Source organism: Pseudonocardia sp., assembly GCF_050250275.1.
Taxonomy (GTDB): Bacteria; Actinomycetota; Actinomycetes; order Mycobacteriales; family Pseudonocardiaceae; genus Pseudonocardia.
On sequence record NZ_JBFWOY010000010.1, the window covers coordinates 55,761 to 111,785 of the forward strand.

Below are 56,025 nucleotides of genomic sequence, written 5' to 3' on the forward strand. Positions count from 1 at the left end.
CGTCAACTACGCCTTCAACATCGGCATCAACAACATCGCCGAGGGCGTCACCAACATCGCGATCAAGCACGGTATCGACCCCCGCGACTACAGCCTCGTCGCGTTCGGTGCCGCCGGTCCGATGCTGCTGCCCGCGTGCCTGGACCTGGTCCACGCCCGCGACGTCATCGTGCCGCCGCACCCGGGCCTGTTCTCGGCGCTGGGCCTGGTCTCCTCCGACCAGGTGTACGGCGACAGCCGCAGCTCCTATGTGATGCTGGGGCACGACGCTGCCGAGTCGATCAACAAGATCTACGGGCAGATGGAGGAGAAGCTGCGCGAGCGCTTCGACGACTCCGCCGCCAACGTCGAGTTCGTGCGTTCCATGGACGCCCGCCTCGCCGGTCAGACGTGGGAGACCCCGTTCGTCTCGGTGCCGTCGGGCACGATCGACGCCGCGAAGGTCGACGAGATGATCGAGACCTTCCACCAGGTCTACGAGTCGCGTGCCGGTAACCGTTTCGACGGGCTCCCGGTGCAGGCGGTCACCTACCGGGTGGAGGCCGTCATCAAGGTCGACAAGGTCGACTACCCACGGCTGGAGAAGGGCAACGGCGACGTCCTGACGCCGGAGTCCACCTTCGAGCTGCGGTACCTGACCGACGAGCCGGTCACCGCGGGTCGCTACCAGCGGGAGACCTTCAAGGCCGGCGACCGGATCGAGGGCCCCGCCGTGATCCACGAGGCGCTCTCCACGACGTTCATGCTGCCCGGCCAGGTCGCCGAGGTCGGCGAGTACGGCGAGCTGCGGATCACCAGGGCCTGAGGGAGGACGAGATGACCGATCTTGGAGTGGGCAAGACCCCGATCAAGGAACTGACCGACGCGGAGTTCGAGGCGCGCTACAACTGCGACCGCTACACCGCGACGGTCCTGTCCAACCGCATGCGCTACATCGTCGAGCACATGTGCACGAACCTGCTGCACCACGCGTTCTCGCTGATCCTGCGCGACTGGTACGACTTCGCGGCCACGATCTCCGGCCCGGCGTCGATGAACTACCCGATGTCGACGGTGTCGAACTCCCTGGTGCTGTTCTCCGGCGCCATGGAGCACGCCGTGCGCAACGCGGTGGAGGAGTACGGCCCGGAGAACCTCAAGCCCGGCGACGTGCTCATGGTCAACGACCCGTACCGGGCCGGTAACCACGTCAACGACATCTGCTTCATCCGGCCGGTGTTCCACGACGACCAGCTCGTCACGTTCGTCGCACTGCGGGCCCACCAGCTCGACATGGGCGGCATCGTCCCGGCCGGCTTCTCGGCGACCAAGAAGGACGTCTACGAGACCGGCCTGGTCATCCCGCCGATGCTGGCCTACGAGAACGACCAGCCGGTGCAGCACTCGTTCCACCTGATCTTCAACAACGCCCGGTACTGCGCGCTGCTGCTGCCGGACATGATCACGATCTACCAGAACCTGCTGCTCGGCGAGCGGCTGATGAAGGAGAGCTTCGAGCGCTACGGCGTCGACGCCTGGCTCGGCGCGATCAACTACAGCGTCGACGTCCCGGCCGAGTCGATGGCCGCGGCCATCAAGGCGCTGCCGGACGGCGTGTACGAGGGCAGTGACCTCGTCGACGCCGACGGCATCGACGACACGCTCGAGTACGAGATCAAGGTCAAGATCACCAAGGCGGGCGAACGCCTGGAGGTCGACTTCTCGGGCACCTCGCAGCAGGCGCGCACGTCGATCAACGCGGGCGTGTTCGACACGCTCACCGCGGTCGGTGTCGCGCTCAAGTACGTCCTCGACCCGAAGACGGCGTTCAACTCCGGCGCCTACCGCAACGTCGACGTCGTGCTACCCGGAGGGACGATCTGTTCGGCGACGCCGCCGGACGGCCCGGTCTTCCTCTACTGGGAGGCCGCGCAGCCGGTGCTGCTGGCCATCTTCAAGGCCCTCGAACCCGCGGTGGGGGAGAACGCGGTCGGCGGCGACTACGGGTCGCTGTCGATCCACAACGGCCACGGCGTGCTGCCCGACGGCACCCCGTGGGTCACGGTGGCGCAGTGCGGTGGCGAGCACGGGCCGTGGGGTGCCACCAAGTCCGGTGACGCCGACTCCTACGGCGGCTTCTACATGGCCAACAACCTCGACCCGGCCACCGAGGCCATCGAGTCCGAGCTGCCGATCGTGGTGCTGCGCAAGGAGTACGTGCCCGACACCGCGGGCGTCGGCTACAACCGCGGTGGGGCGTCCGTGCTGCGCGACAGCATGTACCTCACCGACGCCCACCATACCTCGAGCCCGGTGCACACCAAGCGTTCCTCGGGCGCCGGTGTGCAGGGTGGCAAGGACGGCCGCAACGGCGCCACCTGGCTGTTCTCGGCCGAGGGCGGTTTCGACGTCGCCCAGCGCAAGGACCTCATCCCGGTGCTGGACCCGGAGGCCTACCGCCAGTCGACGCCCGTCTCCGGCATGCTCGACCCGGACACCAAGGCGATCGACGTCGAGAAGGGCGAGTACTTCTGGTTCGGCGCGAACCCGTTGTGGCACACCAAGTCCAACGACGTGTTCCGCTACATCACCTGCGGCGGCGGTGGCTGGGGCAACCCGTACACCCGCGAGCCGGAGCGGGTGCTGCGCGACGTCCGTGACGAGTACGTCTCGATCGAGGCCGCCGCGCGCGAGTTCGGCGTGATCATCACGGGCGACCCGCAGAAGGACCCGGAGGGCCTCACGATCGACGAGGCCGCGACCGAGGAACGCCGCGCGGAGCTGCGCAACGCCGGCATGGCCTGACGGTCCCCAGACGACGCGGGGGCGGCCGACAACGACGTCGGCCGGCCCCGCGTCTCCATGTCCGAGGCCCTCCCGCGCTCGACGAGGAGTTCCTTCCGTGTTCGATCTCGCCCGTGTGCTCGACCACCACGCCGCCCGCCGTCCCGACCGGGAGGCGCTCGTCCAGGGCGGGCGCCGGATCCCCGCGGCCGGGCTGCGCGACCGGGTCGACGCCGTCGCCGCCGGGCTCGCCGCCCTCGGGGTGGCGCGGGGCGAGGTCGTCGCACTGCTGCTCTACAACCACGTCGAGTTCCTGGAGACGGTGCTCGCCGCGGGCCGCCTCGGTGCCGTCGTCCTCCCGCTGAACTACCGGCTCGCCCCCGACGAGTGGCGCTACATCCTCGACGACGCGGGCGCGGTCGTGATCGTCACCGAGGACGAGTTCCGCGAGCGCGTCGACACCCTCGGCCCGCAGCTGCCGACGCTGCGGCACCGGGTCCTGCTGGGGGCCGACGCCCCCGCCGGGTGGACGGCCTTCGAGGCGCTCGCCACCGACGCCGCCGCCCCGGTGCCCGCCGGGATCGTCGACGACCCGGACACCCTCGCCCGGCTCATGTACACGTCCGGAACCACGTCGCGGCCCAAGGGCGTGCGGATCACCCACGGCAACGTCGCCTGGAAGAACCTCGGCCTGATCGTCGAGCTCGGGCTCACCGCCGACGACATCGTCCTGATCTGCGGGCCGCTCTACCACTGCGGCGGCCTCGACCTGCCGGGCCTGGCCGCGTTCCACATGGGCGCGCGGCTGGTGCTGCTCTCGTTCGACGCCGTCGCCGTGCTCGATGCGATCGAACGCGAGAAGGTCTCCGTCGTCTGGCTCGCACCCGCGATGATGAACGCGGTCCTGCAGGTCCCCGACCTCGCCGACCGCGACACCGCGTCGGTGCGCTGCATCATCGGCGGCGGGGAGAAGATGCCCGAGCCCGTGGTCCGGCGCATCCTCGACGCCTTCCCCAACACCTGGTTCGCCGACGCCTACGGTCTCACCGAGACCGTCTCCGGCGACACGTTCCTCGACCGCGAGCACAGCCTCTCCAAGATCGGCTCGGTCGGGCGGCCGATCCCGCACGTCGAGGTCCGGATCGTCGACGAACAGGGCGCCGACGTCGCCGCCGGGGAGGTGGGCGAGATCGCGCTGCGCGGCCCCAAGGTGTTCGGCGGCTACTGGCGCGACGAGGAGGCCACCGCGCGGGCGATCCGCGACGGCTGGTTCCACACCGGCGACGTCGGCCGCCTCGACGCCGACGGGTTCCTCTACGTCGAGGACCGGCTCAAGGACATGATCATCTCCGGCGGCGAGAACATCGCGACCCCCGAGGTGGAGCGGGTCCTCTACGAGCACCCCGCTGTGCTGGAGGCCGCTGTCGTCGGAATGCCCCACGAACGCTGGGGCGAGGTACCCCGCGCGGTCGTGGTGCTGCGGCCGGGGGAGCAGGCCGACGCGGAGGACATCCGCGCGTTCTGCCGGGAGCGGCTCGCCGGGTTCAAGGTGCCGGTCGCCGTCGACTTCCTCGACGAGCTGCCCCGCACCCCGTCGGGCAAGGTGCTCAAGCGGGAGCTGCGGTGACCGGACCCAGCCGCGGCAGGTCCGGGTGCGCCGCGCGGAACCGCGCCGTCTCGGCCTCGACGGTCGACGTGTCGAAGCCGGGTGCGGCGAACCCGCGGAACAGCGTCGCGCAGTACTCCCGGGACAGGTGCACGACGTCCCACCTGCCGGTCGGGCGGACCCATTGGTAGGTGTGGTTGTGCATGTTGAGGAACTGCAGCATCCCCAGGCGCACGTCCATCTGCCGGAACTCGCCCGCCTCGACGGCCGCGGCCAGCAGCTGCGCGACGACGTCCTCGAAGGCGTGCCGCTGCGCCACCAGCGTGGCCTGGTTCTCCGGCGACAGCTGCCGGTAGTCGTGCTCGTAGACCCAGATGTGGTCGAGCCGCTGCACGATCTGCTCCAGCAGCAGCTCCGAGAGCAGCCGCAGCCGCACGACCGGGCGCACGTCGAGCTCCGCGACCGCGGTGGCCGTGGCCAGCAGGGGAACGAGGACCGCCGACTGGATCTCGACGAGCAGCTGTTCCTTGCTGCCGATGTAGTAGTACAACGCGCCGCGCGCCAGGCCCACGGCCTCGCAGATCTCGGTGATTCCGGTCGCGGCGTAGCCGCGGCGGGCGAACAGCTCGGCGGCGGTGTCGATGATCTCCCGGCGCCGCGGCTCGAAGGCCGAGCCGTGGCCTGGTGGTCGGGGCATCGCTCCTCGCTACCGGTCCCCCCGGAGGTGCTGCGGGCACGGTGCGCCCGCGCCAGCGATCCTACGCGGGCCGTCGGGCGGCCCGGGTGTCGTGTGCGACCGCGCGTCGACACCCACACCTCGCCGGCTCGCACAACTCGAACCGCAGGAAGGTGACCACAGGGATGGCACAGAACGGGATCAGCGCAGCGGTCGACCTCACCGGTCAGGTCGCGGTCGTCACGGGAGGTGCCCGCGGCATCGGGCAGGCCACGGCGATCGCGCTGGCCAGGGAGGGGGCCGACGTCGTCGTCGGCGACATGCTCGACACCGACGAGACCGTGGCGAAGGTGGCCGCGCTGGGCAGACGCGCCGCCGGGGTGCGCACCGACGTCACCAGCACCGACGACCTCGCCTCCCTGGTCGCGGCCGCCGTCGACGGGTTCGGCCGCCTCGACGTCCTCGTCACCTGTGCGGGCGTGTACGGCGAGGGGGCGCTCGATGTCGACGGCGACGAGTTCGACCGGGTCGTCGCGATCAACGCCAAGGGCACCTACCTGAGCGTGCAGGCGGCCTGGCCCGCACTCGAGGACGGCGGCGGCAAGGTCGTGTGCATCGGGTCGATCGCGGGCAAGGTCGGCGGGGTGCTCGCCGGTCCGCAGTACGCGGCGAGCAAGGGCGCGGTCCACGCGATGGTGCGCTGGTTCGCCAAGTACGGCGCCTCGCGCGGGGTGCTGGTCAACGGCATCGCACCCGGCGCCGTCGCCACCGAGATGATCAAGGGCCGCGGCTACCGGGAGTCCGACTGGCCGCTGGGCCGCTTCGCCGAGCCCGAGGACATGGCCGAGGCCGTCGTCTACCTCGCGGGGCAGGGCTCGAACTTCCTGACGGGCAAGGTGCTGTCGGTCGACGGCGGCCTGCTCCTGCAGGACTGAGCGATGACCGATCACGACCGGGTCGTCCTGGTCACCGGCGCCGCGGGCGGGCTCGGCGCCGCCGTCGCGCGACGGCTCGCCGAGCCCGGCACGGCGCTGGTGCTGTGCGACCTCTCCGGGCCCGGCCTCACGGCGGTGGCGCGCTCCCTGGACGTGCCGGTCCTGACGCGGGTCGTCGACGTCGGCGACGCCGAGCAGGTCGACGCCGCCGTCACCGCCGCGGTGGCGGAGTTCGGCGGGCTGCACGTCATGGTCAACAACGCCGGCGTCATCGCCCCCAACGCCCGCATCCACAACCTCACGGCCGCCGACTGGGACCTCGCCGTGCGGGTCAACCTGATGGGCGTCGTCCACGGCATGACGTCGGCGATCCGCGTCATGCGCCCGGCCGGGGGCGGCTCCGTCATCAACACCGCGTCGGTCGCCGGGCTGACGGCCTGGGCCTACGCGGCGCCCTACGGCGCGACGAAGGCCGCCGTCGTGCACCTGACGAAGATCGCGGCCGTCGAGTACGCGAAGGACCGGATCCGGGTCAACTGCGTCTGTCCCGGGACGTTCGAGTCGGGCATGTCGGCGAAGATCCCGCGCGAGGCCATGGCCGCGATGGAGGCGAGGCACCCGCTCGGCTTCGGCGTCCCCGACGACGTCGCGGGCGCCTTCGCCTATCTCGCGGGCGAGGAGTCGCGCTGGACGACCGGGGCTGCCATCGTCGTCGACGGCGGTTACGCAGCTCCCTGACCCGGTGAGCGGCGCCGGTCGCCACAGCGACCATCGCCGCTCACGACCCCGATCGAGGAAGGGCGACCACCATGAGCATCGAGTTCGACGTCGACGGCGCCGTCGCGACGATCACCATCAACCGTCCCGAGGCCCGCAACAGCCTCGACCCCGAGCACAACACCCTGCTGGCCGAGGCCTACCGGCGCTACCAGGCCGACGACACGCTGCGCTGCGCGGTGCTCACCGGCGTCGGCAACTCCTTCAGCGCCGGTGCCGACCTCAAGAAGCTCATCCCGGTGGTGCGCGAGACCGTCCTCGACGACACCGCCGAGCCCTGGGTGATGGGCGGTATGACGATGGTGGCCGAAGCGGGCAAGCCGATGATCGCCGCCGTCAACGGCCATGCGCTCGCCGGTGGCCTGGAGCTCGCGCTGGCCTGCGACTTCCGGATCTGCGTCCCGCAGGCGATGTTCGGTCTCGCCGAGGTGCGCTGGGCGATCATCCCCGGAGCCGGTGGGACCCAACGGCTCCCGCGCGCGGTACCCGTCGGTGTCGCCACCGAGATGATCCTGACGGGCGACCCGATCGACGCCGAGGCCGCGCTGCGCCACGGGCTGGTCAACCGCATCGTCGAACCCGAGGGCCTGCTCGCGGAGGCGCAGCGGGTCGCGGCGGTGATCGCGTCGCGCGGGCCGGTCGCGGTGCGGGCGGCGAAGGAGGCGATCCAGACCGGGCTGCGCGAGGGCCTGGCCGCGGGCCTGCTCGCCGAGCAGCGGCTGCTGGCCGAGTGCATGCGCACCGAGGACGCCGCCGAGGGCCCGCGGGCGTTCGCCGAGAAACGTGAGCCCGTGTACAGGGGCAGGTGAGCGGTGGCGGCCACGCCGCCCCCGATCTACCCTGTTTCATAGACCGACTGTTACACAAAACTCGTTCCGGCCCGGGCGCCGGAGACGGAGAGCGCGATGGACCCCCACCAGATCCGGATGACCGCCGACGACGACAGCCTGCGCGAGGCACTCGACTCGGCCAACATCCCGACCCTGCTGCTGGTGCTCGCCCACCTCACCGGCGACCGGGCCTGGCTGGCCGAGCCCTACCTGCCCAGCCGCTCGATCGCGACCGACGACAACGACACCGCCGGCTTCCCCGACGAGCTGCAGGCCCACGTCAGGGACGAGGCGTTCGCCTTCCTCACCGCCTGGCGCGACGGGAGGGCCACCCTCGCCGACCCGCCCCCCGTCGACGACGTCGCCGCCCGCGTCGGCATCTCCTGCGGCGAGACCGTGCCCCCCGAGTACAACACCTCCATGGCCGAGGAGGCCGGCCTCGCCGACCGCGACGCCCACTGGACCGCGCAACCCCCCGCCCGCCGCGACGACCTGCGCGTCGTCGTCGTCGGCGCGGGGGAGGGCGGCATCTGCACCGCCGTCAAGCTCGGCGAGCTCGGTCTCGACTACACCGTGATCGAGCGCCACGACGCCGTCGGCGGGATCTGGCTGGAGAACGGCTACCCCGGCGCCGGCGTCGACACCGCCAGCGCCCTCTACTCCTTCTCCTGGGCCCAGAAGCCCGACTGGTCGCGCTACTTCGCGAAGCAGCCCGAGATCCTCGGCTACCTGCAGGACGTCGCCCGCACCCACGGCATGCTGCCCCACGTCCGGTTCGGCACCGAGCTCGTCGCCGCCCGCTGGGACAGCGAGCAGTCGGTCTGGCGGATCGGGGTGCGCCCCGCCGCCGACCCCGACGCCCCCGTCGAGGAGATCGTCGCCGACATCCTGATCAGCGCCGTCGGCCAGCTCAACCGGCCCGCCCACCCCGCGCTGCCCGGCCTCGACACCTTCGCCGGGCCGTCGTTCCACTCCGCCCGCTGGGACGACTCCGTCGACCTCGCCGGCAAGCGCGTCGGCGTCGTCGGCACCGGGGCCAGCGCCATGCAGATCGTCCCCACGATCGCAGGGACCCCGGCACTGCTCACGATCTTCCAGCGCTCCCCGCAGTGGACCATCCCCAACGGCAACTACCACCGCGAGCTCACCCCGCAGACGCGGCTGCTCATGGAACAGGTGCCCTGGTACGCCGCCTGGTACCGGCTGCGGCTCATGTGGATCTACCAGGACAAGCTCCACCCCACCCTGCGCCGCGACCCGGACTGGGAACACCCCGAGCGCGCCGTCAACGCGATCAACGACCGGCACCGTCGCTTCTTCACCGACCACCTGCTCACCGAGATCGCGGGCCACGAGGACGAGCTCCTCGACAAGGTCCTGCCGACCTATCCGCCCTACGGCAAGCGGATGCTGATCGACAACGGCTGGTTCGCCGCCCTGCGCCGCGACGACGTCGACCTCGTCACCGAGCCCGTCACCGAGGTCGACGAGAAGGGCCTGGTCCTCGCCGACGGCACCCACGTCGACCTCGACGTCATCATCTGGGCCACCGGGTTCCAGAGCCGCCGCATGCTCTCGCCGATGGACATCCGCGGCCGCTCGGGACGCTCGCTGCGCGAGATCTGGGGTGACGACGACGCCCACGCCCACCTGGGCATCACCGTCCCCGACTTCCCCAACCTCTTCCTCGTGTACGGCCCCAACACCAACCTCGGCCACGGCGGCAGCGTCATCTTCCACACCGAGTGCCAGGTCTCCTACATCACGAGGATGCTGGTGCAGATGCTGGAGGGCGGCATCGGGACCGTCGAGGTGCGGCGCGAGGTGTGCGAGGACTACAACCGCCGCGTCGACGAGGCCCACGCCGAGCTGGTCTGGACCCACCCGGGCATGACGAACTGGTACCGCAACGCCGCGGGTCGCGTCGTCACCAACAGCCCGTGGCGGCTCGTCGACTACTGGAAGCTGACCCGCGAACCGGACCTGTCGGAGTTCGACACCACCCCGCAACCCGAACCGGCGACGACCTGACCGATCCGGGCCCGGCCGGGCACACTGGCGGGGGACACCGGGTCGAACGGGTCGTGCGCGGGTACCCGGTGCCACCCAGCTCGTGACGGGGAGGCGAGAGCGTGCCGGAGATGACGGTCGTGGCGGTGGGGATGGATCCGGCGGGCACCCAGCCGGTGCTGTTGCTGCGGGAGGTGCCGGAACCGCGCAGACAGCTCCCGGTGCTCATCGGGCTGCCGGAGGCCGCCGCGATCGAGCTGCAGCGCCAGGGCGTCGACCCGCCGCGGCCGCAGACCCACGACCTGATCCGCAACGTCGTCGCCGCGTTCGGCCGGCACCTGCAGCGGGTGCGGATCACGGCGCTGCGCGACGGCATCTACCACGCCGAACTGCAGTTCGACGACGACACCCGGGTGTCGTCGCGACTCACCGACGCGGTGGCTCTCGCGGTGCGCGACGGCATCCCGATCGAGGCGGAGGAGGAGGTGCTGGCGGCCGGTGCGGCGCCCGTGCAGCTGCTCGACCTGAGCGGCGCCGACGACCCGGGCGAGGAGCCCGGCGCGGACGTGACCGCCGCCGCCGACCCCGATGCGCCGCCGGCCGCGGCGGGCGGGCCCATCGACGAGGCCGCGGAGGTCGAGGAGCTGCGCCGGTTCCTCGACACCGCGACGCCCGAGGACTTCGAGAGCGACGACCCGGACGGCGACGACCCGGACGGCGGCGACCCGGACGGCGGCGACCCGGACGGCGGCGACCCGGACGGCGGCGACCCGGACGGCGGGGACCCGGACAGCGGCGGCGACCCCGGCGGGGGCGGGCGCACCTAACGCGCCGCGTCGTTCGTCGCGGGTTCCCTGTGCCCGGCGGGGTGCCGGTCGGTGGGACAGGTCGTCAACGGGACCGCGTTGCCGCGCACCAGCCCCAGCTGGGCCGCGGGCCGGCGCAGTGCCGCGTCGAGCAGCCAGTCGACGACGACCCGGATCCTGTTGCCCGGCATGGCGATCAGGTGATAGCCGCGGGTGACGGCGGTCGCGAGGAGCCCGGAGAGCGGGATACCCAGCGGGTTGGCTGCCGCGTCGCGGCCACCGAGCTCGACGACGAACCCGAGATCGTGGTGGGAGTACGGGCGGGCCTCGCCGACACCCAGCGACGCGGCCACGTTGCGGGCGGCGAGGACGCCCTGGCGCTGCGCGTGCTGCGCGGTCATCGCCGTCAGCCGGCCCGGGCGGGTCCGGTCGGGGACGGCGGCGATGTCGCCGCAGGCCAGGACGTCGGAGCGGCCGGGGACGCGCAGATGGTCGTCGACGACGAGCCGGCCCTTGTCGGTGGCCAGGTCGAGGCCCTCGACGATCGGGTCGGGCCGCACCCCGACGCACCAGACGATCGTGCGGGTCGGCAGCTCCTCGCCGGTGGTGAGGCGCACCCCGCGGGAGTGGGCCTCCTCGATCGAGGTGCCCGTCAGCACCTCCACGCCGCGGCGGCGCAACACCTGGTCGGCGGTGGCCGACAGTTTCGGCGCCAGCTCCGGCAGCACGCGGGGGGCGAGGTCGAGCAGCAGCCAGCGGACCCGCTGGTCGCGCAGCGACCGGTGGGCCCGGCGCAGCTGGTCGGTGAACAGCACACCCTGCGCGGCGACCTCGGTGCCGGTGTAGCCGGCGCCGACCACGACGAACGTGGCTCGGGCGTCGCGTTCGGCGGCGTCACGGGAGGTGGCGGCGAGGTCGAGCTGGCGGACGACGTGGTCGCGCAGGTAGACGGCCTCGGCGACACCGCGGAAGCCGTGGGCGTGCTCGGCGACCCCGGGGATCGGCAGCAGCCGGTTGACGCTGCCCGCGGCGATGACGAGGCGGTCCCACGTCGTCTCGCCGCGCCCGCCCTCGGGGTCGGTCCAGCCGACGGTGTGCCCGTCGAGGTCGATCGCGTCGACGGTGCCGAGCACGATCCGGGCCCGTGGCAGCGCGGTCGCGAGCGGGACGGCGACCCGGCGGGGGTCGAGCACACCGGTCGCGACCTCGGGCAGCAGCGGCAGGTAGAGGAAGTAGTCGGTCGCGCTGACGACGACGACCTCCGCGTGCGGCAGCAGCGTCGTCAGCTTCCTGGCGGTGGCGAACCCGGCGAACCCGCCACCGATGACGACGACCCGTGGCCGGCCGTCCGGGCCGCGTCCCCCGGAGGTGTACCGGCCGTCGGTGCCCTGCGTGTCGTGCGTCATGCGTCTCCTCCGCGTCGCCGTCGGACCCGCCCGCGGGTCGATGCTGCTCCAGCCGGAGCGGCACGTCGACCCGTCGGGGGCCGTGGGTCGGCAGACGGCTACCCGGGGCCGCGCGGGTCACGCCCAGGTCCGCCGGGGCGGCCTGCGCAGCGCGGGTGGGGTGGCACGACCGGGCGCGGTGGGCAGCCCGGGCCGGCGGCCGGTCAGCGGCCGCAGCCGCCGTGCCCGGCATCGGTCGTACCGGCACCGAGGCCCAGCGGGTCGAGGTCGCGGGGGTCCTCGACCGGCGCCCAGCGGCCGTCGACGCACGCGTAGGTCCACCGTGGCCCGTTCGCGACGAGCTCGCGCAGCGCGGCGACGAGGCGGTCGACGTCGGACTCCGTGGTCCCCAGACCGAGGCTGGCGCGCACGGCGCCCTCGGCCCAGCCGGTGAGCCGGTCGACCAGCGGGTGCGCGCAGAACTTGCCGTCGCGCACCGAGATGCCGTGCTCGGCCGACAGGTAGGCGGCGACGAGACCGGCCGGGTGGCCGTCGACGACGAAGGTGTGGACGCCCACGCGGTCGGGCGCGTCGTGCCAGATCCGCAGCGGCCGCACCCCGGGGCAGTCCTCGATCCCGGCGGCGAGCCGGTCGGACAGGGCACGTTCCTGGGCGACGGCGTCGTCGAACACCGCGTCGAGTGCGTCGCAGGCCGCGGCGAGGGCGACGGCGCCGGGCACGTTGGGGGTACCGGCCTCGTGGCGGTGCGGCGCGGGCGCCCAGCTGACCTCGGCGGCGGTCCCGGTGCCGGCGGTGGTGACCCGCTGCACGGCGCCACCCCCGGCCAGGTAGGGGGTGGCGACGTCGAGCCAGTCGCGGCGGCCGACGAGCGCGCCGGACCCGAAGGGGGCGTAGAGCTTGTGCCCGGAGAGGGCGACGTAGTCGATGCCGGCGGACTCGATGTCCACGCGGCGGTGCGGGGCCAGCTGGGCGGCGTCGACGACGACGCGGGCACCGGCCTCGTGGGCGATGCGGGCGATCTCGGCGAGGGGCAGGACCTCGCCGGTGACGTTGGACGCCCCGGTCACCGCGACGAGCGCGGTCGGGGTGTCGGCGAGAGCGTCGCGCAGGTCGGCGAGGGTGGCGTCGACGGTGGCGGCGGCGCGCAGGATCCGGGGCGACCCGCCGCGCCAGGCAAGCAGGTTGGCGTGGTGCTCCACGTCGAGGCACAGCACCGGGCCGGGGACGGCGCCCCCGAGCAGGTTGAGGGCGTCGGTGGTGTTGCGGGTGAAGACGACGACGTCGTCGGCGCGGGCCCCGACGAACCGGCCGACGGTGCGGCGGGCCGCCTCGAGGGCCGCGGTGCAGACCTGGGAGGCGAAGCCGGCGCCGCGGTGCACGCTGGCGTGGTAGGGCAGCAGGGCGTTGACGCGGTCGGCGACGCAGGCCAGGGCGGGGGCGCTGGCGGCGAGGTCGAGGTTGGCGTGCGGGACGGTCGTCCCGTCGACGAGCGGGACCGGGAGCCCGGCGCCGAGGACGGCGGGCAGGGCGGCGCCCGTCGTGGTGGTCGTGGGGGCGCAGGCGTCGGCGAGCAGAGTGGGCACGGCGGACCTCCGGGTCCGGACAAGGACCCGTGGCGTCGTCGGCGGGTCCGCGCTTGCCGTCGGGCGTTCCGCGACGGCCGGGTCGTCACCCGGAGCACCCCACCGCGGAGGAGGGTTGCCGACCAGCGAGCCGGGGCTTGACGCTGGCACTCTTGACCTGGTCGGGGACTGTAGGTGACCGGCCGTGCGCCGCGCAACCGTGGCCGCCGTCACAGCGCCGCGCGGCCCAGGGGTCAGCGGCTGGACGCGGGCGCGCGGCGCGACTCGGGATCGGGGTCGCCCACGAGGTCGGACACCATGCGCCCCAACGCGGTCGCGAACTTGAAGCCGTGCCCGGAGAACCCGGCCGCCACGACGAGGGGGCCGGTCCGCTCCAGCAGGAACTCGGCGTCGGGCGTGGAGACGAACGCGCAGCGGAACCGGGTGGGGGCGCCGGCGTCGAGGCCGGGGAGGAACTCGCCGACGTAGTCCTGCAGCCGGCTCAGCTGGGCCTGCTCGGGCGCGGGATCGGTGCCGTCGGGGTCCCACCGCGGGCCCGCGCCGCCGAACCCGACCTTGACCCCCGCGCACGGCACGCCGACCCCGTAGACGCCTCCGGGCCAGCCGTCGTCGGGGCCGGTGTGGTGGACGAAGGTGGGCCAGCGCAGCTCGGTGGGGACCGAGGGTGTGCCGCCCACCAGCGGGAACACCGCAGGCTGCTCCTCGGTGACCTGCAACGGCGGCAGCGGGACGAGGTCGCCGACGAGCCCGGCCGTCCATGCGCCGGCGGCGAGGACGACGCGGCGGGTCCGGATCGAGCCGCCCGGGGTGTGGACCTCGGCGAGGTCGCGCCCGAGGACCTCGATCTGCTCGACGGGCGTCGAGTAGCGGACGGTGGCGCCGCGGCCCATCGCGGCGGCGGTCAGCGCGGCGACGGCCTGGTCGGCGCGCAGCCGGCCCGCCGAGTCGGGCTGGTGCAGGACCGGCCCGTCGAACTGCATGCCGGGCCAGCGCGCGGCCGCCTCGTCCCGGTCGAGCCAGGCGTGCCGGACATCGTGCGCGGCAAGGGTTCTCGCGACGGCGGCGATGCGTTTCGGATCGCCGTGGTCGATGCCGCCGGTGAGGGTCAGCAGCGACGCCCCGGTCTCGTGTTCGAGCTCCCGCCAGCGCTGCAGCGACTCGACGGCGAGCTTCACGTGCAGCGGTGAGGTGCAGCCCTGCCGGTAGACGCGCGCCGCGCCGTGGGGCGAGACCCGTGGATGGCACAGCTCGGCCTTCTCCAGCACGACGACCTCGTGGCCTCGGCGGGCCAGCTGCCACGCGGCGGCGGTGCCGATGACGCCGCCACCGACGACGACCACCTCCACCGACGCGGAGCGTGCGCGTGGCTGCGGCACCGCATCGAGGACACGGGTCATGAAGGCCTCCGACTGCCGGCGGAACGTGGTGGAGCGGACAGTCGTCGGCCGCGTGGTTGCGGGTACTGGGCCCGCGGACCGTCGGGGGTGCGTGGCACGGAGTGACCGCGGTGGTCGGACCAGTGACGCCGCAACGATCGCGACCGACTCAACAGGCAATGCCGGGCCAAGTCAAGGCGTGCCGCCGGCCCCGTCCCCGGGTCGGGGCGCACGTCGGCTGCTGCCCGGCGGGGAGCGCATCGCGGGCTGAGACGTGGATCACCCGTCCGGGGATGCCGCGTGCCGCGCCTGCGCCGACCGCGCCCACCGCCGTCGTGTCGTACGGTCGGCGCGTGTCCGCAGCCGCATCCGCCATCACGACGTCCCACGGCGACCCGCCGGCCTGGTTCACCGCCGCCGTCGCCACCGAGGCCGAACCCGGCGAGGTCGACGTCGACGGGGTGAGGATCCGTTACCGCAGCTGGGGTCCACCCGGCGACGGGCTCGTCCTCGTCCACGGCGGCGCCGCCCATGCCCGCTGGTGGGACCACATCGGGCCGCTGCTGGCCCGTCCCGAGGGCCGCCGCGTCGTCGCCATGGACCTGTCCGGGCACGGCGACTCCGGCAGCCGGTCGGAGAGCTACTCGCTGACCGGCTGGGCCGACGAGGTCGTGGCCGTCGCCGAGGCGTCGGGCACCGGCCCGCTGCCGACCGTCATCGGGCACAGCATGGGCGGCATGGTCGCGCTCACCGCGGCGCAGCGCCACGGCGAGCGGCTCGCGGGCGCGGTCGTCGTCGACGCCCCGGTGCGGGAGCAGACCCCGGAGGAGACCGCGGCCCGCGAACAGCGCGCGTTCGGGCCGCTGCGGGTCTACCCGACCCGCGAGGAGGCCATCGCCCGGTTCCGCCTCGTGCCCGACCAGCAGGCGCAGCTCCCGTACGTCGTCGCCCACATCGCGACGCACTCGCTGCGCGCGGTCGAGGGTGGCTGGAGCTGGAAGTTCGATCCCGCGGTGTTCGCCCGCAGCGCCATGGCCCCCGCCGATCTGGCCGTACCCGGCTGCCGGGTGGCCCTCTTCCGCGCCGAGAACGGGCTCGTCCCCGCCGACATGGGCGAGATGATCGTCGACCGGCTCGGCAACGGGGTGCCCCTGATCGAGATCCCGACGGCCGCGCACCACGTGATGGTCGACCACCCGCTCGCCCTGGTCACCGGCCTGCGCGCGCTGCTGGCCGACTGGCGGCACTCGCGGGCGCACCGCCGCGCCTGACCCGGTCGCACGCACGGCCAGGAAATCCGGCACGCATCGCGAGGTCCCGCGCCGGACGCCCGGGCACGCTGGGCCGATGGGGTCGATGGCGGGCAGGTCGGGGCTGGTCACGGGCGCTGCGAGCGGGATCGGCCGGGCCACCGCCGTGCGCGCGGCCGCCGAGGGCGCGGCGGTGCTGGTGTCGGACCTGGAGTCGGCGCGCGCGGACGGTGAGGAGACCGTCGCGATCATCCGCGAGGCCGGTGGCGCGGCCGAGTTCCAGGTCTGCGACGTGGCGGAACCGGCCGACCACGACGCGCTCGTCGCCGCGGTCCTCGACCGCTGGGGCAGGCTCGACTTCGCGCACAACAACGCCGGCGTCGGCGGAGGTGGGGCGCTGCTGGCCGACGTCGACGACGACGAGTTCGACCGCGTCATCGCGATCAACCTGCGCGGGGTGTTCCTGGGGATGAAGCGCCAGATCCGGGCGATGCTCGCCGGTGGTGGCGGGTCGATCGTCAACACCGCGTCCAACGCCGGGCTGCGCGGGGTGACGCGGCTCGCGCCCTACACCGCCGCCAAGCACGGGCTGGTGGGCCTGACGAAGAACGCCGCGGTCGAGTACGCCGAGGACCTGATCCGGGTGAACGCGGTCGCGCCGGGGACGATCATGACGGGCTTCGCCCGGGGTGCGAGTCCCGAGCGGCTCGCGCAGATCATGAAGCCACAGGCGTTGCAGCGCATCGGCGAGCCCGAGGAGGTGGCCGCCGCCGTCGTGTGGCTGATGTCCGACGACGCGTCGTTCGTCACGGGCGTCACGCTGCCGGTCGACGCGGGCTCCGTCGCCGGCTGGTGAGCGGCGGGGCGTCGCGCCCGCCCGCGTCGCCGACCCGTGGGGAGACGTGGGGGGCGCCCGGGGCCGGGCGTCGTCCCGGCCGCCCGCAATCCCGACAGTTGGGAACCACATCTCAGCTTGTGGATTAGCGGTGCTAACCTCCCCGCAGGACCGCGGAGGAGGACCTGGTGACCGTGACGACGGCCGAGCACACACGATCGCGACGCCGCTGGCTCGTGCTCGCGATCGGGGTGTTCTCCCAGGCCTCGGCCTGCGCATTCGTGTACGGCATCCCGTTCCTCGTCCCGCAGCTGCGCGACACGTTCGGCCTGTCGCTCGCGGCGGTCGGCGTCTACGTCGCCGCCCCCACGGCAGGGCTGCTGCTGACGCTCGTCGCGTGGGGCGCGGCAGCCGACCGGTTCGGCGAACGCAGGGTCATGGCGATCGGGCTCGCCGCCGGGTCCCTCGCGATGGGCTGGGTCGCGCTCGGCCCGCACGACGACGGTGCCGGCGTCGTCGCCCTGCTGGGGCTCGCCGGGGCGCTGTCGTCGTCGGTGTGGGCGGCCAGCGGCCGCATGGTCATGGGCTGGTTCCCCCGTACCGAACGCGGCGTCGCCATGGGCATCCGGCAGACCGCGCAGCCCCTCGGCGTCGGCATCGCGGGCCTGCTGCTGCCCACCCTCGGCCAGCACTTCGGCCCCTTCACCGCGCTCGCCGTCCCGGCCGGGCTGTGCGTGCTCGCCGCCGTACTGATCGCGACGCTCGCCCCCGACCCGCCCCGCGCGCCGCGCGCCGCGGGTGCGCCCGCCGCGCGCTCGCCCTACGGCGGCACCCCGCTGTGGCGGATCCACCTGTCCAGCGCGCTGCTGGTGGTGCCGCAGTTCGCGATCGCCGTGTTCTCCACCGAGTACCTCGTCCGCGAGCAACACTGGGGCGCCGCCGGTGCGGGCGCGTTCGTCGCGGTCATGCAGGTCGCCGGGGCCGCGGGCCGGATCGGCGCCGGCTGGTGGTCCGACCGGGTCGGATCGCGGATGCGGCCGATGCGCCAGCTCGCCGCCGCGGCCACGCTGGTGCTGCTGGCGGTCGCGCTCGGCGACCTCGTCGCGCCGTGGCTCGCCGTCGCCGCCCTCGCGGTCGGCGCGGTGGTCTCGGTGGCCGACAACGGACTGGCCTACACCGCCGTCGCCGAGATGGCCGGGTCGTCGTGGTCGGGTCGGGCCCTGGGTATCCAGAACACCGGCCAGAACCTCGTCTCCGCCGCCGCGCCGGTCGCGCTCGGCGCCGTCATCGGTGTCGCGGGCTACGCCGTCGGGTTCGCCGTGGCCGCGCTGGCCCCGCTCGCCGCGATCGCGACGACTCCCGTCCGGGGCGAGCGCCCGCCGTCCTGGTAGCCGGTCAGCCTCTCGCGCGCAACGCCTCCGCGGTGGCGAGGACCAGCCCGGGATCGGCGTCGTAGGGGGTGTTGAGCGAGACCCGCGTCGCCAGCCCGTCGAACCGCTCGTGCAGGCCCGCCGCGACCTCGTCGGGGGTCCCGCCGACGGCGAACGCGTCGACGACGTCGTCGTCGATCAGGCCGGCCATCTCGTCCCACGCCTGCTGCCGGGACAACCCGTTGAGCCGCACGTGCAGCTCCTCCCAGCCGTGGGCCTCCAGGACCGGCTTGTACGCGGGGGTCGAGGCGTAGAACGCGATCTGCCGACGGGTCCCCGCGAGGGCCCGCGCGCGGGCGTCCTCGTCGGCGCCCAGCACGACGAACGCCGGCATGCTGACGGTGAACCCGTCCAGGGCGCCGCCGCGGGCCGCACGCAGCGTCGGCACGATGGCCTCGGCGAGGTAGCGCCTCGACGTCATCGGATGGCACATGATGCCGTCGGTGACCCGGCCCGCGACCTCCACCATCCGTGGCCCGACCGCGGCCAGCAGCACCGGCGGGTTGCCGTACGGGTTGGGGCCGGGGGAGAAGATCTCGGTCAACAGGCTGTGGGAGTAGAACTCGCCCCTGAACGAGAGGCGCTCACCGGAGGCGAACGCCTCCCAGATCGCGCGCATCGCCGAGACGAACTCCTCCATCCGCGCGGCCGGGCTGCTCCACGGCATCGCGAAGCGGCGCTCGATGTGCGCCTTGACCTGCGACCCGATCCCCAGCTCGAACCGTCCCTTCGAGATCAGGGTGATGTCGTTGGCCGCCATGGCCAGCGTCATCGGGGTGCGGGCGAACGCCACCGCAATGGCCGACTGCAGGGTGATCCGCTCGGTCCGCCGCGCGGCGAGCGCGAGCGCGACGAACACGTCGTGCTGCGTCTCGGGGATACCCACCCCGGAATAGCCCTGCTCCTCGGCCCGGACGGCGGCGGCCTCGACACCCTCCGGCTCGTTGCGGACGTCGACGACGGCTTCGACCAGCACGGGCGACCACGCTCCTTCGCATCGGTTGCGCCGATCCACCCACACCGGCCGGGCCCGGGTCCACCCGGGCCCGGCAACGTCACCGGAGGCTCACGCGTGCGGGTGATCCGCGGTGGCGGGGCGCCCGCACGCGTCGCCGGGGCGGGCGCGGTGTCGCATCGGGCGCACTCGCGCGTGTGCAAGGATCGATCACGGGTTGGCCGCGACCGGGCCACCTCAGTCGACGGAGGTCCGAGCACGTGAGCGCACGGCCGAGCCGCACGCCCGGCGGCGCCCGCGTGTCCGCGACCCGGCGCCGGGGCGGGGCAGGCACGGTCACCCGGACCACCCCGGCCGCGTCCACCTCGTTCCACGACCCGCTCCACGCCGCGCGGCCCGCCGGGGGCGCCCGCGACGACGCCGCCGTGCAGGCCCCGCTGCAGGAGGCGGTCCTCGACCCGACCCTGCAGCAGAACACGACCGCCGGTGCCGGCTCCGGCACGCCGACCGTGGCGCACGACGGCCGGCCCCCCGACATCACGAACCCGAACCCGCTGTCGGCACCGCCGCCGCCGCACTGACGCCGCGGCGCCGCCGCATCCGGCCGGACCCGGTCCCACGCATCGTCCACGACCAGGGAGAACACCACGATGACTCTCGTGGAGAGCGTCCGACGACGCGTGCTCGGCTTCGTCGTGCCGCTCTACATGCGCTGGCGCAACCGCCGCGGGGGCGGGGCCCTCGACATCACCGAGATCCTCCCCGACGAGGCGCTCATGCCGCTGCGCCGCGTCGGCGTCGACCCGGTCCCGGAACTGGGCGAGCTGCGTGACCGCGAGCCCGTCTCGGCGCTGGACGCGCCGTACGGGATCCGGGCGTGGCTGGTCACCGGGTACGAGGAGGCGAAGGACGTCCTGGCGGCGACCGACGCGTTCAGCAACGACTTCACCCACCTCGTCGGCCGGCTGGGCATCACGGCCGAACAGGACCCGGGCGGCCTCGGGTTCGCCGACCCGCCCGACCACACGCGGCTGCGCCGCTTCCTCACCCCCGAGTTCACCGTCCGGCGGCTGCGCCGGCTGGCGCCGCGCATCGAGGCCATCGTCGAGGGCCAGCTCGACGTCATGGCCGCCACCGTGGCCGACGGCGGCCGGGCCGACCTGGTCCGCGACTTCGCGCTGCCCATCCCGTCGCTCGCGATCTGCGAGCTCCTCGGCGTCCGCTACGAGGACCGTGGCGACTTCGAACGGCTCTCGACGGCCAGGTTCGACCTGCTCGGCGGGTTCTCCGGCTCCTTCGGCGCCATGTCGGAGTCGGTGGGCTACCTGCTCGAGGTCGTCGCCAAGGAGCGCCAGGACCCCGGCGAGGGACTGCTCGGGATGCTGGTGCGCGAGCACGGCGACGAGATCGACGACCGCGAGATGGCCGGGATCGCCGACGGCCTGCTCACCGGCGGGCTCGAGACCACCACCAGCATGCTCGCCCTCGGCGGGCTCGTCGTCATGCGCGACGCGGCGCTGCGTGCGTCGCTGCTGGCCGACGACGCCGCGCCGGACCGGCTCGTCGAGGAGCTGCTGCGGATCATCACCCCGGTGCAGGTCGCGTTCCCGCGCTTCGCCCGGACCGAGACGACCGTCGGCGGGAAGACGATCCTGCCCGGCGACGTCGTGCTCTGCTCGCTCTCGGCGGCCGACCGCGACCCGCGCCTGGGTGCGGACATGGACGGTGTCGACGCCACGCGCAAGGTCGCGCCGCACCTCGCGTTCGGCTACGGCATCCACCGTTGCGTCGGCGCGGAGCTGGCCCGGATGGAGCTGCGGACGGCCTACCCGGCGCTGATCCGCCGGTTCCCGGAGATCCACGCGGCGGTCACGGACGCGGAGCTGCCGTACCGGCCGCTGTCGTTCGTCTACGGCGTCGACGCGCTGCCGGTCGAGCTGGGGACGGCGGCACCGGTGCCCGCGCCCGCGCCCGCGCCTGCCGAGCCTGCCTGACCGGCGGGCAGGGCGAGGCGGGCCAGGACGCCGCGATGGTCGCTGCGGGGCAGGTCGAGGAAGCGCACCGACTCCGCCTCGATGCCCGGGGTGGTCAGTACGTGGTCGATCTGCGGTCCGATGGTGGGGCCCCAGGGACCCCACGTCGGGGTGAGGCCCTGGCCGCGCTGCTCGGCGGCGTCCCGGCAGCCCTGTGCGGCGGAGCGCAGCACGGAGTGGTCGTACGTGGCGTTGAGGTCGCCGGCGACGATCGCGGGCCCACTCCCCGCGCACCACGTCTGCAGCCGGGACAGGTCGGTGGCCCAGACGTCGAGCCGGTCGGGCAGCGGTGAGCGGGGGTGGACGGCCGCGAAGCGCAGCGCGCCGAGCCGTCCACCCGTGACCTCCAGGTACGGGATCTCCATGGAGGTGCCGACGGTGATCGTCACCGGGCCCAGGCTGTCGGCGACGAGGACGGTCACCCCGGACACGTCGGCGACCCCGCGCCCGGTCGACGACCGGACCCGGTACCCCAGCGGCGTGACGAGCGGGGCGATCCGGTCCCGGAAGCGGACCCCGGCCTCGGGCAGCGACACGAGATCCGGCCGTTCGGTGCGCACGACGTCGGCGAGCGCCGCCGGTGTCGCCCGGCCCTCGTAGACGTTGAACGCCAGCACGGTCAGCGTCGGTGCGCCCGCCGGGGGTGGCGGGTCGGCGACCAGCCGGGGCACCACGGCCGCGACGCCCGCGACGGCGACGGCCAGCAGGCCGACGGCGAAGGGCCACAGTCGTCGGCGGAACACCGTCGCGACGAGTGCCACCAGTCCCAGCAGCCCGACGACCACCACCACGTACGGACGGAACGCCACGATCTGGGCGAACGGCGCGACGCGGTCGAGCCCCCACAACCGGTCGGGGACGGTGACCAGCACGGCCGACACGGTGAGCAGCGCCGCCGCGGTGGGGCGCACCCACGGCCCGCGCCTGCCCGGCGCGGCGGGTGGCGCTGCGGGCGCGGAGGTGGTCGTCATCGACCGCCATCCTGCCGGGGCCGGATGAGAGGACGCTGAGATCCACCCGCCGGGGTGGATCCCGGCGCCCGCCCCGCGGGTCCCGGCCTCCGGCGCGGTGTCAGGCGCGGAACTCGGCGGGCCGCTCGGGGGAGGCCTCGGCGAGGGCGGCGCGCACACCGTCGGCGTCGAAGTCCTTGCCGTAGACCGGGGTGCCGGGCTGCTGGCGCCAGGACTCGGCGAGCGACCCGGCGTCGACGGGGTCGAACCCGAGGGCGTCGACGAGGTCGAGAACGGTCTGCTTGCCGGGCCCGTCACCGGCGACCGGCAGCGCGATGCGGCCCTGGGTCCCGGCGGGGGTGCCACGCTCGAGCAGGTGCTTCCAGAAGATCCCGTTGAAGACCTTGAACACGGGTGACCCGATCTGCTCGGCCACCCAGACGCTCTCGGGTGTGCCGTCCTCGATGGCCTCGATGCGGCCGTCGCGCTGCCGGGGGTAGTAGTTGTTCGTCTCGACGACGGGTGCGCCGTCCACGGCCTTCGCGACGATCCCCGGCGCCAGGGCGGGAACGTTCTTCTGCGGGATGCTGACGATCACGAGCTCTGCGTCGGTGGCGGCGTCGGCGGCCCAGACGGCGGTGGCGCCGGTATCGGCGGCCAGCTCGGCGAGCGTCTCGGGGGCGCGGGAGTTGGCCACCCGCACGTCGTGCCCGAGCCCGGCGAGCTTCCGGGTGAGGGTGCCGCCGATGTATCCCGCGCCGATGATTCCGATCCTCATGTCCGCGCCAACCCCGCCGCCACCGGGCGGCATTCCCCGACCGGACGTGCGGGAGCCCGGCCGGGCGGACCGGCCGGGCTCCGTGTGTGCGGCGACGTCGTGTTCAGCGAACGTTCGACCGGACAGCCGGGATCAGTAGATGTCGAAGGTCACACCGTGCTCGGACTCCGGGCGCGGGCCGAAGATGCGGCGCTCGGACTCGTCGATCGGGCGGTCGTTGATGCTGGCCTCGCGGCGGCGCATGAGGCCGTCCTCGCTGAACTCCCACAGCTCGTTGCCGTAGGAGCGGTACCACTGGCCCGCGGCGTCGTGGCTCTCGTACTGGAAGCGCACGGCGATGCGGTTGTCGGTGTAGGCCCACAGCTCCTTGCGCAGCGCGTAGTCGAGCTCGCGCTCCCACTTCTGCGTCAGGAACTTGACGATGTCCTCGCGACCGACGACGTGGGCGTCGCGGTTGCGCCACACCGAGTCCTCGGTGTAGGCGAGCGCCACCTTCTCCGGGTTGCGGGTGTTCCACCCGTCCTCGGCGCCCTGGACCTTCTTGGCGGCGGCCTCGGCGTCGAACGGCGGGAACGGCGGACGGCTCATGGGTGCGACCTCCTCGTCGGATCGGAGAACGAGCGTTCTCCGCCTCGGGGGGTAGTCTAGAGAACGACCGTTCTCGGTCAAGTGGAGGAGTGACGTGGATCTCGCAGAGGCATCCGATCGGCTGCTGGTGGCAGCGGAACGGCTGTACTACTCCCGCGGCATCGCAGCCGTCGGGATCGACGACGTCCGGTCGGCGGCCGGCGTCTCGATGCGCCGCCTCTACCAGCTCTACCCGTCGAAGGAACACCTGGTCGCGGCGTACCTCGACGCCCGCGACGTGCGCTGGCGCGGCCGTGTCGAGGCGCACGTCGACGCGGCGGGTGACGACCCGGGGGACCGGCTGCTCGCCGTCTTCGACTGGCTCGGCCTGTGGTTCGCCGAGGACGACTTCCGGGGCTGCGCGTTCATCAACGCGTTCGGCGAGATCGGCGGGGAGTCGCCGCTGGTCCTGGCCGCGGTCCGGCGGCACAAGGACCTCTTCCGCGACTACCTCCTCGACCTCGCCCGGGCGTTCCCCACCGACGCACCGCAGCCACTCGCGGCCGCCGTCACCCTCCTCGCCGAGGGGGCGATGACCGCCGCCGCCATCGGCACCGACCCCGACGCCGCCGCCCACGCGAAGGCGGCGGCACGGACCCTGATGGACGCCGCGCGGCGCTAGCCTCGCTCGCGGCGATCGACCAGCCGCTGCAGCTTGCCGACGGAGCGCTCCAGGGTGTCCGGGTCGACCACCTCGCAGGTCACGCTCACCCCGACCGTGTCCTTGACGGCCCTGACCAGCTCGGCGGCCGCGGCGTCGCGGCGGTCGGCCGGCGTCGACGGCCGGGCCTCCACCCGCACGCCGAGCGCGTCCATCCGGCCACGTGTCGTCAGCACCAGCTGGAAATGCGGCGCCAGGCCGGCGGTGCGCAGCACGATCTCCTCGATCTGGGTCGGGAAGACGTTCACCCCGCGAAGGATGATCATGTCGTCGCTGCGGCCGGTGATCTTGTCCATCCGGCGCATCCCGGGCCGGGCGGTGCCCGGACGCAGCGTCGTCAGGTCGCGGGTGCGGTACCGGATGATCGGCAGCGCCTCCTTGGTCAGCGAGGTGAACAGCAGCTCGCCCGACTCGCCGTCGGGAAGGGGCGTCGCATCCAGTGGGTCGACCACCTCGGGCAGGAAGTGGTCCTCCCAGACGTGCAGCCCGTCCTTGGTCTCGACGCACTCCTGCGACACCCCGGGGCCCATGACCTCGGACAAGCCGTAGATGTCGACCGCGTGCATGTCCATGCGGTCCTCGATCTCGAGGCGCATCTGCTCGGTCCACGGCTCCGCGCCGAAGATGCCCACCTGCAGCGACGACGTGCGCGGGTCGATGCCCTGCTTCTCGAACTCGTCGACGACGGTCAGCATGTAGCTGGGCGTCACCATGATCAGGTCGGGGCGGAAGTCCTGGATGAGCTGCACCTGGCGCGGGGTCATCCCGCCCGACACGGGGATCGCCGTCGCACCGAGCTTCTCGATCCCGTAGTGCGCGCCCAGACCGCCGGTGAACAGGCCGTAGCCGTAGGCGTTGTGCACCTTGTGGCCCGGGCGCCCGCCCGCGGCGCGGATGCTGCGCGCGACGACCGTCGCCCAGTTCTCGATGTCGCGCTCGGTGTACCCGACCACCGTCGGGCGGCCCGTCGTGCCCGACGACGCGTGCACCCGGCGCACCTGCTCCTGCGGCACGGCGAACATGCCGAACGGGTAGTTGTCGCGCAGGTCGGCCTTGGTCGTCGTGGGGAACCTCGCGAGGTCGGCGAGCTCGCGGCAGTCGTCGGGGTGCACGCCGGCGGCGTCGAAGGAGGCCTTGTAGAACGGCACGTTGTCGTAGGCGTGGCGCAGCGTCCACTGCAGACGTTCCAGCTGCAGCGCACGCAGCTCGTCGACGGACATGCGCTCGGCGGCGTCGAGGCTCGCCGGGTCGGGGGAGTCCCCGAGACGACGCGCGGTCGCGGTGCTCACTTCACGCCCTCCTTCTGCGTCGACTCCTTCTGCGTCGACTCCTTCTTGGCGACGAGCGTCAGCACGTCGTAGCGGGCGACCGACTCGCCGTCCTGGCGCGTGACGTCGGCGTCCCAGCGGACCTCGCCGTAGTCCGCCGTGTCTCGCGGGGTGAGCTGCTTGCACGTCAGCGTCACGGTCAGCTCGTCGCCGAAGCGGACCGGGGTGAGGAAGCGCAGGTCGTCCACACCGAAGTTGGCGAGCACCGGACCGGGGTCGGGGTCGACGAACAGGCCCGCCGCGAGCGACACGACGAGGTAGCCGTGCGCGACGCGCTCGCCGAACAGGGGGTTGGCCGCGGCGGCCTCGGCGTCCATGTGCGCGTAGAAGGTGTCACCGGTGAACTCGGCGAAGTGCTCCACGTCCTGCTGTGTCACCCGGCGCGGGCCCGCGACGATGGTGTCGCCCGGGCGCAGCTCCTCCAGGTGCTTGCGGAACGGGTGCACGTCGGTCTCGTGGCGCTGCGAGCCGCGCACCCACCGCCCGGTGATCGCGGTCAGGGTGTCGGGGTCGGCCTGGATCGCGGTGCGCTGCATGTGGTGCAGGACGCCGCGGATGCCGCCCATCTCCTCGCCGCCACCCGCGCGGCCGGGGCCGCCGTGCACCAGCGCCGGCAGCGGCGAGCCGTGCCCGGTGGACTCCTTCGCGTCCCGCTGGTTGAGCACGAGCACCCGGCCGTGCCACGGCGCGACGCCGAGCACGATCTCGCGGGCGACGGCCGGGTCGGCGGTGACGACCGACCCCGCGAGGCTGCCGTTGCCGCGCGCCGCGAGCTCGATCACCTGCGGGACCGACGAGTAGCCCATGACCGTCGACACCGGGCCGAAGGCCTCGACCTCGTGCGGCGCGCCGTGGTCGGGGTCGGCGGTGAGCAGCACGGGGGACAGGAACGCGCCGCGCTCGGCGTCGGCGCCGACGACGTCGACCTTGCCGGGGTCGCCGTGCACGATCCGGCCCGCGTCGGCGAGCGCGGCGATGTTGCGGCGCACCTCGTCGCGCTGGTCGAGGCTCGCGAGCGCACCCATCCGGACGCCCTCGGCGTCGGGGGCGCCGACGACCGTCTTCCCCAGCCGCGCCGAGATCGCCTCGACGACGGCGTCGACGTGCTGCTCCGGGACGAAGGCGCGGCGGATCGCCGTGCACTTCTGGCCGGCCTTGACCGTCATCTCGGCGACGACGCCCTTCACGTAGAGGTCGAACTCGGGGCTTCCGGGCGCGACGTCGGGGCCGAGGATCGACATGTTGAGCGAGTCGGCCTCCGCGCTGAACCGGACGGACTCGCGGACGATCCTCGGGTGCGTCCGCAGCGTCGCGGCGGTGGCCGCGGACCCGGTGAACGCCACCAGGTCCTGGCCGGTGAGGTGGTCGAACAGGTCGCCGACACCGCCCGCGACGTACTGCAGGGTGCCCTCGGGCAGGATCCCGGAGCCGACGATCAGCTCGACGAGCGCGGAGGTGAGGAACGCCGTCGGGCTCGCGGGCTTCACCAGGCTCGGGACGCCGGCGAGGAACGCGGGCGCGAACTTCTCCAGCGGCCCCCACACCGGGAAGTTGAACGCGTTGACCTGCACCGCGACACCGTGCAGCGGGGTCGCGACGTGCTGGCCGACGAACGTCCCGCCCCGGCCCAGCGGCTCGACCGCACCGTCGACGTAGACGGTGTCGTTGGGCAGCTCGCGGCGGCCCTTGGAGGCGTAGGCGAGCAGGACGCCGATCCCGCCGTCGACGTCGAACTTCGAGTCCGACAACGTCGCCCCGGTGCGCGCGGACACCGCGTAGAGCTCGTCGCGGTGCTCGCGCAGGTGCCCGGCCAGCGCTTTGAGCAGCCCCGCGCGCTGGTGGAACGTCAGCTCGCGCAGCGCCGGGCCCCCGACGCGGCGGCCGTGGTCGAGCGCCGCCGCCATGTCGATCCCCGCCGACGACAGCCGCGCCACCTCCTCGCCGGTCACCGCGTCGAACAGGGGGCGGGCGTCGCCGTCGGGCGAGTGCCAGGTCCCGGCGACGTAGCTGCGGAGCGTCTCGGTCATCGGATGTCCTCCCGGGGACGGCCGGTCGAGGGGCGCGGCCGCCGAACGATCGTTCGGTCAGTCGTGGCAAGCTAGCACCTCCACCCCCGTCAGCGGAACGCCGCGCGACGCCGGACTGACCGAACGATCGGTCGGAGAGCCGTTACGCTGACGCGATGGCCGCCGACTCTCCCGCCGTCCTCGTCGAGCGCGACAGCGCCGACCCCGCCGTCGCCGTCGTCACGATGAACCGCCCCGAGCGGTACAACGCCCTGACCGTCGAGCTCAAGGTCGCCCTGCGCGACGCGCTCGTCTCCGTCGCCGGTGACGAGAGCGTCCGCGCCGTCGTGCTCACCGGGGCCGGGCGCTCCTTCTGCGTCGGGCAGGACCTCGGCGAACACGCCGCCGCGCTGGCCGAGGGCGCCGAGTTCACCACGGTCGAGGAGCACTACAACCCCATCGTCCTCGCCATGGCCGAGGCGCCCAAGCCGGTGATCGCCGCCGTCAACGGCACCTGCGTCGGCGCCGGCCTGGGCTTCGCGCTCGCCGCCGACCTGCGCGTCGCCGCCGCCGGCGCCACCTTCGCGACGGCCTTCACCGGCATCGGGCTCACCGCCGACTCCGGTCTGTCGGCCACCCTCGCGCACATGGTCGGCGTCGCCCGCGCCACCGAGCTGCTCCTGCTCGGCGAACGTTTCACCGCCGAGGACGCCGCCGCCTGGGGGCTGGCCCGGGTCGCCCAGGGCGAGGCGCTCGACGACGCCCTGCAGCTGGCCCGCACCCTCGCCGCCGGACCCACGCTGGCCTACGGGGAGGTCAAGGCCGCGGTGCGCTTCGGTGCGGTCAACGAGCTGCCCGCCGTCCTCGCCAACGAGGGCCGCGGCCAGGCCCGCCTCGCCGCCACCGCCGACCACCGCGGTGCCGTCGCCGCGTTCCTCGACAAGCGCAAGCCCACCTTCGAGGGTCGATGACGGCGAACACCGGGCGCGCGGTGCGCCCCCGCGGCCCCAGCGGCGGTTCGGAGTCGGTGCTGGACAAGGCCGTCCTCGAGTTCAACGCCCGCGGCTACGACGCCACCAGCATGGAGGACCTGTCCCGCGCGGTGGGGATCACGAAGTCGTCGTTCTACCACCACTTCGCGGGCAAGGAGGCCCTGCTGCGGGCGGCGCTGGAACGTGCCCTCGACGGGCTGTTCTCCGCGCTCGACGAGCCGCCGGGCGCCGAGCCGCCCACCGGTCCGTCCGACCGGCTGCGCCGGATCGTGACCCGTCAGGTGCGGGTGCTGATGGACGAGCTGCCCTACGTCACGCTGCTGCTGCGGGTGCGTGGCAACACCGAGACCGAACGGTGGGCGCTGGAGCGCCGCCGTGAGTACGACGGACAGATCGCCGCCCTGGTGCAGGCGGCTGCCGACGCGGGGGAGATTCGCGAGGGCGTCGACCCGGTCCTCGCCGCGCGGCTGCTCTCGGGCCTGGTCAACTCCGTCGCCGAGTGGTACCGGCCCGGCAGGCGGGGGATGTCGGGGCTGCCCGAGGACGTCGCGCGCGCGGCCGTCGAGGGGATCCTCCCGGCAGGCCCCTGACCACGCCGGGCGCCCCCTGGATCGCGCGCAACCTGACTGCTGCCGATCGGCCCGTCGACGACCGTGAGGTTGCGCCCGATCGTTCGCGCGCAACCTCAGGGTTGCCCCGGCGCCGGAGCGCAACAGTGAGGTTGCGCGCGGATCGTGTGGCCGGCGCTCCGCGGGTTGCGGTCCTGCCCCCGCTGCGTCATCCTTGGCCGAACGAACATTCGGTAGAGGAGTGGCCGTGCCCGAGGAAACGCAGACACTCGAGGACCGGTTCGACGCGACCGTCGCCGCCGACCGGCGCATCGAGCCGCGCGACTGGATGCCCGAGGGCTACCGCAAGACCCTGATCCGCCAGATCGCCCAGCACGCGCACTCCGAGATCATCGGCATGCAGCCGGAGGGGAACTGGATCCTGCGCGCACCGTCGTTGCGCCGCAAAGCGATCCTGCTCGCGAAGGTGCAGGACGAAGCCGGCCACGGCATGTACCTCTACGCCGCCGCCGAGACCCTCGGCGTCGACCGTGAGGACCTCACCGAGCGCCTCATCGACTCCCGCCAGAAGTACTCGTCGATCTTCAACTACCCGGCCCTGTCCTACGCCGACATCGGCGTCATCGGCTGGCTCGTCGACGGTGCCGCGATCTGCAACCAGGTCCCGCTGTGCCGCTGCTCCTACGGCCCCTACGCCCGCGCGATGATCCGCATCTGCAAGGAGGAGTCGTTCCACCAGCGGCAGGGCTACGAGCTGCTGCTGGCCATGGTCAACGGCACCGACGCGCAGCGCGAGATGGTCCAGGAGTCGGTGAACCGCTGGTGGTGGCCGTCGCTGATGATGTTCGGCCCGCCCGACGGCGACTCGCCCAACACCCAGCAGTCCATGGCCTGGGGCATCAAACGGCACACCAACGACGAGCTGCGGCAGCGGTTCGTCGACATGTCCGTCCCGCAGGCCGCGGCCCTGGGCGTCACCCTGCCCGACCCCGACCTGCGCTGGAACGCCGAGCGCGGCGCCCACGACTACGGCGAGCCCGACTGGACCGAGTTCAAGGCCGTCATCTCCGGCTCCGGCCCGGCCAACGCCCAACGCGTCGCCCACCGACGTCGCGCACACGAGAACGGCGCCTGGGTCCGCGAGGCGGCCCAGGCCTACGCCGACAAGCAGGCCGCCCGCGCGGCCGGGAAGGACGCGGCGGCATGAGCGAGAACCGGCGCACCTGGCCGCTCTACGAGGTCTTCGTCCGCGGCAAGCGCGGGCTCAACCACGTCCACGTCGGCTCCCTGCACGCCCCCGACGACGAGATGGCCCTGCACAACGCGCGCGACGTCTACACCCGCCGCAACGAGGGCGTCAGCATCTGGGTGGTCCGGGCCGACCTGATCACCGCGTCGAGCCCCGACGAGAAGGACCCGTTCTTCGCGCCGTCGGCCGACAAGGTCTACCGGCACCCGACGTTCTACGCGATCCCGGACGAGGTGCCGCACCTCTGATGTCTCCACACGCGCAGGAAGAGGACCCGACCAACGCCTACCAGTCGTTGTCGGAGACCACCGAGCACGACGACCCGCGCTGGGCGTTCGGCTCCGGGTTCGAGGACGTGCAGGCCGAGATCGAGGCAGCCGTCCCCGACGGCGTCGACGCCGCCGACCTCGCCCAGTACTGCCTGATGCTGGGCGACGACGCGCTGGTCTGCAGCCACCGCATCGCCGAGTGGGTGTCCAACGCACCCGAGCTGGAGGAGGAGGTCGCGCTCGCCAACACCGCGCTCGACCTGCTGGGCCAGGCCCGGGTGCTGCTCTCGCGCGCCGGGCACGTCGAGGGCGCGGGCCGTGACGAGGACTCCCTCGCCTACCTGCGCGGCGAGGCGGAGTTCCGCAACGTCGGCCTCGCCGAGCTCGGCGACGACCTCGACTTCGGCGTCGCCGTCGCCCGCCTGCTCGTCTTCTCGACGTGGCGCCTCGCCCTGCTGACGCGGCTGCGCGACTCCCGCGACCCGGTGGTCGCGGCCGTCGCCGACAAGGGCGTCAAGGAGCTGACCTACCACCGCGACTGGGCGGCCCGCTGGACGCTGCGCCTGGGCGACGGCACCGACGAGTCGCACCGCCGCGTGCAGGCAGGCCTGGAGACGGTGTGGCCGCACGTCGAGGAGCTGTTCCGCACCTCCGACGTCGAGCGCCGCCTTGTCGACGCCGGTGTCGCGACCGACCCCGCCGCCACCCGCGAGGAGGTCGACGCCGTGCTCGACCAGGTGTTCACCGCGGCGACGCTGACCCGCCCGACCCTGCCCGGCCGCGGCACGCTCGGTGGCCGCGCGGGTCGCCAGGGCGCCCACACCGAGGCACTCGGTCACGTCCTGGAACGGATGCAGGGCCTGGCCCGCGCGCACCCGGGGGCGTCGTGGTGAGCGCCCGGGAGGTCGTCGCGCAGGTCGTCGACCCCGAGATGCCGATGCTCACCCTCGACGACCTCGGCGTGGTGCGCGACGTCGCCACCGACGGTGACGCCGTGACGGTCACGATCACGCCCACCTACTCCGGCTGCCCCGCCGTCGAGGAGATGCGCGCCGACCTCGCCGACGCGCTGCGTGCCGCCGGGTTCGGGCCGGTCCGCGTCCGCACCGTCCTCGCGCCCGCCTGGAGCACCGACTGGATCAGCGACGCCGGCCGCCGCAAGCTCGCCGCCGCGGGCGTCGCCCCGCCCGGTACCGCGCCCCGCCCCACCGCCGGGCCCGTCCCGCTGACGCTCGTCGCCCCACCGAGCGCCGTGACCTGCCCGAACTGCGGGTCGCGCGCCACCGAGGAGCTCTCGCGCTTCGGCCCGACCGCCTGCACGGCGCTGCGCCGCTGCACCGCCTGCCGCGAGCCGTTCGAGCACATGAAGGAGATCTGAGGTGACCGCAGCGACCACCACCGCCGCGACCGGCGCCGCGCCGGGCACCTTCCACGCCCTGCGCGTCGCGGCCGTCGACCGGCTGTGCGACGACGCCGTCGCCGTCACCTTCGACGTGCCCGACCACCTCGCCGACACCTACGCGTTCCGGCCCGGCCAGTACCTGACCCTGCGGCTGCACACGGCCGAGGGCGAGGAGCGTCGCTCGTACTCGATCTGCGCCCCCGCCGGTGCGGCGCCACGCGTCGGGGTCCGGCGCGTCGACGGCGGCCGGTTCTCGGAGTGGATCGTCGACCGGCTGGAGGCGGGGGAGGAGATCGAGGTCGGCCCGCCCTCGGGCGGCTTCACCCCGGAACTCGCCGCCGGAACCCACCACGGCCTCGTCGCCGCCGGGTCGGGCATCACGCCGGTGCTGTCGATCGCGGCGTCGCTGCTCGCCGCGCACCCCGACACCCGCGTCACCCTGCTATACGGCAACCGCCGCACCGACACCGTCATGTTCACCGAGGAGATCGCCGACCTCAAGAACGCCTACGGCCCCCGCCTGCACCTGCTGCACGTGCTGTCCCGGGAGCCGATGGAGGCCGACGTCTTCTCCGGCCGCCTCGACGGGCCCAAGCTGCGGCAGCTGCTGACCCTGCTCGTCGACGTCGAAGGTGTCGAGGACTGGTGGCTCTGCGGGCCGCTCGGCATGACCGAGGACGCCGTCGCCGTGCTCGGCGAGCTCGGGGTGGAGCGGCAGCGGGTGCACCGCGAGCTGTTCTACGTCGACGCCCCGCCGCCCGAGCTGCACCGCGCCGACGACGTCGTCGACGGCGAGACCAGCGAGGTCACCGTCGTGCTCAACGGCCGGTCGACGACGCTGACCCTGCCCCGCGACGAGTTCGTCCTCGACGCCGCCCAGCGCATCCGCGGGGACCTGCCCTTCGCCTGCAAGGGCGGGGTGTGCGGGACGTGCCGGGCGAAGGTGTGCGACGGCGACGTCCGCATGGTCCGCAACTATGCGCTCGAGGACGACGAGGTCGATGCCGGGTTCGTCCTCACCTGCCAGAGCCGCCCGGTGTCGGACGCGGTGACCGTCGACTACGACGCCTGACCCGCGCGCAACCGCACTGCTGCCGGTGGGGCCGGGCGCGACGGTGAGGTTGCGGCCGGCGTTGTGCGCGCAACCGCACTGCTGTTGGTGGGGCCGGGCGCGACGGTGAGGTTGCGGCCGGCCTTGCGCGCGCAACCGCACTGCTGTGTCCGGCATTCGGGACGACCGTGAGGTTGCGGGCAGAGGGCAGCTCGTCGTTGTCGACACGGGACCGGTGTCACGCCGCCCGGGCGGGACATCCGACGCGGACAGGCGCAGGATGGGGCCCGACGCCCGCCGCCACAGGAAGGTACGGAACGTGACGCAGCGCTGGGCCGTGCTGATCGCGACGCTCGCCCTGCTGGGCTGGGCGGCCGCCCAGGCCTGGATCGTCCTGCGGACCAGACCGGCGCGGGTGAAGATCGCCGCGGCGTCCGGGTTCGCGGCCGTCGGGATCGCGGCGCTCGGCGTCGGGTTCGCGTTCACCCAGGGCGCCGCCGACGACGGTGCCTCCGCGCCGCGGGTGTCGAGCTTCGCGCAGTCCGTCGCCCCCACGCGGGTCGGTGACCCCACGGCGGTGGCACCGACCGTCGACGTCCCACCACCCGCGGAGGCCCCGCCCGCCGCCGACGTCCCCCCGCCGGACGCCCCCCGGCCGGTCGTGCCCAACCGGGCGCTCGCGGTCGCGCCGGCTGCGCCCGCCCTCGTGCGGGCACCCACGGCCGCGCTGCCGCCGGCGCGGCCCGCCCCGGCCGCGCCGCCCGCGGGCCCGCCCGTCGTTCCCGTGCCCGTGACCCCGCCCGGGGGTGCGGAGGGGGGCACCACCCCGCCGACGACCGTTCCGCCGACGGCCCCGCCGACCGCCCCGCCGCCGACCGCCCTGCCCACGACCCCGGCGCCGACGAAGCCGACGACCCGGCCGACGCGGCCCGGGCGCCCGACGACCCGGCCCCCCACGACGACGACCACGGCACCACCGGTCACGAGCACGGCCACCGCGACCACCACGACCACGACCACGACCACGACCACGACGGGGCCCTGACGGAAAACGGCTCGCGATGGTGGTGAGGTCGGCCCTACGATCACGCCATGCCTCCCGATTGACGCCCTGACCAGCCTTCCCACCCCGATCCGCGCCGGCTGACCCGGCTCGCGGTCGCGGTCGCCTTCCTCGCCGACCTCGCCCCGGTCTACGCGCTGTACGCGGTCTGGTTCGTCGCCACCGGCCTGTCCGAGGCGCAGGTGTCGGCACTGTTCGCGATCTGGTCCGTCGTCGGGCTGGTGGCCGAGGTGCCCTCCGGCGCGCTCGCCGACCGGTTCGGCAGGCGCCGCGCCGTCGTCGCCGGCTACGTCGGGCAGGCCGCCGGCTATGCGGTGTGGGCGCTGTGGCCGACGTTCACCGGGTTCGCCGCCGGGTTCGCGCTGTGGTCGCTCGGCGGCTCCCTGGAGTCGGGCGCGAAGGAGGCGCTGCTCTACGACGCGCTGGCGCCGGGGGAACGGTGGCGCTACGCCCGGATCGCGAGCGGGGCCGGCGCGGCCGGGCTGCTCGCGCAGCTCCCCGGGGCCGGACTGGCCACGCTGCTCTGGGCCACCGGGGGCGGGTTCGCGCCGGTGGCATGGCTGAGCGTGGGCACCTGCCTCGCCACCGCGGTGCTGGCCACGCGGCTGCCCGACATCCGCCCCGAACCCCCGGACCCGGCCGACGACGAGCCCGAGCCCGGCTGGTTCGCCGCCCTGCGCGCGGGGGTCGTCGAGGCCGCGGCCCACCCGCCCGTGCGCGCCGTGCTGCTCGCCGTCGCCGTCCTCGGCGGGGCCGACGCCGTCGAGGAGTACTTCCCGCTGCTGGCCGCCGACTGGTCGGTGCCGACGTCCACGATCCCGGCCGCCGTGGTCGCGACGGCCGTCACCGGTGCCGCGGGTGCCGCGCTGGGCGGTGTCGCCGCGACCTGGGGCCGGTGGCGGCTCGCCGCGACGACCGCGGCCGCCGTCGGCGCGCTCGCCGTCGCCGTCGCCCTCGCGGTCCCGCTCGGCATGATCCTGGTCAGCGTCTTCTACGGCGGCCACCGGCTGGTCCTCGTCGTGCTCGAGGTCCGGCTGCAGGAACGGATCACCGGCCCCGCCCGGGCGACCGTGACGTCGGTGTCGGGATTCGCCACCGAGGTCGTCGGGCTCCTGGTGTTCGGCGCCTGGGCCGTCGGCGGGGTCTGGCCGGTGGTCGCCGCGATGGCCCTGGTCGCGTCCCTGCTCCCGCGAATCCTGCGCACACCCTAGGCTTGCGCACGTGGACGGGACGTCGAAGGTCCGCCCCGGGCGCACGCCCGAGGAGGAGCCGGGCATCCGTGTGCTGCCCGCCCCGGACGGCGTCGCCGTCGTCACCGTGACCGGCGACGTCGACCTCGCAGGCGCGGGCCGGCTCGGCACCGCCGTCGGACAGGCGCTCGCGGCAGGTCCCGCAGCGCTGGTCGTCGACATGCGCGCCGTGACGTTCCTCGACTCGTCCGGGCTCGACCAGCTCGTCGAGGCCCGCCGCGCCTGCGCGGTGGCGGTCGTGCCGCTGCACGTCGTCGTCGCCGGCAACCGCGCGGTGGAACGCCCGCTCGAGGTCACCGGACTGGTCGCCGTCTTCACACTCGCCGACTCCGTGGAGGCGGTCGCCGAGACCCTCGACGCGACGCCGGCGGCCGACGAGGATCACCACCATGATCGGTGACGTGCCGCAGACGATGCTCCCCACCGGCCGCCAGCTGACGGTGACCGACGGGGCGGGCACCACCGCCGTCGTCACCGAGGTCGGCGCCGGACTGCGTGCCTTCGAGTCGGGTGGCCGCGCCTACGCCGAGACCTACCCCGAGGGCGTCCGCCCGCCCCGCGGCTGCGGCGCCCTGCTGGCACCCTGGCCCAACCGGGTCCGCGGCGGCCGCTGGACCTGGGAGGGCACCGAGCAGCAGCTCGCCCTCACCGAACCCGCCGCCGGCAACGCCATCCACGGGCTGCTCCGCCACGTCTGCTGGACCGTCGTCGAGCAGACTTCCGACGCCGTCACCCTCGCCGCCGTCGCCGTCGCGCAGCCGGGCTGGCCGCAGCCGGTGTGCGTCACGGTCGGCTACTCCGTGGCGGCCGACGGGCTCACGGTCACCGTCGGCGCCCGCAACCTCGGCACCGGCGACGTGCCCTTCGGCGTCGGCTCGCACCCCTACCTGCGGGTCGGGACCGCCGCCGTCCGCGACTGCACCCTGCACCTCGCCGCGACGACGGCGATCACGCTGCGCGACCAGCTGCCCGAGGGCGAGCCGCGGCCCCTCACCGACGACGAGCGCACCATCTCCCTGCGCGACGCCCGCCTCGACGACTGTTTCGGCGGCGCCCGCCCCGGACCCGGCGACGACCTCGTCCGCCACCGGCTCACCTCCCCCGACGGCGGGGTCGAGCTGTGGGCCGACCCCGCTTTCGCCTGGGTGCAGGTCTTCACCCCCGACGACCTGGGCGGCAACGGCCCCGCGGTCGCGGTCGAACCCATGACCTGCCCGCCCGACGCGCTCAACTCCGGCGACGGCCTCGTCGTCCTCGCCCCCGGCGAACGGTGGAGCGCCCGCTGGGGGCTCCGCCCGCTGACCTGATCACACCCTGCCGCACGTCACAGACCCGCTGCCCCACACCGGGCATCGATTACGGTCGTGCCATGCGGACGGTGCTCGTGATCGGGATCGGTGCGGGTGACCCCGACCATCTGACCCTGCAGGCGGTCGCGGCCATGCGCCGCGCCGACGTGTTCTTCGGCATCGACAAGGGCACCGTCAAGGACGACCTCGCCGCGCTGCGCACCGAACTGATCGACCGCCACGTCGACGCCGGGACCTACCGCGTCGTCGACGCCCCCGATCCCGAGCGCGACCGCGACGCGAGCGGTGGCGCCTACCGCGACGCCGTCCTCGACTGGCAGGACCGCCGCGCCGACCTCTACGCCGCGATGATCACCGACGAGCTGGGCCCCGACGGCGTCGGCGCCTTCCTCGTGTGGGGCGACCCGGCCCTCTACGACGGCACCCTGCGGCTGCTCGCCGGCATCCGCGAGGCCGACGTCGCCTCCGGCGGGCCGGGCTTCGACGTCGAGTCGGTCCCCGGTGTCAGCAGCGTCGCCGCCCTCGCCGCCGCGCACCGGCTCATCCTCAACCGGGTCGGCGGCTCGGTACTGGTGACGACGGGCCGGCGCCTCGCCGCGGGGATGCCGCGCGACGTCGACGACGTCGTCGTCATGCTCGACGGCGCGAGCACCTTCGCGTCGCTGCCCGACGACGACCTGGCCATCTACTGGGGCGCCTACCTCGGTACCCCCGACGAGATCCTCGTCAGCGGGGACCTGCAGGGGGTCAAGGACGAGATCGTCCGGGTCCGCGCCGAGGCGCGCGCCCGCAAGGGCTGGATCATGGACACCTACCTGCTGCGCCGCGACCCCGGCAGGCGCTGACCGAGGGCGCCGCGACCGTCTCCGATTGAGACGGCGACCACCCGGGACCTCGCGGAGACTGGCCGATCATGCCGGTGGGCGACTCGACTCTCGCGGAGGTCCGAGCGGGTGAACGCGATGACCATGGCGGTGAAGGCACGCGTCGAGCGCGCCCGATCCGGGGCGCTGCTCCTCGGCCCGGCGCTGGTGGCGGCCGCCGCCTACGTCGACCCGGGCAACGTCGCGACCAACACCGCCGCCGGCGCGGGCTTCGGCTACCTGCTCGTCTGGGTCGTGCTCGCCGCCAACGTCATGGCGGGCCTCGTGCAGTACCTGTCCGCCAAGCTCGGGCTCGTCACGGGCAAGTCGCTGCCCGAGTCGCTGCGCGACCACCTCCCGCGGCGTGTCCGCTTCGCCTACTGGGCCCAGGCCGAGCTCGTCACCATGGCCACCGACCTCGCCGAGGTCCTCGGCGGCGCCATCGCCCTCGCCCTGCTGTTCGACCTGCCCCTCGTCTGGGGTGGCGTCATCACCGCGGTCGTCTCCATGGTGATCCTCAAGGTCGCCGACCGCTTCGGGCAGAAGCCCTTCGAGCGCGTCGTCACCACGATGCTGCTCGTCGTCGGCATCGGGTTCGTCGCCAGCCTCTTCGCCGCCCCGCCCTCGGCCGCCGGCATCGTCGGCGGCATGGTCCCCGGCTTCGAGGGCACCAGCAGCATCCTGCTGGCCGCCGGCATGCTCGGCGCCACCGTGATGCCCCACGCCATCTACGTCCACTCGTCGCTCTCGCGCGACCGGCACGGCTCGCCGGCCCCCGGCCCCGACCGCCGCCGGCTACTGACGGCCACCAAGGCCGACGTCGCCGTCGCCCTCACCGTCGCCGGTGCCGTGAACCTGGGCCTGCTCCTCGTCGGTGCCGCCCTGCTCAGCGGTGACGAACGCACCGAGACCCTCGAAGGTGTCCACGCCGCGATCGGCGACAAGGCCGGCCCCCTGTTCGCTCTCGGTTTCGCCATCGCGCTGCTGTTCTCCGGCCTGGCCTCGACCGCTGTCGGCTGCTACTCCGGCTCCGTCGTGATGGCGGGCCTGCTGAAGATCAAGGTGCCGTTGCTCGCCCGGCGGGTCGTCACCGCGATCCCCGCGCTCGTCGTCCTGGGCATGGGCATCGACCCCACGTGGGCGCTGATCGTCTCCCAGGTCGTGCTGTCCTTCGGCATCCCCTTCGCCCTGATCCCGCTGGTCATCCTCACCTCGCGGCGCTCGATCATGGGTGACGACGTCAACAGGCGTGTCACCGTCGCCGCCGGGATCGTCGTCTGCACGGCGATCGTGGCGCTCAACGTCGTCCTGCTGTACCTGACGGTGACCGGCCGGGGCTGACCGCCTCCCGCCGGCACGGGGTCGTCGGGGCATCGGGTGCAACGCCGGTGACGGGGCGGCCGTCGGACACCTGCGGGTGCGAGGGGGGTCCCGCGGTCGCCGACCCGCCGGTGTCCGCGGGCTCCGGCGTCGCGCCCGGCTGCGTGGGGCTCCGCCCCGGGCCGGCTGCCGGCCCCGCCCGGGCGGGGCCGTGGGGCGATCGCGTCGCCGGCGCCGGGAGCGTGCCGTGACGCGCCGGTGCGCGGGCGATGTGCGCCGGACCGGCACGCGGCTCCGGCGGGCTGTCGGGCAGATGCGCCTCGTCGGGGGAGTGCGGCGCGGCGAGCGGACGAGCGTCGCGCTGGATGCGGCCGGTGGTGTTTGCCCGGGGGGTGGTCCGTGCAACTCCTTCCGGGTACGTCCCCTCCGCGGCGCACCGCGCCGGACCCCAGCTCACGGAGCGTGCCGATGACGCAGCCCGCCCGACACCCCGACCCGATCGACCACCCCGACCCCGGCCCGGTCGAACCCGGCCCGGTCGAACCCGGCCCCGCCTACGACGCCGACCCGGCCGACGGCAGCGCGGGGTCCGGACCCCTGGCCGTCGAGTTCGTCCATCGTTCCTGGCCGGCCGAGGCGGCCGCGCTCGGGCACATCCGCCGCGAGCTGGTGGCCTGGATCGGGCCGCTCGGACTCGCCCCGGACGAGGTCGACGACGTCGTCCTCGCCGTCGACGAGGCGGCGGCGAACGTCGTCGAGCACGCCTACAGCCCGGACGACCCCGGCAACGTGGACCTGACGCTGTGGACGGAGCCGGACGCGTTGTGCATCGAGATCACCGACCACGGCACGTGGACCCCCACCGAGACCCCGGGCCGGGGGATCGGTCTCATGCAGCGGATGGTCGGCGCCGTGCTCATCCACGTCGACGAGCGGGGCAGCCGCGTCCTGCTGCGCCACCCGTTGACCGACCGGGGTGACGGGCTCGTCGGCGGGTGACGCGCCGCGGGGCCGGGGCTCGCCGCCGGGCTCAGTGCCCGGTGCCCTCGACCGCCGGTGTCGCCGGGGGGACGTCGGCGCTCCCGTCGAGGACCGCCCGGGCGCCGCGCAGCACGTGGGCGCTGATCGTGGCGGGGTCGGCCCCGGCGATGGGACGGGTCGCGATGACGGTGCGCAGCAACCCGATGCCGAGGAGCCAGGCGAGGACGAGCTCGGCGCGCAGGGCGGCGTCGTCGACGTCGTCGGTGGTGGCGAGCGAGGCGAACGCGCCGGCCCAGCGCGACTCGAGCTCGGCGCGCAGGAGTACACCGGCCTCGCTGCTCCCGGTGGAGCGCAGGACGGCGAAGAAGAGCTCGGTGCCGCTCGGGTCGTCGGCCATGATCGCGTCGAGGGTGCGGCGCAGCAGGTCCTCGGGCGGCCCGTCCTCCAGCACGGCCATGGCCTCGCCGGAGATGGCTTCGGCGAACAGGCCTTCCTTGTTGCCGAAGTGGCGGAACAACAGTGCCTGGTTGACCCCGGCCCGGTCGGCGACGGCCCGGACCGTGGTGGCGTCGTAGCCGACGGAGGCGAACAGTTCGCGGGCGGCTGCGAGCAGGGCCCGCCGGGTGGCCGCGGCGTCGCGTGTCCGGGGCGGCCTGTTCGTGCGCCCTTCGGACTCGCCCCTGTCCGCCATCTGACCTCCTCGCCGTGGCTCGCGCGGCCCGCCGGGCGCGAATTTCGTCCGGTTCGCCCAGGCCGGTCGCTGCTGTGGTCATCACAACACATCGCCGCCGTGGCGACGTCGGCGGACGTCGGCGACGCGGTCCGCCGACCCCCCGTTCGGGCCGGGCGGTGTGGTGGGGCCGCCGTGCGGGTATCCGCGACGATCACCGGGCGGGTCGCCGTCCGGCACCCCGAACGAGAGGAACGACCGGCGATGTCACGCCGTGACGATCCGCAGCCGCAGGACCCCGACGCGGGCCAACTGGTCCAGGAGGACGCCGAGTACACCTTGACCGGAGCGGGAGACCCGCTGGACGCGGGCTACGTCCCGCCGGACCGCCCGTTCGAGCTGGACGGCGACACCGTGACCCCGGCGGGCGCGCGGGAGGGGGAGTCGCTCGACGACCGGCTCGCCCGCGAGCTGCCCGACGACGTGCCGGCGGTCGACCCGCAGCGCGCCGGCCGGCTCGAACCCGACGCGGACGGCGACACCGCGGCACGCGACGTGGGTGTCGACGGGGGCGCGGCGTCGGCGGAGGAGGCGGCGGTGCACCGCACCGGCGGCGGGGCCGACGCGTTCGAACCGGTGGTGGACGACAGCCCGATGGAGGACCCCGAGGTGACCGAGCAGCTGGACAGCGATCCGGGGGCCGAGCAGGCCGAGCGGGATGCGAGTCGTGACGCGGAGGGTGACCCGGTGGCGGGACGCGATGCGGAGCACCGCGGAGCGTTCGACGACCGGGCGGCCGGGATCGATGCGCACCCGGACGCGGGTGGGGCGGTGGCGCCCGCGTCGGGGCGCGAGGACGTGGGTCCCGAGGGCCGCCTGCGGTGAGCAGGCGGCCGGGACGCCGGTCAGGGGCAGCCCTGGGTGAGCTTGGCGATCGCGGAGTCGATGTCCATGCAGTCGGACTCGGCGCCGAGCGCGACGAGCTCGAGGGTGGACTCGACGAAGCTGCGCAGCAGGTCGCGGTCGACCTCGAGGATCGCGCGGCCGTCGTGGGAGGAGATCTCGATCTCCACGATGTCGTAGCCCTGGACGATCTGCGGGCTCATCCGGACGTGGCCGTAGCCGGCGGGTCCTTCGAGCGAGTCGACGACCAGGTCCCGCGCGACCATCCACTCGACCCAGCGGTCGCTGCGGGTGCGGACGGCGAGGACGACGGCGAACGGGTCGTCGGCGGAGTAGGACCAGCGGGTCACGACCGGCGCGGGCTGGCCGTGGAGGACGGTGAACATGTCCTGCTGGACCGAGTCGGTCGTCATCGTCGTGCTCCCTGGTGCTGTGGTGCCGGTCCCCGATGTTCCGGTCTTGCACAGGGAATCGTCCGGAGTCGCCGGAACGCTGCACATCCACGGCCGGTTCACTCGAACAGATGACGTAATTCGATCCTCTGATGAGCGCAGCGTCAGTTCCGCTGTTCGGCGGACACGATCCAGACGCCTGCGGACCCGGTCGTGGCCGGTTGCACCATCGTCAGCGTGACCGTGCCGGCGTCGGGGTCGGTGACGACGACCGTGCCGCCGTCGGGTGCCCCGGCGCTCGGTGCGCGCCACTGCAGGACGGCCGTCGCGTAGCTCGTCGCGACCTCCGACGGGTCGAGCAGCCACGCCTGCGAGCCCTGGTCGACCTGGGCCTGCAGCGCCCTCGCCTGGGCGACGTCGGTGACCGGCCACAGCAGGGTGCCCGCCGGGGCGGGGGTGGTGGCGGCGGGCGGGGGCGTCGCCTGTCCGGCCGGGGGCGTCGGGCCGGCCTGTTGCGTGGGGGACCCGCACCCCGCGACGGACACGGCGACCGCCAGCGCCAGTGCGGCGACGACCCGCGGGGGTGCGGCCCACCGGCGGTGCGCGGTGCGGACGGGAGCAGGAGCGGCAGGCTGCGGCGTCACGACCGTGGACGCTAGCCGCGACGCCCGCGGGCACCTGTCGTCCCCGCCCGCACGTCAGGCTGACGTGACCGCCCGGTACCCCGCCGGACGGTCAGGCCCGGTCGGCCGCGGCACTCTCCACGCGGGGCCCGCCGTGGCTAGGGTGACTGCCGAGATGATCGGCCGGCCGACGACGGAGTGCGACATGACCGATGCGGAAGCCTTCTACGCGGCGCGCGACTTCCTGCTCGCCCACCGCACCGACTACGACACGGCGGTGCGGGACTTCCGCTGGCCCGAGCTGACCGAGTTCAACTGGGCGCTCGACCACTTCGACGCCGTCGCCGCCGACGCGGAGCGTGGTTCCCGGCGGGCGCTGTGGATCGTGGAGAGCGACGGCTCCGAGGCGTACTGGACGTTCGCGGAGATGTCGTCGCGGTCGAGCCGGGTGGCGAACTGGTTGCGCGCGAACGGGGTCGGTCGCGGCGACCGGATCATCCTGATGCTCGGCAACCAGCTGGAGCTGTGGGAGACCCTGCTCGCGGCGATGAAGCTGGGCGCCGTCGTCATCCCGGCGACGACGCTGCTCACCGCCGAGGACCTGCGTGACCGGGTCGAGCGTGGCAACGCCAGGCACGTCGTCGTCGGGGGTGGCGACGCCGGGAAGTTCGACGACGTCGCCGGCGACTACACGCGCATCGCGGTGCGCGGCGCCCCGCAGGGCTGGCTCGACTACACCGACGCCTACGACGCCGCCGACACGTTCGTCCCCGACGGGGTCACCCGCGCCGACGACACGCTGTTGCTCTACTTCACATCCGGCACCACGGCCAAGCCCAAGCTCGTGGAGCACACCCACCAGTCCTACCCGGTGGGTCACCTGTCGACGATGTACTGGATCGGGCTGGAGCCCGGCGACGTCCACCTCAACATCTCCTCGCCCGGGTGGGCCAAGCACGCGTGGTCCAACGTGTTCGCGCCCTGGATCGCCGAGGCGACCGTGCTGGTCATGAACTACGCCCGGTTCGACGCCGAGTCGGTGCTGGATGTGCTGGGGCGCTGCGGCGTCGACAGCTTCTGCGCCCCGCCGACGGTCTGGCGCATGCTCATCCAGGCCGACCTGTCGGCCCTGCGTACCCCGCCGAGCAAGGTCGTCGGTGCGGGTGAGCCGCTCAACCCGGAGGTCATCGAGCAGGTCGAGAAGGCCTGGGGGGTGCGGATCCGCGACGGCTTCGGGCAGACCGAGTCCAGCGTGCAGATCGCCAACCCGCCCGGCCAGGCGGTCAAGCCCGGCTCGATGGGGCGTCCCGTCCCGGGCTTCCCGATCGAGCTGATCGACCCCACGACCGGGGAGAAGGCCGACGAGGGCGAGATCTGCATCGACCTGTCCCGGCGTCCGACGGGGCTGATGGTCGGCTACTACGGCGACGACGAGCGCAACGCCGAGGCGATGGCCGGTGGCTACTACCACACCGGCGACGTCGGCTCCCGCGACGCGGACGGCTACATCACCTACGTGGGCCGTTCCGACGACGTCTTCAAGGCCAGCGACTACCGGATCAGCCCGTTCGAGCTGGAGAGCGTGCTGATCGAGCACCCGGCCGTCGCGGAGGCGGCCGTCGTGCCGTCGCCGGACCCGGTGCGGCTCGCGGTGCCGAAGGCGTACGTGGTGCTGGCGTCCGGGCACGCGGCCGACGAGGCGACGGCCCGTTCGATCCTGGAGTTCGCGCGCGACAACCTGGCGCCGTACAAGCGGATCCGTCGTCTGGAGTTCGCCGACCTGCCCAAGACGATCTCCGGCAAGATCCGCCGGGTGGAGCTGCGTGTCCGGGAACAGGACATCCGCGGCTCGGACTCGGCCACCCCGACGGGCGAGTACACCTTGTGAGTGGCGGTGGTCGCCGTGGCGGCCACCACCCGCTGCGGGTCCGCCGGGGTCAGGAACCGGCGCGGCCCGTGGGGCACGGCGCGTGCCGGCCGGTGAGGGTGGCGAGCATCAGCATCGCGCCCCACGGGCCGATGACCCAGATCGGCCAGAACGGCTGGACGCTGCCCGTGCCGATCGACGTCGCGAGCCACACGACGGTGCAGATGGTTCCGGCGAGTGCCCAGGGTGCCCACGTCGCGGCGTGCTGCGGGCCCGGCCGCGGGCGGGCCGGGGCGGCCGGGTGCGCCGTGGGGGCGGGGAGGTCGCGGGTGACCCCGTCGAGGTCGGCCCGGGTGCGGGCGGTGTAGACGGCGTCGAGGCGCGACTCGAACTCGGGGAGGTCGAGCCGGCCCGCGCCGACGTGGACGCGCAGCAGCGCCTCGGTGTGCTCGCGTTCGGCGTCGCCGATCCGCAGGTCGGGTCGTGCGGTGTGCTCGGTCATCGGCCTCTCCGTCCCTCGACGTGGGCCCAGATTGCCGTGCCATCCTCGACCTGTCAAGTTCGACATGTCGAGGATGGCACGATCAGCGGGTCACGGGGCGGGCGGCACCTCGGTGAAGTGCCCCGGCCAGTTCTTCCACGCGATCCGCGAGATCGTCACGACCTCGCCCAGGCGCGACCACTCGTCACGACCCAGCCGGGCCAGCGGCCGCAGCCGCTGCACCGCAGGCAGCGTGTTGCCACGCTCGTCGGTGACCAGCACGTCGTCGTCGACCACGGCGTGCACCACCCGGCCGATGACCACCGTCGAGTCGCCCAGCTCCAGGTCGTGCTCCAGCCGGCACTCGAACGCGACCGGTGACTCCGCCACGCGCCGCGGCGCCACGACCGTGCTCGCCTCCGGCGTCAGCCCGACGGCGGTGAACTCGCTGATCTCCGCAGGGAAGTCGGTCGCCGTGGCGTTGATCCGCTCGAACATCGACTCCGTCGCCAGCGAGATCACGAACTCCCCGGTCTCGCGCACGTTGCGCAACGAGTCCTTCGTCCCGACCGAGGTGAACTGCAACATCGGCGGGTCCACGCACGCGACCGTGAAGAACGAGTGCGGCGCGAGGTTGTCGACGCCGGCGGCCGACCGCGTGGACACCCAGGCGATCGGGCGCGGCACCACGGATGCGGTGAGCAGTTTGTAGAACTTCGAGGCGCCCATCTCGTCGGGAACCATGTCGGTGCGCATGCCCCGATCATCTCCCCCGGCGGCGGGCGCCCGCAGCGGGACCGTAGCGTCGCCCTGTGCGTCCCTCCCGCGCCGCAGGCCTGCTCCTGGGCGTCCTCGCCGACCTCGCGTTCGGCGACCCCCGCCGCTTCCATCCCGTCGCCGGGTTCGGGCGCCTCGCCGCCGCGCTCGAGACCCGGTCCTGGGCCGACGACCGCCGCCGCGGAGCGCTGCACACCGCCGCGCTGGTCGGCGCCGTCGCCGGTGCCGGGGCGATCGTCGAACGGTGCGCGCGGGGCCCCGCCGGCACCGTCGTCGTCACCGCCGCGGCGACCTGGACCGTCCTCGGCGGCCGGTCGCTGGTGGGGGAGGGTGCGGCGCTGGGCCGCGAGCTCACCGCGGGCGACCTCGCCGCCGCCCGCCGCCGCCTGCCCAGCCTGTGCGGACGCGACCCGTCGACGCTCGACGCCCCCGGGATGGCCCGCGCCGGGGTGGAGTCGCTGGCGGAGAACACCTCCGACGCCGTCGTCGCCCCGCTGTTCTGGGGGGCCGTAGCCGGGGTCCCGGGCCTGCTGGGCTACCGCGCCGTCAACACCCTCGACGCCATGATCGGGCACCGCTCGGCACGCCACGAACGCTTCGGGTGGGCTGCGGCGCGCCTCGACGACGCCGCCAACCTCGTGCCCGCCCGGGTCGCGGCCCTGCTGTTCGCGGGGCTGGCGCCGGTCGTCGGTGGGTCACCGCGCGCGGCGGTCCGGGTCTGGCGGCGCGACGCGCGCGCCCATCCGAGTCCCAACGCCGGACCCGTGGAGGCCGCCGCGGCCGGGGCGCTCGGGTTGCGGCTCGGCGGCACGACCGCGTACCCCTACGGGGTGCAGGAGCGGCCGCTGCTGGGCGACGGCCGTCCGCCCGCCGTCCCCGACCTGCTGCGCGCGGCCCGGCTGTCGCGTGCGGTCGGCATCGCCGCGGCACTCCTGACGGCCGCAGGCGCCGCCGCCCGGCGCACACCGGGCTCGCGGTGGACCCGACAGGGATCCGGCGCGGGACCCGGCGCTCAGGGACCGCCGGGGGTCTCGTCGCGACCCGAGAGGGCGTCGCGCAGCGCCGCGCGATCCCCGGCGCGGTCACGACCGCCGCGGCGCTGCAGCAGCTCCAGACGCACGAAGTAGCCGAGCGCGACGATCGCGATCGCGCCGAACGTCAGCCACTGCAGCGCATAGGAGAAGTTGGAGAACGGCGCCGCGCCCTCGCCCGCCTCGACGGGCAGCGGCGTGAGCACACCCGGACCCGACTGCTGCGCGACGTACCCGACCACCATCGGCGTCCCCGCCGCCGCGGCGACGGTCTTCGAGTCGGCCGCGTACATCTGCCGGTGCCCGGCGGCGTCGAACGCGGCCCGGGCCTGCGGGTCGGTCTCGTCAGTGCGCAGCCGGCCCTCGACGGTGACCTCGCCCTGCGGCGCGGGCTCGAACTCCGGGACGGTCTGACCGTCGGTGGCGCGCACGGTGCCCCGGTCGACGACCACCACCCGCCCGTCGGTGGTGCGCATCGGCGTCATGACCTCGACGGCGGGCTTGCCGTCGACGACCCGCAGCCGCACCACCACCTCGTCCTGCGGCAGGAAGGTGCCGGTCAGCGTGACCTGCCGCCACGCGACGTCGCTGCCGACGGCGTCGCCCGGCACGAGGGTGCCGAAGGGCACGGCGCTCAGCGTCGCGGCCACGTCGATCTGCTTCTGCTCGCCGTCGCGCGCGGACTCGCGGCCGAACTGCCACGGCGCGAGGTAGACGTAGCAGGCCACGGCGAACCCGACGACCGCCACGACGAGGGCGATCCACTGGGGCCGCAGCAGGAAACGCATGACCACACGTTAGGCGGTCCGGGTCCGCGCCCGTCATCGCGGTCGCTCGCGGCCGGCCCGTCCGATGACGGCGTCACGCGTGGGCGGCGGTGCCGGCGGGGCGTGTGGCTGCCGGGCGGGGCGCTCGCGCGAGGGGGCGTGAGTGGCGATGGTCGCTCCGGCGGCACCGCCGGCCGCGGGGGCTCGATACTGGGCAGATGTCCGACGGTCCCAGCGGTGCGCTGCTCGTGGCGGGGACGACCTCGGATGCGGGGAAGAGCGCCGTGGTCGCGGGGTTGTGCCGGCTGTTGCACCGGCGCGGGGTGTCGGTCGCGCCGTTCAAAGCCCAGAACATGAGCAACAACTCCGTGGTCACCCCCGACGGTGGTGAGATCGGGCGCGCCCAGGCGATGCAGGCGCACGCGTGTGGGCTGGCGCCCAGCGTCGAGTTCAACCCGGTGCTGCTCAAGCCCGGCAGCGACCGGACCTCGCAGGTCGTCGTCCGTGGCCGCGCCGAGGGTCATGTCAGCGCGATGTCCTACCGGACGCGGACGGCGGCGCTGCGGGGTGTGGTCGCGGACTCGCTCGCGGGCCTGCGTGCCCGCTACGACGTGGTGGTCTGCGAGGGGGCGGGGTCGCCGGCCGAGATCAACCTGCGTGCCGGTGACATCACCAACATGGGGTTGGCGCAGGCTGCGGACCTGCCCGTCGTCGTGGTCGGTGACATCGACCGCGGCGGTGTGCTCGCCCACCTGTTCGGGACGGTCGCGGTGCTCGACCCGGCCGACCAGGCGCGGATAGCGGGGTTCGTGGTCAACAAGTTCCGGGGGGACCCGGCGCTGCTGGCGCCCGGGCTCGATCAGCTGCGTGCGCTGACGGGCCGGCCGACGTTCGGGGTGTTGCCGTGGTCGGACCGGTTGTGGCTCGATGCCGAGGACTCCCTCTCGGCGGTGGCCGACGGTGTGCTCGGGCGTCCGGGGCCGCCGCGCGGGTCGGCGTGGCTGCGGGTCGCGGTCGTGCGGTTGCCGCGTATCTCCAACGCCACCGACGCCGAGGCGTTGGCCTGTGAGCCGGGGGTCGCGGTGCGGTACGTGACGGAGCCGTCGCGGTTGCTCGACGCCGATGTCGTGGTGCTGCCGGGGTCCAAGGCCACGGTGGCGGATCTGGGGTGGTTGCGTCGTAGCGGGATCGCCGACGCGGTCCGTGCCCATGCCGCGGCGGGGAAGCCGGTGTTGGGTATCTGCGGCGGTTACCAGATGCTCGGGCGGCGTATCGCCGACCCGGAGGGGGTCGAGGTCGTGGGCGGGGCGGGTGTGGAGGGGCTGGGGCTGCTCGACCTGGAGGTGCGTTTCGAGGCCCGTAAGCACCTGGGTAACCCGGCTGGGACGGTGTGGGGTCTGCCGGTGCGTGGCTACGAGATCCATCACGGCCGGGTCGTGGCCTGTGGTGACCCGGTGCTGCTCGAGGATCCGGGGGAGGGCTCGGACACCGGGACGGTGCTCGGCACGCACTGGCACGGGTTGTTGGAGAACGATGCGTTCCGTCGTGCCCTGCTCTCCCGGTTCGCGGTGCAGGCGGGCCGGGCCGGGTTCGTCGTCGCCCCCGACACCGACTTCGCCGCCGAGCGTGATGCGCAGCTCGACGTGCTGGGCGACCTCGTCGCCACCCACCTCGACATGGACGCGATTGAACATGTGATCAATCACGGTGCACCGGCAGACCTCCCGGTCCTGACGACCGGTCTGGCAGGCTCGACGCGATGAACGCCGCTCTGCGATACCCCTTCTCCGCGGTCGTCGGCCACGACGACCTGCGCCTGGCCCTGCTGCTGAACGCGGTCCACCCGGGCGTCGGCGGGGTGCTGGTGCGGGGTGAGAAGGGCACCGCGAAGTCGACGGCCGTGCGCGCGCTCGCGTCGCTGCTGCCGGCGCTGTCCGTGGTCGTGGGGTGCCGGTTCGGGTGTGACCCGGCCGCGCCGGACCCGGGCTGCCCCGACGGGCCGCACCCGGACGGCGCCGCGGCCGGGACCCGGGCCGCGCGGCTGGTCGAGCTGCCCGTCGGCGCGACCGAGGACCGGCTCGTCGGCGCGCTCGACCTCGAACGGGCCCTGGCCGACGGTGTGCGCGCCTACCAGCCGGGGCTGCTGGCCGAGGCGCACCGCGGTGTCCTCTACGTCGACGAGGTCAACCTCCTGCACGACCACCTGGTCGACCTCCTCCTCGACGCCGCCGCGATGGGCCGGGCCCATGTCGAGCGCGACGGGGTGTCGGTGTCGCACGCGGCGCGGTTCCTGCTGGTCGGGACGATGAACCCGGAGGAGGGGGAGCTGCGCCCGCAGCTGCTGGACCGGTTCGGGTTGACCGTGGAGGTGGCGGCGTCGCGGGAGGTCGCGACCCGGGCGGAGGTGGTGCGGCGCGGGCTGGCGTTCGAGGCCGACCCGGCGGGCTTCGGCGCGGAGTGGGCCGAGGCCGACCGGGGGATCGCCGCCCGGATCAGGGGGGCTCGGGCCCGGCTGGGTGCGGTGATGCTGCCGGATCGTGAGCTGCGCCGGATCGCCGGGGTGTGTGCGGCGGTCGAGGTCGACGGGATGCGCGCGGATCTCGTGATCGCCCGGGCGGCGGTGGCGCACGCCGCGTGGCGTGGTGCCGACGTGGTCGAGGAGGCGGACGTGCGGGTCGCGGCGCGGCTCGCGTTGCCGCACCGGCGTCGTCGTGACCCGTTCGACGAGCCGGGGATCGACGACAAGACCCTCGACGATGCGATGCGCTCCGCCGCGGACAACCTCGACGACGAGCCGGAGCCCGACCCGCCGACCCCGGGCGGCCCGGGCAGGGACGACCCGGGGCCGGACGGTGCGGACGGTCCGGGCCCGGACGGTTCGGGCGCCGACGGTTCGGGTGCCGACGGTTCGGGCGCAGATGGTTCGGGTGCCGACGGTTCGGGCGCAGATGGTTCGGGTGCAGACGGTTCGCGGCCCGACGGTTCGAGCAGGGACGGTTCGCGTGCCGACGGTTCGGCGGCCGATGGTTCGGGCGCGTCCGAACCCGGCCCGTCGCGGGCGGGCGACGACCCGGTCGGCGCCGCGGTCCCCGTGGCGCGGCCGGCGCGGCTGGCCTCCTCGGCGGCACGACGGTTCCGCGTCCCGGGCGTCGGGGAGGGCACCCCGGGCCGGCGCTCGCGGGCCCGCACCGACACCGGCCGCGTGGTCCGCGCGTCGACGACCACCCCACGCCGGGCCGCGGACCTGCACCTTCCCGCCACCCTCGCCGCCGCCGCGCCGCACCAGCGGTCGCGCGCCGCCGCCCACTTCGTCGTCCGCCCCGCCGACCTGCGCTCCACCGAGCGTGAGGGCCGGGAGGGCAACCTGGTGCTGTTCGTCGTCGACGCATCGGGGTCGATGGCGGCGCGCGCACGGATGAGCGCGGTGTCGGGCGCCGTGCTGGCACTGCTGCGCGACGCCTACCGCCGCCGCGACAAGGTCGGCCTCGTGAGCTTCCGCGGCGGGTCCGCCGAGGTCGCGCTGCCGCCGACGTCGAGTGTCCCCACCGCCCAGGCCCGGCTCGCGGCGCTGCGCACGGGCGGGCGCACCCCGCTCGCCGAGGGCCTGCTGCGCGCCGGGCGGGTGCTCGACGTCGAGCGTCGCCGTGACCCGCGTCGGCGCGCGCTGCTGGTGCTGCTCACCGACGGCCGCGCGACCGTCGCGGCCCGCGAGGGTGGCGACCCGGTCGCCGACGCCTGCCGCGCCGCCGGCCTGCTCGCGGCCGACGGCGTGCACACGGTCGTCGTCGACTGCGAGAGCGGGCCGGTGCGGCTGGGGCTCGCGGGTACGGTCGCGGCCCACGCCGGCGGCGAGCTGGTCCGGCTCGACGAGCTGACGGCGGACTCGGTCGCCGGTGTCGTGTCCCGGGCAGCCTGAACAGCAACCACGAAGCAGGAGGAACCGCCGTGCCGCAGGGCAAGGTCGCCAGCGTCCCCGACGACGGGCTCTCGACGCGCCAGCGCCGTAACCGGCCGCTGCTCGTCGTGCACACCGGTGAGATGAAGGGCAAGTCGACCGCCGCGTTCGGGCTGGCGCTGCGCGGCTGGAACCAGGGCTGGTCGATCGGGGTGTTCCAGTTCGTGAAGTCGGCGAAATGGAAGGTCGGCGAGGAGGAGGCGTTCCGCGCGCTGGGCCGGGTGCACGAGCAGACCGGGCAGGGCGGGCCCGTCGAGTGGCACAAGATGGGCGCCGGCTGGAGCTGGACCCGGCGCGCGGGCACCGAGGAGGACCACGCGGCCGACGCGGTCGAGGGCTGGCAGGAGATCCGGCGCCGGATCGAGAACCAGGTCCACAACGTCTACGTCCTCGACGAGTTCACCTACCCCATGAAGTGGGGGTGGATCGACGTCGACGAGGTCGTCGGGGTGCTCACCGCGCGGGAGGGCCGCCAGCACGTGATCATCACCGGCCGCGATGCCGCGCCCGCGCTGATCGAGGCCGCGGACCTGGTCATGGAGACCACCAAGATCAAGCACCCGATGGACGCGGGCCAGAAGGGGCAGCGGGGCATCGAGTGGTGAGGGCCCTGGTCGTCGCCGCGCCCGCGTCGGGCAGCGGGAAGACGACCGTCGCGACCGGGATCATGGCCGCGCTCGCCCGCCGGGGGACGGCGGTCGCGCCGTTCAAGGTCGGCCCCGACTACATCGACCCCGGGTACCACACGCTCGCCGCGGGCCGGCCCGGTCGCAACCTCGACCCGGTGCTCGTGGGCGAGGAGCGGATCGCGCCGCTGCTGCGCCACGGGTCGGCCGGGGCGGAGGTCGCGGTCGTCGAGGGGGTCATGGGGCTGTTCGACGGCCGGGTCGAGGACGGGCACGGCTCCACCGCCCATGTCGCGCGGCTGGTCGGGGCGCCGGTGGTGCTGGTCGTGGACGCGAAGGGGCAGTCGCGCAGCCTGGCCGCGCTGCTGCACGGGTTCCGCTCGTTCGATCCCGGCGAGGGGCCCGTCGACATCGCGGGGGTGGTGCTCAACCGGGTCGGCAGCCCGCGGCACGAGGCGATCCTGCGCGCAGCAGCAGCCGAGGTCGGGTTGCCCGTCCTCGGTGCCCTCCCTCGCCACGAGGGCCTCGCGGTCCCGTCGCGCCACCTGGGCCTGGTCACCGCGGCCGAGCACGGTGCGGCGGCGCACGCGGCCGTCGACGCCATGGCCACCCTGGTCGCCGAGCACGTCGACCTCGACGCCGTGGTCGCGCTCGCCCGGCCGGTCCAGCCCGGCCCGGTATGGGATCCGCAGGTCGCGCAACCCGTTGCGGCACAACCGGTCGTCGCCGTCGCCGGTGGCGATGCCTTCACGTTCGGCTACGCCGAGCACACCGAGTTGCTGGCCGCGGCCGGGGCGCGGGTGGTCGTCGTCGACCCGTTGCGCGAGGAGAAGCTGCCCGACGACTGCGCCGCGCTCGTGCTGGGCGGGGGGTTCCCCGAGGAACACGTCGCCGCGCTCGCGGACAACGCCCCGCTGCGCAGCGCCGTCGCCGAACTCGCCGCGGGTGGGGCGCCGGTGCTCGCCGAGTGCGGCGGGCTCCTCTACCTGTGCGCCGACCTCGACGGCGCCCCGATGTGCGGGGTGCTGGCGGCGTCGGCGTCGATGACCGGGCGGCTGACGCTCGGGTATCGGGCCGCGGTCTCGTTGTCCGCGACGCCGTGGCGCCCGGCCGGGACCCGCGTCACCGGGCACGAGTTCCACCACTGCGCCGTCACCCCGCGCGCCGGTGTCGCGCCCGCCTGGGGCTGGCGGGGTGCCGAGCCGGAGGGGTTCGTCGCCGGCGGGGTGCACGCGTCGTTCCTGCACACCCACCCCGCGGGCGACCCGGAGGCCGTCGCCGCGTTCGTGAGCGCAGCCGCGGAGTGAGGCTCGTCGTCGGGCTGGGCGCGTCGAGCGGGGTTCCCGAGGAGGCAGTCGCTGAGTTGCTGGCCCGGGTCGTCGACCGGCCCGAGGACGTCGTCGCGTTCGCGAGCATCGACCGCCGCGCCGACGAGCCGGGCCTGCTCGCCGCCATCGCTCCCGCCCCGCTGCGGACCTACCCGGCGGCAGCCCTGGACGGGGCCGGCGCGCCGGGGGGCAGCGCGAGGGTCCGTGCGGCGACGGGTACGGGCAGCGTCGCCGAAGCCGCCGCCCTGCTCGCCGCCACCGAGCTCGCCGGTCCCGGGGAGCAGGTGCGCCTGCGCGTCGCCAAGACCGTCGGGGACCGCTGCACGGCGGCCGTCGCAGAAATCGCACGAACGGCCCTTTCCCGCAACTGAGCTGCGGGAAAGGGCCGTTCGTGCAACTCTCCGGCCCGTCGGCGCGACCCGTACGTGCTCCACGGGCAGGAAGGGGTCGCTCACCGGGTCCGGGTGTGACGCCCTGCGGACGCGGACGGATCGGCCCCCACCCGCGGTTATGCTCACCGCCGCCCACCCCCGACACAACTGCAGGAGGACCGCGCGTGAGCGAGGAGCACTACCTGGTCGGCCTCGACCTCGCCGGCCGCCGGGTCGTGGTGGTCGGGGGCGGGCAGGTCGCGCAACGGCGGCTGCCACGGCTCATCGCCTCCGGCGCCGTGATCGAGGTGGTGTCCCCGCAGGTCACCCCGGCCGTCGAGGGCATGGTGTCGGCGGGTGAGATCACCTGGACCGCACGCGGCTGGGTCGACGGCGACCTGGACGGCGCCTGGTACGCCGTGGCCTGCACCGACGACGCGGCGGTCAACGTCGCCGTCGGGGCGGAGGCCGAGCGCCGCCGCGTGTTCTGCGTGCGCGCCGACGACGGCAGCGCCGGCTCGGCCGTCACCCCCGCCTCGGGCGACCACGACGGTATGACGATCGGGGTCCTCGCGGGCGGCGTGCACCGCCGGTCCGCGGCGGTCCGGACGGCGCTGGTGGAGGCCTTGCAGGCCGGGGTCGTCGACGACGTGGCCGAGCCGGTGGCGGCGGGTGTCGCGCTCGTCGGTGGCGGCCCCGGCGACCCCGAGCTGATCACCGTCCGTGGCCGCCGGCTGCTGGCCCGCGCCGACGTCGTCGTCGCCGACCGGCTCGGCCCCCGCGACCTGCTCGACGACCTCGCCCCGCACGTCGAGGTCGTCGACGCCTCCAAGATCCCCTACGGCCGTGCCATGGCCCAGCAGAAGATCAACGAGCTGCTGATCGAGCACGCGCGGGCCGGGAAGTTCGTGGTGCGGCTCAAGGGCGGCGACCCGTTCGTGTACGGACGTGGCTTCGAGGAGGTCCAGGCCTGCACGGCCGCGGGCGTGCCCGTCACGGTCGTCCCGGGCATCACGAGTGCGTTCGCCGCACCGGCGGTGGCCGGGGTCCCGGTCAGCCACCGCGGCGTGGCGCACGAGATCGTCGTCGTCTCCGGGCACGTCGCCCCCGACGACCCGCGCAGCCTCACCGACTGGGCGGCGCTCGGCCGGATGCGCGGCACGGTCGTGCTGATGATGGCGGTCGAGCGGATCGGTCTGTTCGCCGACGCGCTCGTCGTCCACGGCCGCCCCGCCGACACCCCCGTCGCGGTCGTCCAGGACGGCACCACGCGGATCCAGCGGTCGCTGCGGACCACGCTGCGCGACGTCGCCGCCGATGTCCGCGACCAGGAGATCAGCCCGCCCGCGATCGTCGTCGTCGGCCCGGTCGCCGGTCTGTCGCCCGACGGGTCCTGAGCGCGGCGTGCTGTACCTCGTCCGGCACGGTGAGAGCACCTGGAACGTCGCCGGTCTGCTGCAGGGCTGCACCGCGCACGTCCCGCTGACCGCGCGTGGCCGGGCGCAGGCCCGCGCCGCCGCGGACGTGCTCTCGGCCGAGCCGGTGCGGGCGATCGTGTCGAGCGACCAGCGGCGCGCCGCCGACACCGCCGCCGTCATCGGGGCCCGGCTGGGCGTGCCGGTGGCCACGACGGCGGCGCTGCGCGAGCAGTGCCACGGCGCCTGGGAGGGCGGGCCCGCCGCGGGCCGGGCCGCGGTCCTGGCCGACGCCGATCCCGACTGGGCGCCGCCCGGTGGGGAGTCGGCCCGGGCGCTCGCGGCCCGCGTCGCGACCTTCCTCGCCGGGTGCGGCCCCGACGGCACCGTGCTGGTGTCCCACGGTGAGACGCTGCGCACCGCGCTGGCCCTGCTCACCGGCACCGACGACCGTACGGTCCCCCCGAACGGTGCCGTGACCAGCGTCGTCGGTGGTCAGGGGGGCCGTGGACGGGCTGCGCGGCACGACCGTGCCGGGCTGCTCGCTTGACCTGGTCCGGGGCGTGTGGTGCAGTCCTCGTCGACGGCAGTGGAGGAAGTCCGGTGCGAATCCGGCGCGGTCCCGCCACTGTCACCGGGGAGTACGTCCGCCCATTCGAAGGCCACTGTCCAGCGTCGGACGATCGGGCCGGGCGACGTGCGGTGATCCGGAAGCCAGGACACTTCCTGCCGTCGTCGACACCCCGACTTCGGAGGGCGAGGACCCTCGAGGAGGCGATCATGTCCGGCGACGGTCCGGGCTCGGCGGAGCCCGTGCGGCGTTCCCCGCGCACCCCCTGCCCGCGACGCGTGCGCACCGCGTCGACCTGCCCCGGGCGG

At 74.2% G+C, this 56,025-nt stretch carries 55 protein-coding genes and 2 riboswitches (2 of these 57 running past the window's edge); of the genes, 39 read left to right on the plus strand and 16 right to left on the minus strand.

The genetic code is table 11. The features are described 5' to 3' along the window. The 3 genes from AB7F12_RS11545 to AB7F12_RS11555 form a co-directional block, all read left to right on the plus strand. A protein-coding gene (locus tag AB7F12_RS11545; protein ID WP_428497681.1) for a hydantoinase/oxoprolinase family protein crosses the window boundary here: on the plus strand, window positions 1-805 show its 3' portion. Its footprint begins 1,232 nt before the window's first position; 805 of the gene's 2,037 nt are visible here — the last part of the coding sequence; the start codon falls outside the window, past its left edge; it ends in the stop codon at window positions 803-805. A gap of 11 nt (window positions 806-816) precedes the next feature. Next, complete coding sequence (locus AB7F12_RS11550) at window positions 817-2,784, plus strand: hydantoinase B/oxoprolinase family protein (RefSeq protein ID WP_428497680.1); 1,968 nt, start codon at window positions 817-819, stop codon at window positions 2,782-2,784. 97 nt (window positions 2,785-2,881) lie between these two features. Further along, window positions 2,882-4,390 (plus strand): acyl-CoA synthetase, encoded by a 1,509-nt coding sequence (locus tag AB7F12_RS11555; protein ID WP_428516393.1) that lies wholly within the window; start codon window positions 2,882-2,884, stop codon window positions 4,388-4,390. Here the strand turns inward: AB7F12_RS11555 and AB7F12_RS11560 are convergent. Beyond that, the gene (locus tag AB7F12_RS11560; RefSeq protein WP_428497678.1) at window positions 4,371-5,066 is read right to left on the minus strand and encodes a TetR/AcrR family transcriptional regulator; all 696 of its coding nucleotides are present in this window, start codon (window positions 5,064-5,066) and stop codon (window positions 4,371-4,373) included. The two genes, AB7F12_RS11555 and AB7F12_RS11560, sit on opposite strands and share 20 nt — an antisense overlap. A 164-nt stretch (window positions 5,067-5,230) precedes the next feature. Here AB7F12_RS11560 and AB7F12_RS11565 point away from each other — a divergent pair, with 164 nt between their 5' ends. The 5 genes from AB7F12_RS11565 (at window position 5,231) to AB7F12_RS11585 (ending at window position 10,424) form a co-directional block, all read left to right on the plus strand. Further along, the gene (locus AB7F12_RS11565) at window positions 5,231-5,980 is read left to right on the plus strand and encodes an SDR family NAD(P)-dependent oxidoreductase (RefSeq protein ID WP_428497677.1); all 750 of its coding nucleotides are present in this window, start codon (window positions 5,231-5,233) and stop codon (window positions 5,978-5,980) included. A 3-nt stretch (window positions 5,981-5,983) separates the two neighbouring features. Continuing rightward, window positions 5,984-6,718, plus strand: a complete 735-nt coding sequence (locus AB7F12_RS11570) for an SDR family NAD(P)-dependent oxidoreductase (RefSeq protein WP_428497676.1) — start codon at window positions 5,984-5,986, stop codon at window positions 6,716-6,718. A gap of 71 nt (window positions 6,719-6,789) precedes the next feature. Further along, window positions 6,790-7,566 (plus strand): enoyl-CoA hydratase/isomerase family protein, encoded by a 777-nt coding sequence (locus AB7F12_RS11575; RefSeq protein ID WP_428497675.1) that lies wholly within the window; start codon window positions 6,790-6,792, stop codon window positions 7,564-7,566. Between the two features lie 96 nt (window positions 7,567-7,662). Beyond that, the gene (locus AB7F12_RS11580; RefSeq protein ID WP_428497674.1) at window positions 7,663-9,618 is read left to right on the plus strand and encodes a flavin-containing monooxygenase; all 1,956 of its coding nucleotides are present in this window, start codon (window positions 7,663-7,665) and stop codon (window positions 9,616-9,618) included. A 110-nt stretch (window positions 9,619-9,728) separates the two neighbouring features. Continuing rightward, the gene (locus AB7F12_RS11585; protein WP_428497736.1) at window positions 9,729-10,424 is read left to right on the plus strand and encodes a bifunctional nuclease family protein; all 696 of its coding nucleotides are present in this window, start codon (window positions 9,729-9,731) and stop codon (window positions 10,422-10,424) included. On the opposite strand, the gene AB7F12_RS11590 is transcribed toward AB7F12_RS11585, so the two are convergent. The 3 genes from AB7F12_RS11590 to AB7F12_RS11600 form a co-directional block, all read right to left on the minus strand. Continuing rightward, a complete protein-coding gene (locus AB7F12_RS11590; protein WP_428497673.1) occupies window positions 10,421-11,809 on the minus strand; it encodes an NAD(P)/FAD-dependent oxidoreductase in 1,389 nt (462 codons plus the stop codon). The two genes, AB7F12_RS11585 and AB7F12_RS11590, sit on opposite strands and share 4 nt — an antisense overlap. 203 nt (window positions 11,810-12,012) lie before the next feature. After that, window positions 12,013-13,392, minus strand: coding sequence for an aminotransferase class V-fold PLP-dependent enzyme (locus AB7F12_RS11595; protein ID WP_428497672.1), 1,380 nt, complete (start codon window positions 13,390-13,392; stop codon window positions 12,013-12,015). A gap of 44 nt (window positions 13,393-13,436) precedes the next feature. After that, window positions 13,437-13,550, minus strand: a riboswitch (SAM riboswitch). 75 nt (window positions 13,551-13,625) lie between these two features. Next, the gene (locus tag AB7F12_RS11600; protein ID WP_428497671.1) at window positions 13,626-14,789 is read right to left on the minus strand and encodes an FAD-dependent oxidoreductase; all 1,164 of its coding nucleotides are present in this window, start codon (window positions 14,787-14,789) and stop codon (window positions 13,626-13,628) included. 332 nt (window positions 14,790-15,121) lie between these two features. Between AB7F12_RS11600 and AB7F12_RS11605 the strand changes: the two genes are divergently transcribed. The 3 genes from AB7F12_RS11605 to AB7F12_RS11615 all read left to right on the plus strand — a co-directional run bounded on the left by AB7F12_RS11605 (window position 15,122) and on the right by AB7F12_RS11615 (window position 18,244). After that, window positions 15,122-16,039 (plus strand): alpha/beta fold hydrolase, encoded by a 918-nt coding sequence (locus tag AB7F12_RS11605; RefSeq protein ID WP_428497670.1) that lies wholly within the window; start codon window positions 15,122-15,124, stop codon window positions 16,037-16,039. Window positions 16,040-16,115: 76 nt separating this feature from the next. Then, entirely contained in the window at window positions 16,116-16,874 is a 759-nt protein-coding gene (locus tag AB7F12_RS11610; RefSeq protein ID WP_428497669.1) for a glucose 1-dehydrogenase, read from the plus strand. 167 nt (window positions 16,875-17,041) lie between these two features. Then, window positions 17,042-18,244, plus strand: coding sequence for an MFS transporter (locus AB7F12_RS11615; protein WP_428516391.1), 1,203 nt, complete (start codon window positions 17,042-17,044; stop codon window positions 18,242-18,244). A gap of 4 nt (window positions 18,245-18,248) precedes the next feature. Here AB7F12_RS11615 and AB7F12_RS11620 read toward each other — a convergent pair whose 3' ends face one another. Beyond that, window positions 18,249-19,259 carry a TIGR03617 family F420-dependent LLM class oxidoreductase gene (locus tag AB7F12_RS11620; RefSeq protein ID WP_428502587.1) on the minus strand — a complete coding sequence of 337 codons (1,011 nt, stop codon included), beginning with the start codon at window positions 19,257-19,259 and terminating at the stop codon, window positions 18,249-18,251. Between the two features lie 239 nt (window positions 19,260-19,498). Between AB7F12_RS11620 and AB7F12_RS11625 the strand changes: the two genes are divergently transcribed. Beyond that, complete coding sequence (locus AB7F12_RS11625; RefSeq protein WP_428502588.1) at window positions 19,499-19,819, plus strand: hypothetical protein; 321 nt, start codon at window positions 19,499-19,501, stop codon at window positions 19,817-19,819. Between the two features lie 69 nt (window positions 19,820-19,888). Beyond that, the gene (locus AB7F12_RS11630; RefSeq protein WP_428502589.1) at window positions 19,889-21,232 is read left to right on the plus strand and encodes a cytochrome P450; all 1,344 of its coding nucleotides are present in this window, start codon (window positions 19,889-19,891) and stop codon (window positions 21,230-21,232) included. Here AB7F12_RS11630 and AB7F12_RS11635 read toward each other — a convergent pair. The 3 genes from AB7F12_RS11635 to AB7F12_RS11645 form a co-directional block, all read right to left on the minus strand. Further along, the gene (locus AB7F12_RS11635) at window positions 21,148-22,242 is read right to left on the minus strand and encodes an endonuclease/exonuclease/phosphatase family protein (protein WP_428502590.1); all 1,095 of its coding nucleotides are present in this window, start codon (window positions 22,240-22,242) and stop codon (window positions 21,148-21,150) included. The genes AB7F12_RS11630 and AB7F12_RS11635 overlap by 85 nt on opposite strands. Before the next feature lie 100 nt (window positions 22,243-22,342). Beyond that, complete coding sequence (locus tag AB7F12_RS11640) at window positions 22,343-22,999, minus strand: NADPH-dependent F420 reductase (protein ID WP_428516389.1); 657 nt, start codon at window positions 22,997-22,999, stop codon at window positions 22,343-22,345. A gap of 132 nt (window positions 23,000-23,131) precedes the next feature. After that, the gene (locus AB7F12_RS11645) at window positions 23,132-23,587 is read right to left on the minus strand and encodes a nuclear transport factor 2 family protein (RefSeq protein WP_428502592.1); all 456 of its coding nucleotides are present in this window, start codon (window positions 23,585-23,587) and stop codon (window positions 23,132-23,134) included. Between the two features lie 94 nt (window positions 23,588-23,681). Between AB7F12_RS11645 and AB7F12_RS11650 the strand changes: the two genes are divergently transcribed. After that, window positions 23,682-24,248 carry a TetR/AcrR family transcriptional regulator gene (locus AB7F12_RS11650; RefSeq protein WP_428502594.1) on the plus strand — a complete coding sequence of 189 codons (567 nt, stop codon included), beginning with the start codon at window positions 23,682-23,684 and terminating at the stop codon, window positions 24,246-24,248. On the opposite strand, the gene paaK is transcribed toward AB7F12_RS11650, so the two are convergent. Both paaK and paaZ read right to left on the minus strand, forming a co-directional pair. Continuing rightward, complete coding sequence (gene paaK, locus AB7F12_RS11655) at window positions 24,245-25,507, minus strand: phenylacetate--CoA ligase PaaK (protein ID WP_428516401.1); 1,263 nt, start codon at window positions 25,505-25,507, stop codon at window positions 24,245-24,247. The genes AB7F12_RS11650 and paaK overlap by 4 nt on opposite strands. 65 nt (window positions 25,508-25,572) lie before the next feature. Continuing rightward, a complete protein-coding gene (gene paaZ, locus AB7F12_RS11660; protein WP_428499724.1) occupies window positions 25,573-27,642 on the minus strand; it encodes a phenylacetic acid degradation bifunctional protein PaaZ in 2,070 nt (689 codons plus the stop codon). A 155-nt stretch (window positions 27,643-27,797) separates the two neighbouring features. On the opposite strand from paaZ, the gene AB7F12_RS11665 reads away from it, so the two are divergent. The 14 genes from AB7F12_RS11665 (at window position 27,798) to AB7F12_RS11730 (ending at window position 39,958) form a co-directional block, all read left to right on the plus strand. Next, entirely contained in the window at window positions 27,798-28,592 is a 795-nt protein-coding gene (locus AB7F12_RS11665) for an enoyl-CoA hydratase/isomerase family protein (RefSeq protein ID WP_428499723.1), read from the plus strand. Further along, the gene (locus tag AB7F12_RS11670) at window positions 28,589-29,203 is read left to right on the plus strand and encodes a TetR/AcrR family transcriptional regulator (RefSeq protein ID WP_428499722.1); all 615 of its coding nucleotides are present in this window, start codon (window positions 28,589-28,591) and stop codon (window positions 29,201-29,203) included. The genes AB7F12_RS11665 and AB7F12_RS11670 overlap by 4 nt, the downstream gene beginning before the upstream one ends. Before the next feature lie 226 nt (window positions 29,204-29,429). Continuing rightward, complete coding sequence (gene paaA / locus AB7F12_RS11675; RefSeq protein ID WP_428499721.1) at window positions 29,430-30,389, plus strand: 1,2-phenylacetyl-CoA epoxidase subunit PaaA; 960 nt, start codon at window positions 29,430-29,432, stop codon at window positions 30,387-30,389. Further along, the gene (gene paaB / locus AB7F12_RS11680; protein WP_428499720.1) at window positions 30,386-30,679 is read left to right on the plus strand and encodes a 1,2-phenylacetyl-CoA epoxidase subunit PaaB; all 294 of its coding nucleotides are present in this window, start codon (window positions 30,386-30,388) and stop codon (window positions 30,677-30,679) included. Before paaA ends, paaB begins: the two co-directional genes overlap by 4 nt. Beyond that, window positions 30,679-31,593, plus strand: coding sequence for a 1,2-phenylacetyl-CoA epoxidase subunit PaaC (gene paaC / locus AB7F12_RS11685; RefSeq protein WP_428499719.1), 915 nt, complete (start codon window positions 30,679-30,681; stop codon window positions 31,591-31,593). The genes paaB and paaC overlap by 1 nt, the downstream gene beginning before the upstream one ends. Next, window positions 31,587-32,078 carry a 1,2-phenylacetyl-CoA epoxidase subunit PaaD gene (gene paaD / locus AB7F12_RS11690; RefSeq protein WP_428499718.1) on the plus strand — a complete coding sequence of 164 codons (492 nt, stop codon included), beginning with the start codon at window positions 31,587-31,589 and terminating at the stop codon, window positions 32,076-32,078. The genes paaC and paaD overlap by 7 nt, the downstream gene beginning before the upstream one ends. A 1-nt stretch (window position 32,079) precedes the next feature. Next, window positions 32,080-33,174 (plus strand): 1,2-phenylacetyl-CoA epoxidase subunit PaaE, encoded by a 1,095-nt coding sequence (gene paaE, locus AB7F12_RS11695; protein WP_428499717.1) that lies wholly within the window; start codon window positions 32,080-32,082, stop codon window positions 33,172-33,174. Window positions 33,175-33,472: 298 nt separating this feature from the next. After that, on the plus strand, window positions 33,473-34,198 hold the full coding sequence (locus AB7F12_RS11700) for a hypothetical protein (RefSeq protein WP_428499716.1): 726 nt from the start codon (window positions 33,473-33,475) through the stop codon (window positions 34,196-34,198). 98 nt (window positions 34,199-34,296) lie between these two features. Further along, window positions 34,297-35,427 (plus strand): MFS transporter, encoded by a 1,131-nt coding sequence (locus tag AB7F12_RS11705; RefSeq protein WP_428499727.1) that lies wholly within the window; start codon window positions 34,297-34,299, stop codon window positions 35,425-35,427. A gap of 10 nt (window positions 35,428-35,437) precedes the next feature. Continuing rightward, window positions 35,438-35,866 carry an STAS domain-containing protein gene (locus AB7F12_RS11710; RefSeq protein WP_428499715.1) on the plus strand — a complete coding sequence of 143 codons (429 nt, stop codon included), beginning with the start codon at window positions 35,438-35,440 and terminating at the stop codon, window positions 35,864-35,866. Then, window positions 35,856-36,773: an aldose 1-epimerase family protein gene (locus AB7F12_RS11715; RefSeq protein ID WP_428499714.1), complete on the plus strand. Its 918-nt coding sequence runs from the start codon at window positions 35,856-35,858 to the stop codon at window positions 36,771-36,773. Before AB7F12_RS11710 ends, AB7F12_RS11715 begins: the two co-directional genes overlap by 11 nt. Window positions 36,774-36,835: 62 nt before the next feature. Then, window positions 36,836-37,621, plus strand: coding sequence for a precorrin-6A synthase (deacetylating) (gene cobF / locus AB7F12_RS11720; protein ID WP_428499713.1), 786 nt, complete (start codon window positions 36,836-36,838; stop codon window positions 37,619-37,621). Between the two features lie 24 nt (window positions 37,622-37,645). Further along, entirely contained in the window at window positions 37,646-38,980 is a 1,335-nt protein-coding gene (locus tag AB7F12_RS11725; protein WP_428499726.1) for an Nramp family divalent metal transporter, read from the plus strand. Window positions 38,981-39,427: 447 nt separating this feature from the next. Then, window positions 39,428-39,958: an ATP-binding protein gene (locus tag AB7F12_RS11730; RefSeq protein WP_428499712.1), complete on the plus strand. Its 531-nt coding sequence runs from the start codon at window positions 39,428-39,430 to the stop codon at window positions 39,956-39,958. A gap of 31 nt (window positions 39,959-39,989) precedes the next feature. Here AB7F12_RS11730 and AB7F12_RS11735 read toward each other — a convergent pair whose 3' ends face one another. Further along, window positions 39,990-40,631, minus strand: a complete 642-nt coding sequence (locus AB7F12_RS11735; protein WP_428499711.1) for a TetR/AcrR family transcriptional regulator — start codon at window positions 40,629-40,631, stop codon at window positions 39,990-39,992. 243 nt (window positions 40,632-40,874) lie between these two features. Between AB7F12_RS11735 and AB7F12_RS11740 the strand changes: the two genes are divergently transcribed. Next, window positions 40,875-41,495 (plus strand): DUF5709 domain-containing protein, encoded by a 621-nt coding sequence (locus AB7F12_RS11740; RefSeq protein ID WP_428499710.1) that lies wholly within the window; start codon window positions 40,875-40,877, stop codon window positions 41,493-41,495. A 20-nt stretch (window positions 41,496-41,515) separates the two neighbouring features. Here AB7F12_RS11740 and AB7F12_RS11745 read toward each other — a convergent pair whose 3' ends face one another. Both AB7F12_RS11745 and AB7F12_RS11750 read right to left on the minus strand, forming a co-directional pair. Then, window positions 41,516-41,926, minus strand: coding sequence for an SsgA family sporulation/cell division regulator (locus AB7F12_RS11745; protein WP_428499709.1), 411 nt, complete (start codon window positions 41,924-41,926; stop codon window positions 41,516-41,518). 143 nt (window positions 41,927-42,069) lie between these two features. Continuing rightward, entirely contained in the window at window positions 42,070-42,549 is a 480-nt protein-coding gene (locus AB7F12_RS11750; RefSeq protein ID WP_428499708.1) for a hypothetical protein, read from the minus strand. Between the two features lie 184 nt (window positions 42,550-42,733). Here AB7F12_RS11750 and AB7F12_RS11755 point away from each other — a divergent pair, with 184 nt between their 5' ends. Further along, entirely contained in the window at window positions 42,734-44,416 is a 1,683-nt protein-coding gene (locus AB7F12_RS11755; protein WP_428499707.1) for an AMP-binding protein, read from the plus strand. A 49-nt stretch (window positions 44,417-44,465) separates the two neighbouring features. Here AB7F12_RS11755 and AB7F12_RS11760 read toward each other — a convergent pair whose 3' ends face one another. Next, a complete protein-coding gene (locus AB7F12_RS11760) occupies window positions 44,466-44,897 on the minus strand; it encodes a DUF1707 SHOCT-like domain-containing protein (protein WP_428499706.1) in 432 nt (143 codons plus the stop codon). Window positions 44,898-44,987: 90 nt separating this feature from the next. After that, window positions 44,988-45,632 carry a flavin reductase family protein gene (locus AB7F12_RS11765; RefSeq protein ID WP_428499705.1) on the minus strand — a complete coding sequence of 215 codons (645 nt, stop codon included), beginning with the start codon at window positions 45,630-45,632 and terminating at the stop codon, window positions 44,988-44,990. A 56-nt stretch (window positions 45,633-45,688) separates the two neighbouring features. Between AB7F12_RS11765 and AB7F12_RS11770 the strand changes: the two genes are divergently transcribed. Next, a complete protein-coding gene (locus tag AB7F12_RS11770) occupies window positions 45,689-46,780 on the plus strand; it encodes a cobalamin biosynthesis protein (RefSeq protein WP_428499704.1) in 1,092 nt (363 codons plus the stop codon). Here the strand turns inward: AB7F12_RS11770 and AB7F12_RS11775 are convergent. Continuing rightward, window positions 46,666-47,472: an SURF1 family cytochrome oxidase biogenesis protein gene (locus tag AB7F12_RS11775; protein ID WP_428499703.1), complete on the minus strand. Its 807-nt coding sequence runs from the start codon at window positions 47,470-47,472 to the stop codon at window positions 46,666-46,668. The two genes, AB7F12_RS11770 and AB7F12_RS11775, sit on opposite strands and share 115 nt — an antisense overlap. A gap of 197 nt (window positions 47,473-47,669) precedes the next feature. Between AB7F12_RS11775 and AB7F12_RS11780 the strand changes: the two genes are divergently transcribed. From AB7F12_RS11780 to AB7F12_RS11815, 8 genes are all read left to right on the plus strand, one after another. Beyond that, a complete protein-coding gene (locus AB7F12_RS11780; protein WP_428499702.1) occupies window positions 47,670-49,214 on the plus strand; it encodes a cobyric acid synthase in 1,545 nt (514 codons plus the stop codon). After that, on the plus strand, window positions 49,211-51,367 hold the full coding sequence (locus tag AB7F12_RS11785; protein ID WP_428499701.1) for a VWA domain-containing protein: 2,157 nt from the start codon (window positions 49,211-49,213) through the stop codon (window positions 51,365-51,367). The genes AB7F12_RS11780 and AB7F12_RS11785 overlap by 4 nt, the downstream gene beginning before the upstream one ends. Window positions 51,368-51,396: 29 nt before the next feature. After that, window positions 51,397-52,011, plus strand: coding sequence for a cob(I)yrinic acid a,c-diamide adenosyltransferase (gene cobO, locus AB7F12_RS11790; RefSeq protein WP_428499700.1), 615 nt, complete (start codon window positions 51,397-51,399; stop codon window positions 52,009-52,011). After that, the gene (locus AB7F12_RS11795; RefSeq protein ID WP_428499699.1) at window positions 52,005-53,339 is read left to right on the plus strand and encodes a cobyrinate a,c-diamide synthase; all 1,335 of its coding nucleotides are present in this window, start codon (window positions 52,005-52,007) and stop codon (window positions 53,337-53,339) included. The genes cobO and AB7F12_RS11795 overlap by 7 nt, the downstream gene beginning before the upstream one ends. Next, a complete protein-coding gene (locus tag AB7F12_RS11800; protein ID WP_428499698.1) occupies window positions 53,336-53,731 on the plus strand; it encodes a cobalamin biosynthesis protein in 396 nt (131 codons plus the stop codon). Before AB7F12_RS11795 ends, AB7F12_RS11800 begins: the two co-directional genes overlap by 4 nt. A gap of 185 nt (window positions 53,732-53,916) precedes the next feature. Continuing rightward, the gene (cobA, locus tag AB7F12_RS11805; protein WP_428499697.1) at window positions 53,917-55,128 is read left to right on the plus strand and encodes a uroporphyrinogen-III C-methyltransferase; all 1,212 of its coding nucleotides are present in this window, start codon (window positions 53,917-53,919) and stop codon (window positions 55,126-55,128) included. Between the two features lie 7 nt (window positions 55,129-55,135). Continuing rightward, the gene (locus AB7F12_RS11810) at window positions 55,136-55,696 is read left to right on the plus strand and encodes a histidine phosphatase family protein (RefSeq protein ID WP_428499696.1); all 561 of its coding nucleotides are present in this window, start codon (window positions 55,136-55,138) and stop codon (window positions 55,694-55,696) included. Window positions 55,697-55,716: 20 nt separating this feature from the next. Beyond that, window positions 55,717-55,891, plus strand: a riboswitch (cobalamin riboswitch). A gap of 35 nt (window positions 55,892-55,926) precedes the next feature. After that, a protein-coding gene (locus AB7F12_RS11815) for a hypothetical protein (RefSeq protein WP_428499695.1) crosses the window boundary here: on the plus strand, window positions 55,927-56,025 show its 5' end (the start). The gene runs 372 nt beyond the window's last position; the window shows 99 of its 471 coding nt (coding positions 1-99); the start codon lies at window positions 55,927-55,929; the stop codon falls past the right edge of the window.

Bases quoted from the DNA above. Each gene is read 5' to 3' on its own strand.
- AB7F12_RS11565 (WP_428497677.1), top strand. From the start codon at position 5,231: ATGGCACAGAACGGGATCAGCGCAGCGGTCGACCTCACCGGTCAGGTC.
- AB7F12_RS11610 (WP_428497669.1), top strand. From the start codon at position 16,116: ATGGGGTCGATGGCGGGCAGGTCGGGGCTGGTCACGGGCGCTGCGAGC.
- paaZ (WP_428499724.1), bottom strand. From the start codon at position 27,642: ATGACCGAGACGCTCCGCAGCTACGTCGCCGGGACCTGGCACTCGCCC.
- AB7F12_RS11765 (WP_428499705.1), bottom strand. From the start codon at position 45,632: ATGCGCACCGACATGGTTCCCGACGAGATGGGCGCCTCGAAGTTCTAC.
- AB7F12_RS11600 (WP_428497671.1), bottom strand. From the start codon at position 14,789: ATGACCCGTGTCCTCGATGCGGTGCCGCAGCCACGCGCACGCTCCGCG.
- AB7F12_RS11570 (WP_428497676.1), top strand. From the start codon at position 5,984: ATGACCGATCACGACCGGGTCGTCCTGGTCACCGGCGCCGCGGGCGGG.
- AB7F12_RS11730 (WP_428499712.1), top strand. From the start codon at position 39,428: ATGACGCAGCCCGCCCGACACCCCGACCCGATCGACCACCCCGACCCC.
- paaB (WP_428499720.1), top strand. From the start codon at position 30,386: ATGAGCGAGAACCGGCGCACCTGGCCGCTCTACGAGGTCTTCGTCCGC.
- cobF (WP_428499713.1), top strand. From the start codon at position 36,836: ATGCGGACGGTGCTCGTGATCGGGATCGGTGCGGGTGACCCCGACCAT.
- AB7F12_RS11630 (WP_428502589.1), top strand. From the start codon at position 19,889: ATGACTCTCGTGGAGAGCGTCCGACGACGCGTGCTCGGCTTCGTCGTG.
- AB7F12_RS11775 (WP_428499703.1), bottom strand. From the start codon at position 47,472: ATGCGTTTCCTGCTGCGGCCCCAGTGGATCGCCCTCGTCGTGGCGGTC.
- AB7F12_RS11780 (WP_428499702.1), top strand. From the start codon at position 47,670: ATGTCCGACGGTCCCAGCGGTGCGCTGCTCGTGGCGGGGACGACCTCG.
- AB7F12_RS11715 (WP_428499714.1), top strand. From the start codon at position 35,856: ATGATCGGTGACGTGCCGCAGACGATGCTCCCCACCGGCCGCCAGCTG.
- AB7F12_RS11635 (WP_428502590.1), bottom strand. From the start codon at position 22,242: ATGACGACCACCTCCGCGCCCGCAGCGCCACCCGCCGCGCCGGGCAGG.
- paaK (WP_428516401.1), bottom strand. From the start codon at position 25,507: ATGTCCGTCGACGAGCTGCGTGCGCTGCAGCTGGAACGTCTGCAGTGG.
- AB7F12_RS11745 (WP_428499709.1), bottom strand. From the start codon at position 41,926: ATGACGACCGACTCGGTCCAGCAGGACATGTTCACCGTCCTCCACGGC.
- AB7F12_RS11580 (WP_428497674.1), top strand. From the start codon at position 7,663: ATGGACCCCCACCAGATCCGGATGACCGCCGACGACGACAGCCTGCGC.
- AB7F12_RS11740 (WP_428499710.1), top strand. From the start codon at position 40,875: ATGTCACGCCGTGACGATCCGCAGCCGCAGGACCCCGACGCGGGCCAA.
- AB7F12_RS11670 (WP_428499722.1), top strand. From the start codon at position 28,589: ATGACGGCGAACACCGGGCGCGCGGTGCGCCCCCGCGGCCCCAGCGGC.
- AB7F12_RS11575 (WP_428497675.1), top strand. From the start codon at position 6,790: ATGAGCATCGAGTTCGACGTCGACGGCGCCGTCGCGACGATCACCATC.
- AB7F12_RS11590 (WP_428497673.1), bottom strand. From the start codon at position 11,809: ATGACGCACGACACGCAGGGCACCGACGGCCGGTACACCTCCGGGGGA.
- AB7F12_RS11755 (WP_428499707.1), top strand. From the start codon at position 42,734: ATGACCGATGCGGAAGCCTTCTACGCGGCGCGCGACTTCCTGCTCGCC.
- AB7F12_RS11585 (WP_428497736.1), top strand. From the start codon at position 9,729: ATGACGGTCGTGGCGGTGGGGATGGATCCGGCGGGCACCCAGCCGGTG.
- AB7F12_RS11645 (WP_428502592.1), bottom strand. From the start codon at position 23,587: ATGAGCCGTCCGCCGTTCCCGCCGTTCGACGCCGAGGCCGCCGCCAAG.
- AB7F12_RS11665 (WP_428499723.1), top strand. From the start codon at position 27,798: ATGGCCGCCGACTCTCCCGCCGTCCTCGTCGAGCGCGACAGCGCCGAC.
- AB7F12_RS11735 (WP_428499711.1), bottom strand. From the start codon at position 40,631: ATGGCGGACAGGGGCGAGTCCGAAGGGCGCACGAACAGGCCGCCCCGG.
- AB7F12_RS11760 (WP_428499706.1), bottom strand. From the start codon at position 44,897: ATGACCGAGCACACCGCACGACCCGACCTGCGGATCGGCGACGCCGAA.
- AB7F12_RS11560 (WP_428497678.1), bottom strand. From the start codon at position 5,066: ATGCCCCGACCACCAGGCCACGGCTCGGCCTTCGAGCCGCGGCGCCGG.
- AB7F12_RS11550 (WP_428497680.1), top strand. From the start codon at position 817: ATGACCGATCTTGGAGTGGGCAAGACCCCGATCAAGGAACTGACCGAC.
- paaC (WP_428499719.1), top strand. From the start codon at position 30,679: ATGTCTCCACACGCGCAGGAAGAGGACCCGACCAACGCCTACCAGTCG.
- AB7F12_RS11785 (WP_428499701.1), top strand. From the start codon at position 49,211: ATGAACGCCGCTCTGCGATACCCCTTCTCCGCGGTCGTCGGCCACGAC.
- AB7F12_RS11640 (WP_428516389.1), bottom strand. From the start codon at position 22,999: ATGAGGATCGGAATCATCGGCGCGGGATACATCGGCGGCACCCTCACC.